The organism is Nonomuraea marmarensis (assembly GCF_043197025.1).
GTDB lineage: Bacteria > Actinomycetota > Actinomycetes > Streptosporangiales > Streptosporangiaceae > Nonomuraea > Nonomuraea marmarensis.
Genome location: NZ_JBICRM010000014.1, coordinates 56425 through 111809, shown reverse-complemented (window position 1 = coordinate 111809; position 55385 = coordinate 56425). Strand labels below are relative to the sequence as shown.

Annotated in this window: 58 protein-coding genes (2 of these 58 only partly in view); 31 read left to right on the top strand and 27 right to left on the bottom strand. The window is 70.6% G+C overall.

Annotated features, from left to right (window positions below):
* Positions 1 to 48 carry the start of a siderophore-interacting protein gene (locus ACFLIM_RS23735; RefSeq protein WP_393168851.1) on the bottom strand. Its footprint begins 786 nt before the window's first position, so only the first 48 of its 834 coding nucleotides appear in the window; its start codon is at positions 46 to 48; the stop codon falls past the left edge of the window.
* Positions 49 to 148: 100 nt separating this feature from the next.
* Complete coding sequence (locus ACFLIM_RS23730) at positions 149 to 1090, bottom strand: alpha/beta hydrolase (RefSeq protein WP_393168849.1); 942 nt, start codon at positions 1088 to 1090, stop codon at positions 149 to 151.
* Positions 1091 to 1231: 141 nt separating this feature from the next.
* On the opposite strand from ACFLIM_RS23730, the gene ACFLIM_RS23725 reads away from it, so the two are divergent.
* Genes ACFLIM_RS23725 through ACFLIM_RS23710 form a run of 4 tightly spaced genes read left to right on the top strand, consistent with a single transcriptional unit; the run spans position 1232 to position 4066 of the window.
* A complete protein-coding gene (locus tag ACFLIM_RS23725; protein ID WP_393168848.1) occupies positions 1232 to 1627 on the top strand; it encodes a hypothetical protein in 396 nt (131 codons plus the stop codon).
* 48 nt (positions 1628 to 1675) lie between these two features.
* Positions 1676 to 2536 carry an ABC transporter permease gene (locus ACFLIM_RS23720; protein WP_393168846.1) on the top strand — a complete coding sequence of 287 codons (861 nt, stop codon included), beginning with the start codon at positions 1676 to 1678 and terminating at the stop codon, positions 2534 to 2536.
* Positions 2529 to 3317 (top strand): ABC transporter permease, encoded by a 789-nt coding sequence (locus tag ACFLIM_RS23715; RefSeq protein WP_393168844.1) that lies wholly within the window; start codon positions 2529 to 2531, stop codon positions 3315 to 3317. Before ACFLIM_RS23720 ends, ACFLIM_RS23715 begins: the two co-directional genes overlap by 8 nt.
* Before the next feature lie 2 nt (positions 3318 to 3319).
* A complete protein-coding gene (locus ACFLIM_RS23710; RefSeq protein ID WP_393168842.1) occupies positions 3320 to 4066 on the top strand; it encodes an ABC transporter ATP-binding protein in 747 nt (248 codons plus the stop codon).
* Between the two features lie 46 nt (positions 4067 to 4112).
* On the opposite strand, the gene ACFLIM_RS23705 is transcribed toward ACFLIM_RS23710, so the two are convergent.
* Positions 4113 to 4538: a hypothetical protein gene (locus ACFLIM_RS23705; RefSeq protein ID WP_393168840.1), complete on the bottom strand. Its 426-nt coding sequence runs from the start codon at positions 4536 to 4538 to the stop codon at positions 4113 to 4115.
* Between the two features lie 178 nt (positions 4539 to 4716).
* Between ACFLIM_RS23705 and ACFLIM_RS23700 the strand changes: the two genes are divergently transcribed.
* Positions 4717 to 5253 (top strand): MFS transporter, encoded by a 537-nt coding sequence (locus ACFLIM_RS23700; protein ID WP_393168838.1) that lies wholly within the window; start codon positions 4717 to 4719, stop codon positions 5251 to 5253.
* Positions 5254 to 5299: 46 nt separating this feature from the next.
* A complete protein-coding gene (locus ACFLIM_RS23695; protein WP_393168836.1) occupies positions 5300 to 6034 on the top strand; it encodes a YcnI family copper-binding membrane protein in 735 nt (244 codons plus the stop codon).
* Positions 6035 to 6098: 64 nt separating this feature from the next.
* On the opposite strand, the gene ACFLIM_RS23690 is transcribed toward ACFLIM_RS23695, so the two are convergent.
* The 3 genes from ACFLIM_RS23690 to ACFLIM_RS23680 are packed head-to-tail and all read right to left on the bottom strand — an operon-like array spanning position 6099 to position 9191.
* Entirely contained in the window at positions 6099 to 7079 is a 981-nt protein-coding gene (locus ACFLIM_RS23690) for an ABC transporter permease (RefSeq protein ID WP_393168834.1), read from the bottom strand.
* Positions 7066 to 8040: an ABC transporter ATP-binding protein gene (locus ACFLIM_RS23685; protein ID WP_393168833.1), complete on the bottom strand. Its 975-nt coding sequence runs from the start codon at positions 8038 to 8040 to the stop codon at positions 7066 to 7068. Before ACFLIM_RS23685 ends, ACFLIM_RS23690 begins: the two co-directional genes overlap by 14 nt.
* Positions 8037 to 9191 (bottom strand): LolA family protein, encoded by a 1155-nt coding sequence (locus tag ACFLIM_RS23680; RefSeq protein ID WP_393168831.1) that lies wholly within the window; start codon positions 9189 to 9191, stop codon positions 8037 to 8039. Before ACFLIM_RS23680 ends, ACFLIM_RS23685 begins: the two co-directional genes overlap by 4 nt.
* Positions 9192 to 9380: 189 nt before the next feature.
* Here ACFLIM_RS23680 and ACFLIM_RS23675 point away from each other — a divergent pair, with 189 nt between their 5' ends.
* On the top strand, positions 9381 to 10055 hold the full coding sequence (locus ACFLIM_RS23675) for a response regulator transcription factor (RefSeq protein WP_393168828.1): 675 nt from the start codon (positions 9381 to 9383) through the stop codon (positions 10053 to 10055).
* Complete coding sequence (locus tag ACFLIM_RS23670; RefSeq protein ID WP_393168825.1) at positions 10048 to 11394, top strand: sensor histidine kinase; 1347 nt, start codon at positions 10048 to 10050, stop codon at positions 11392 to 11394. Before ACFLIM_RS23675 ends, ACFLIM_RS23670 begins: the two co-directional genes overlap by 8 nt.
* 185 nt (positions 11395 to 11579) lie before the next feature.
* On the opposite strand, the gene ACFLIM_RS23665 is transcribed toward ACFLIM_RS23670, so the two are convergent.
* A complete protein-coding gene (locus tag ACFLIM_RS23665; RefSeq protein ID WP_393168823.1) occupies positions 11580 to 12449 on the bottom strand; it encodes a LysR family transcriptional regulator in 870 nt (289 codons plus the stop codon).
* Between the two features lie 490 nt (positions 12450 to 12939).
* On the opposite strand from ACFLIM_RS23665, the gene ACFLIM_RS23660 reads away from it, so the two are divergent.
* Together ACFLIM_RS23660 and ACFLIM_RS23655 are read left to right on the top strand one after the other, a co-directional pair.
* A complete protein-coding gene (locus ACFLIM_RS23660) occupies positions 12940 to 13968 on the top strand; it encodes a neutral zinc metallopeptidase (RefSeq protein WP_393168821.1) in 1029 nt (342 codons plus the stop codon).
* Between the two features lie 125 nt (positions 13969 to 14093).
* Positions 14094 to 15644 (top strand): LCP family protein, encoded by a 1551-nt coding sequence (locus ACFLIM_RS23655; RefSeq protein ID WP_393168820.1) that lies wholly within the window; start codon positions 14094 to 14096, stop codon positions 15642 to 15644.
* Positions 15645 to 15649: 5 nt separating this feature from the next.
* On the opposite strand, the gene ACFLIM_RS23650 is transcribed toward ACFLIM_RS23655, so the two are convergent.
* Genes ACFLIM_RS23650 through ACFLIM_RS23640 form a run of 3 tightly spaced genes read right to left on the bottom strand, consistent with a single transcriptional unit; the run spans position 15650 to position 18315 of the window.
* Complete coding sequence (locus ACFLIM_RS23650) at positions 15650 to 15997, bottom strand: cytochrome P450 (protein WP_393168819.1); 348 nt, start codon at positions 15995 to 15997, stop codon at positions 15650 to 15652.
* Positions 15949 to 16266 (bottom strand): hypothetical protein, encoded by a 318-nt coding sequence (locus ACFLIM_RS23645; RefSeq protein WP_393168818.1) that lies wholly within the window; start codon positions 16264 to 16266, stop codon positions 15949 to 15951. The genes ACFLIM_RS23650 and ACFLIM_RS23645 overlap by 49 nt, the downstream gene beginning before the upstream one ends.
* Before the next feature lie 12 nt (positions 16267 to 16278).
* Positions 16279 to 18315 (bottom strand): spermidine synthase, encoded by a 2037-nt coding sequence (locus ACFLIM_RS23640; protein ID WP_393168816.1) that lies wholly within the window; start codon positions 18313 to 18315, stop codon positions 16279 to 16281.
* A 183-nt stretch (positions 18316 to 18498) separates the two neighbouring features.
* Here ACFLIM_RS23640 and ACFLIM_RS23635 point away from each other — a divergent pair, with 183 nt between their 5' ends.
* Positions 18499 to 19857 carry a S8 family serine peptidase gene (locus tag ACFLIM_RS23635; protein ID WP_393168814.1) on the top strand — a complete coding sequence of 453 codons (1359 nt, stop codon included), beginning with the start codon at positions 18499 to 18501 and terminating at the stop codon, positions 19855 to 19857.
* Positions 19858 to 19863: 6 nt separating this feature from the next.
* Here the strand turns inward: ACFLIM_RS23635 and ACFLIM_RS23630 are convergent, their stop codons facing one another.
* Positions 19864 to 20589 (bottom strand): ABC transporter permease, encoded by a 726-nt coding sequence (locus tag ACFLIM_RS23630; protein ID WP_393168812.1) that lies wholly within the window; start codon positions 20587 to 20589, stop codon positions 19864 to 19866.
* Positions 20589 to 21329: an ABC transporter ATP-binding protein gene (locus ACFLIM_RS23625; protein WP_393168810.1), complete on the bottom strand. Its 741-nt coding sequence runs from the start codon at positions 21327 to 21329 to the stop codon at positions 20589 to 20591. Before ACFLIM_RS23625 ends, ACFLIM_RS23630 begins: the two co-directional genes overlap by 1 nt.
* Positions 21330 to 21395: 66 nt before the next feature.
* Between ACFLIM_RS23625 and ACFLIM_RS23620 the strand changes: the two genes are divergently transcribed.
* Entirely contained in the window at positions 21396 to 22112 is a 717-nt protein-coding gene (locus ACFLIM_RS23620; protein ID WP_393168809.1) for a TetR/AcrR family transcriptional regulator, read from the top strand.
* Here the strand turns inward: ACFLIM_RS23620 and ACFLIM_RS23615 are convergent.
* Positions 22029 to 22349, bottom strand: a complete 321-nt coding sequence (locus ACFLIM_RS23615; RefSeq protein ID WP_393168806.1) for a DUF4190 domain-containing protein — start codon at positions 22347 to 22349, stop codon at positions 22029 to 22031. The genes ACFLIM_RS23620 and ACFLIM_RS23615 overlap by 84 nt on opposite strands.
* 117 nt (positions 22350 to 22466) lie before the next feature.
* Here ACFLIM_RS23615 and ACFLIM_RS23610 point away from each other — a divergent pair, with 117 nt between their 5' ends.
* Positions 22467 to 23255 (top strand): ion transporter, encoded by a 789-nt coding sequence (locus ACFLIM_RS23610; RefSeq protein WP_393168804.1) that lies wholly within the window; start codon positions 22467 to 22469, stop codon positions 23253 to 23255.
* On the opposite strand, the gene ACFLIM_RS23605 is transcribed toward ACFLIM_RS23610, so the two are convergent.
* Positions 23229 to 23558, bottom strand: a complete 330-nt coding sequence (locus ACFLIM_RS23605; RefSeq protein ID WP_393168803.1) for a hypothetical protein — start codon at positions 23556 to 23558, stop codon at positions 23229 to 23231. The genes ACFLIM_RS23610 and ACFLIM_RS23605 overlap by 27 nt on opposite strands.
* 2 nt (positions 23559 to 23560) lie before the next feature.
* Positions 23561 to 24175 carry a 30S ribosomal protein S4 gene (gene rpsD, locus ACFLIM_RS23600; RefSeq protein WP_393169054.1) on the bottom strand — a complete coding sequence of 205 codons (615 nt, stop codon included), beginning with the start codon at positions 24173 to 24175 and terminating at the stop codon, positions 23561 to 23563.
* Positions 24176 to 24251: 76 nt separating this feature from the next.
* On the opposite strand from rpsD, the gene ACFLIM_RS23595 reads away from it, so the two are divergent.
* Positions 24252 to 24953 carry a DUF2470 domain-containing protein gene (locus ACFLIM_RS23595; protein WP_393168801.1) on the top strand — a complete coding sequence of 234 codons (702 nt, stop codon included), beginning with the start codon at positions 24252 to 24254 and terminating at the stop codon, positions 24951 to 24953.
* A gap of 114 nt (positions 24954 to 25067) precedes the next feature.
* The gene (locus ACFLIM_RS23590; protein ID WP_393169057.1) at positions 25068 to 25760 is read left to right on the top strand and encodes a hypothetical protein; all 693 of its coding nucleotides are present in this window, start codon (positions 25068 to 25070) and stop codon (positions 25758 to 25760) included.
* A 147-nt stretch (positions 25761 to 25907) separates the two neighbouring features.
* Here ACFLIM_RS23590 and ACFLIM_RS23585 read toward each other — a convergent pair whose 3' ends face one another.
* Positions 25908 to 27113: an ROK family transcriptional regulator gene (locus ACFLIM_RS23585; RefSeq protein WP_393168799.1), complete on the bottom strand. Its 1206-nt coding sequence runs from the start codon at positions 27111 to 27113 to the stop codon at positions 25908 to 25910.
* A 217-nt stretch (positions 27114 to 27330) separates the two neighbouring features.
* Here ACFLIM_RS23585 and zwf point away from each other — a divergent pair, with 217 nt between their 5' ends.
* The 4 genes from zwf to eda all read left to right on the top strand — a co-directional run bounded on the left by zwf (position 27331) and on the right by eda (position 32488).
* Positions 27331 to 28731, top strand: a complete 1401-nt coding sequence (gene zwf / locus ACFLIM_RS23580) for a glucose-6-phosphate dehydrogenase (protein ID WP_393169052.1) — start codon at positions 27331 to 27333, stop codon at positions 28729 to 28731.
* A gap of 67 nt (positions 28732 to 28798) precedes the next feature.
* A complete protein-coding gene (gene edd / locus ACFLIM_RS23575; RefSeq protein WP_393168797.1) occupies positions 28799 to 30742 on the top strand; it encodes a phosphogluconate dehydratase in 1944 nt (647 codons plus the stop codon).
* A 115-nt stretch (positions 30743 to 30857) separates the two neighbouring features.
* Positions 30858 to 31823, top strand: a complete 966-nt coding sequence (gene glk / locus ACFLIM_RS23570) for a glucokinase (RefSeq protein WP_393168795.1) — start codon at positions 30858 to 30860, stop codon at positions 31821 to 31823.
* 53 nt (positions 31824 to 31876) lie between these two features.
* On the top strand, positions 31877 to 32488 hold the full coding sequence (gene eda / locus ACFLIM_RS23565; protein ID WP_393168793.1) for a bifunctional 4-hydroxy-2-oxoglutarate aldolase/2-dehydro-3-deoxy-phosphogluconate aldolase: 612 nt from the start codon (positions 31877 to 31879) through the stop codon (positions 32486 to 32488).
* 7 nt (positions 32489 to 32495) lie between these two features.
* On the opposite strand, the gene ACFLIM_RS23560 is transcribed toward eda, so the two are convergent.
* A complete protein-coding gene (locus ACFLIM_RS23560; protein ID WP_393168791.1) occupies positions 32496 to 33404 on the bottom strand; it encodes a LysR family transcriptional regulator in 909 nt (302 codons plus the stop codon).
* A gap of 85 nt (positions 33405 to 33489) precedes the next feature.
* Here ACFLIM_RS23560 and ACFLIM_RS23555 point away from each other — a divergent pair, with 85 nt between their 5' ends.
* The 7 genes from ACFLIM_RS23555 (at position 33490) to ACFLIM_RS23525 (ending at position 42285) form a co-directional block, all read left to right on the top strand.
* Positions 33490 to 34350 (top strand): FAD binding domain-containing protein, encoded by an 861-nt coding sequence (locus ACFLIM_RS23555; protein WP_393168789.1) that lies wholly within the window; start codon positions 33490 to 33492, stop codon positions 34348 to 34350.
* 1 nt (position 34351) lies between these two features.
* A complete protein-coding gene (locus ACFLIM_RS23550) occupies positions 34352 to 34810 on the top strand; it encodes a (2Fe-2S)-binding protein (protein ID WP_393168787.1) in 459 nt (152 codons plus the stop codon).
* An 11-nt stretch (positions 34811 to 34821) separates the two neighbouring features.
* Positions 34822 to 37155 (top strand): aerobic carbon-monoxide dehydrogenase large subunit, encoded by a 2334-nt coding sequence (locus ACFLIM_RS23545; RefSeq protein WP_393168785.1) that lies wholly within the window; start codon positions 34822 to 34824, stop codon positions 37153 to 37155.
* On the top strand, positions 37152 to 37874 hold the full coding sequence (locus tag ACFLIM_RS23540) for an XdhC family protein (protein WP_393168784.1): 723 nt from the start codon (positions 37152 to 37154) through the stop codon (positions 37872 to 37874). The genes ACFLIM_RS23545 and ACFLIM_RS23540 overlap by 4 nt, the downstream gene beginning before the upstream one ends.
* A 100-nt stretch (positions 37875 to 37974) precedes the next feature.
* Positions 37975 to 38754, top strand: coding sequence for an IclR family transcriptional regulator (locus ACFLIM_RS23535; RefSeq protein ID WP_393168782.1), 780 nt, complete (start codon positions 37975 to 37977; stop codon positions 38752 to 38754).
* A 211-nt stretch (positions 38755 to 38965) separates the two neighbouring features.
* On the top strand, positions 38966 to 40129 hold the full coding sequence (locus ACFLIM_RS23530; protein WP_393168780.1) for a cytochrome P450: 1164 nt from the start codon (positions 38966 to 38968) through the stop codon (positions 40127 to 40129).
* A 302-nt stretch (positions 40130 to 40431) separates the two neighbouring features.
* Positions 40432 to 42285 (top strand): protein kinase domain-containing protein, encoded by a 1854-nt coding sequence (locus tag ACFLIM_RS23525; RefSeq protein ID WP_393168779.1) that lies wholly within the window; start codon positions 40432 to 40434, stop codon positions 42283 to 42285.
* A gap of 4 nt (positions 42286 to 42289) precedes the next feature.
* On the opposite strand, the gene ACFLIM_RS23520 is transcribed toward ACFLIM_RS23525, so the two are convergent.
* Positions 42290 to 42535, bottom strand: coding sequence for a hypothetical protein (locus ACFLIM_RS23520; RefSeq protein ID WP_393168777.1), 246 nt, complete (start codon positions 42533 to 42535; stop codon positions 42290 to 42292).
* A gap of 104 nt (positions 42536 to 42639) precedes the next feature.
* Between ACFLIM_RS23520 and ACFLIM_RS23515 the strand changes: the two genes are divergently transcribed.
* On the top strand, positions 42640 to 43872 hold the full coding sequence (locus tag ACFLIM_RS23515) for an MFS transporter (protein WP_393168776.1): 1233 nt from the start codon (positions 42640 to 42642) through the stop codon (positions 43870 to 43872).
* On the opposite strand, the gene ACFLIM_RS23510 is transcribed toward ACFLIM_RS23515, so the two are convergent.
* The 3 genes from ACFLIM_RS23510 to ACFLIM_RS23500 form a co-directional block, all read right to left on the bottom strand.
* Entirely contained in the window at positions 43769 to 44707 is a 939-nt protein-coding gene (locus ACFLIM_RS23510; RefSeq protein ID WP_393168775.1) for a carbohydrate kinase family protein, read from the bottom strand. The two genes, ACFLIM_RS23515 and ACFLIM_RS23510, sit on opposite strands and share 104 nt — an antisense overlap.
* A gap of 216 nt (positions 44708 to 44923) precedes the next feature.
* Entirely contained in the window at positions 44924 to 45949 is a 1026-nt protein-coding gene (locus ACFLIM_RS23505) for a LacI family DNA-binding transcriptional regulator (RefSeq protein ID WP_393168774.1), read from the bottom strand.
* Positions 45946 to 46113 (bottom strand): hypothetical protein, encoded by a 168-nt coding sequence (locus ACFLIM_RS23500; protein WP_393168772.1) that lies wholly within the window; start codon positions 46111 to 46113, stop codon positions 45946 to 45948. Before ACFLIM_RS23500 ends, ACFLIM_RS23505 begins: the two co-directional genes overlap by 4 nt.
* A gap of 252 nt (positions 46114 to 46365) precedes the next feature.
* Here ACFLIM_RS23500 and ACFLIM_RS23495 point away from each other — a divergent pair, with 252 nt between their 5' ends.
* Positions 46366 to 47652 carry an ABC transporter ATP-binding protein gene (locus ACFLIM_RS23495; RefSeq protein ID WP_393168771.1) on the top strand — a complete coding sequence of 429 codons (1287 nt, stop codon included), beginning with the start codon at positions 46366 to 46368 and terminating at the stop codon, positions 47650 to 47652.
* 58 nt (positions 47653 to 47710) lie between these two features.
* On the opposite strand, the gene ACFLIM_RS23490 is transcribed toward ACFLIM_RS23495, so the two are convergent.
* The 3 genes from ACFLIM_RS23490 to ACFLIM_RS23480 all read right to left on the bottom strand — a co-directional run bounded on the left by ACFLIM_RS23490 (position 47711) and on the right by ACFLIM_RS23480 (position 51984).
* Positions 47711 to 48898 (bottom strand): hypothetical protein, encoded by a 1188-nt coding sequence (locus ACFLIM_RS23490; RefSeq protein ID WP_393168769.1) that lies wholly within the window; start codon positions 48896 to 48898, stop codon positions 47711 to 47713.
* Positions 48899 to 49324: 426 nt separating this feature from the next.
* The gene (locus tag ACFLIM_RS23485; protein WP_393168767.1) at positions 49325 to 50629 is read right to left on the bottom strand and encodes an acyltransferase family protein; all 1305 of its coding nucleotides are present in this window, start codon (positions 50627 to 50629) and stop codon (positions 49325 to 49327) included.
* 167 nt (positions 50630 to 50796) lie between these two features.
* Positions 50797 to 51984 (bottom strand): cation diffusion facilitator family transporter, encoded by a 1188-nt coding sequence (locus ACFLIM_RS23480; protein ID WP_393168766.1) that lies wholly within the window; start codon positions 51982 to 51984, stop codon positions 50797 to 50799.
* A gap of 50 nt (positions 51985 to 52034) precedes the next feature.
* On the opposite strand from ACFLIM_RS23480, the gene ACFLIM_RS23475 reads away from it, so the two are divergent.
* Positions 52035 to 52391 (top strand): ArsR/SmtB family transcription factor, encoded by a 357-nt coding sequence (locus ACFLIM_RS23475; protein ID WP_393168765.1) that lies wholly within the window; start codon positions 52035 to 52037, stop codon positions 52389 to 52391.
* A gap of 22 nt (positions 52392 to 52413) precedes the next feature.
* Here ACFLIM_RS23475 and ACFLIM_RS23470 read toward each other — a convergent pair whose 3' ends face one another.
* From ACFLIM_RS23470 to ACFLIM_RS23460, 3 genes are all read right to left on the bottom strand, one after another.
* The gene (locus ACFLIM_RS23470) at positions 52414 to 53577 is read right to left on the bottom strand and encodes an acyl-CoA dehydrogenase family protein (RefSeq protein WP_393168763.1); all 1164 of its coding nucleotides are present in this window, start codon (positions 53575 to 53577) and stop codon (positions 52414 to 52416) included.
* A 14-nt stretch (positions 53578 to 53591) separates the two neighbouring features.
* A complete protein-coding gene (locus ACFLIM_RS23465) occupies positions 53592 to 54104 on the bottom strand; it encodes a MaoC family dehydratase (protein ID WP_393168761.1) in 513 nt (170 codons plus the stop codon).
* A gap of 76 nt (positions 54105 to 54180) precedes the next feature.
* Entirely contained in the window at positions 54181 to 54813 is a 633-nt protein-coding gene (locus ACFLIM_RS23460) for an ACT domain-containing protein (protein ID WP_393168759.1), read from the bottom strand.
* A gap of 259 nt (positions 54814 to 55072) precedes the next feature.
* Here ACFLIM_RS23460 and ACFLIM_RS23455 point away from each other — a divergent pair, with 259 nt between their 5' ends.
* A complete protein-coding gene (locus ACFLIM_RS23455) occupies positions 55073 to 55276 on the top strand; it encodes a hypothetical protein (protein WP_393168757.1) in 204 nt (67 codons plus the stop codon).
* Positions 55269 to 55385, top strand: partial view of a thiolase family protein gene (locus ACFLIM_RS23450; RefSeq protein ID WP_393168755.1) — the start only. It continues 1044 nt past the right edge of the window; 117 of the gene's 1161 nt are visible here — the first part of the coding sequence; its start codon is at positions 55269 to 55271; its stop codon lies beyond the right edge, outside the window. Before ACFLIM_RS23455 ends, ACFLIM_RS23450 begins: the two co-directional genes overlap by 8 nt.

Here is a 55385-nt window from a genome sequence, read left to right as displayed (position 1 = left end):
GGTCCGCAGGACGACGCCGCGATGGTGATCCCTGGGCTTCTCACCCATGCAACAGCCCCCTGACAACAGGTTAGTTAGGTATACCTAACCTTACACATCCCGGAGGTGTAAGCGTATGTCAATCACCACAAAAAGGGCAGTGCAAAATCTACGCCGCCGCTGAATTCCTCGTCGTCGCGGCCCGTTCGGCCACCGCCCCCAGGAACTGCTTCATGTGCCGGAACGCCAGCCGCGCCTCGGGCATCACGTCCGCCAGGATCGGGAAGGCGTGCGGCATCCGGCGCCATTCCTCGTACCGGACCGGGACCCCGTCCTGCCGCGCCCGCTCGGCCACCCGTCTGGCCTCGTCCCGCAGCACCTCCGTCGACCCCGTCACGATCATGAGCGGCGGCAGCCCCGTGAAGTCCCCGAGCACCGGGGAGACGAGCGGATCCCGCGGATCGAGACCGGAGGTCCAGCGGCGGGCCAGCCACCGTACCCGGCTCGCGGGGAGCATGGGGTCCTGCCACCGGTTCGCGCGGCGCGGGAAGTCGGTCAGATCGGCCCACGGCGACAGGCAGATCGCGGCCCCGGGCAGCGGCAGCCCCCGGTCGCGCAGCGCCAGCAGGGTGGCCAGCGTCAGGTGGCCGCCCGCTGAGTCGCCCGCGACGATGACGTCCTCGGGCGCGTACCCGCGCCGCAGCAGGCATTCGTACGCGTCCAGCGCATCGTCCAGCGAGTCCGCCAGCGTGTGCACGGGACACTGGCGGTAGTCGAGCGCCAGGACCGGCCGCCCGGCCGTCACCGACATCCGCCACGTGATGGACCGGTGCGTACGCGGCGAGCACGAGAAATATCCCCCGCCGTGGAAGTACAGCACCACTTTCCGCTCGTCGAGCCCCCGACCGCCACGAACCCACTCACCCTCGCACGCCGAGAACTCCGCCGACTCGATCGCGACATTCGGCGGCTGCGGCACCTGGACCAGCCGCGTGATTTCGCCAAGCTGGGCCGCCCCTGCCAACGCGAGCGGGTGACGCATCAGCAGGATCGAAGCCGGCTTCAAGGTGCCGCGCATGAGGCCGGTGAGCGCGCGAGCTTGCCAGCTCAAGGGGTACTCAGGAACAATGTCCCTGTCTATCCGCATATTGACCCTCCGAAGGGTTTTCTTCCCCCTCGGGGATCGTCCTACCGGCGAGTAAGTATCTCCTCTCTTACACGGATATTTCGGCAACGTGTCACGCTGGTTGATATGGCCGGATATTCAGGCACTCCGCTGCCGCGCAAGCTCGGGATAAAGCCGGGGCTCCAGGTGCTCGCCATCGACGCCCCCACCGGCCTCGACCTGGGCGAACCCGCCGCAGAAGTGCACCGGACCGCGGCCGAGGGCCCCTACGACGTCGTCCTGGTCTTCTGTCCCGACACCGCCGCGCTACACGACGCCTTCCCCGCCGCCATGGCCGTCCTGGCGAAGAACGGCGGCCTCTGGGTCTGCTGGCCCAAACGTGCCAGCAAGGTGCCCACGGACCTCTCCGAGAACCCCATCCGCGCGTACGGCCTGGCCATGGGCCTGGTCGACAACAAGGTCGCCGCCGTGGACGCGACCTGGTCGGCCCTGCGCTTCGTCTACCGCCTCGCGGACCGCTGACGTTTATTGCGTTGCGGTGACCGCAGCCCTCGACGCATAATTCCATGCTTGCCAACGGCAAACCCGTGCGCGCGCCCGGACACGGCCTGTCACCGTGTCCTCACACTTCGGAGGTGCAAAACCATACCGCTCTATGCCCGGCTCGTCCGGTACGGCTTCCGCAAGCACGCCACCTACGTCTGGGCCGCGGTCGCCGGCGCGTTCACCAACAGCGTGTTCGGCATCCTGCGCGCCTACATCCTCATCGCGCTCTGGCAGGCCCGCCCCGGGCTGGCCGGCTACGACATGACCGACGCCATCACCTTCTGCTTCATCACTCAGGCGTTCATCGGGCCGATGCAGCTGTTCGGCGGCGGGCTCGACATCCCCGAGCGCATCCGCAGCGGCGACATCGCGCTCGACCTGGTCCGCCCGGCCTCACTGCAGCTCTGGACGCTGGCCGAGGACCTGGGCAGGGCCGCGTACCTCTTCCTGGTCCGCGGCATCCCGCCGATGCTGGTCGGCGCCGCGCTGTTCGGCATCGTCTTCCCCGCCGAGCCCGGCCGGTGGCTGGCGTTCCTGGCGGGTTTCGCGATCGCGGTCCTGGTCAGCTTCGGCTGGCGCTACCTGATGGCGCTGTCGGTCTGCTGGCTCCTCGACGACCGCGGCGTGGCCGTCCTGTCGCTGGTGCTGACCACCTTCTTCAGCGGCATGATGGTCCCCCTTCACATCTTCCCCGGCTGGCTCGGCGACCTCGCCGCGTCGCTGCCGTGGGCGGCCATGGTCCAGTTGCCCACCGACCTCTACCTCGGCAAGGCCCCGGTCCTGGAGACGCTCGCCTTCCAGGCGTTCTGGGCGGTGGCGCTGCTCGGGCTGGGCGCGCTCGCCACCAGGGCGATCCGCCACAAGGTGGTGATCCAGGGTGGTTAGGACGTACTTCCTGCTGCTGTGGACCTGGACCCGCGCCGCCGCGGCGTACCCGGCCTCGTTCACGTTGATGACCCTGCTCGGCTTCGTCACGGCCGCGCTCGACGTCGCGGTGATCCTGGTCGTCTTCGCCAACACCACCACGCTCGCCGGGTTCTCCCGCGACGAGGTCCTCTTCCTGTACGGCGCCGCCACCCTGTCCTTCACCATCTGCGACACGTTCGTCAGCAACATCGACCGGATCAGCCAGCACATCAAGGCGGGCACCCTCGACACGTTCCTGATCAGGCCGGTGAGCCCGTGGATCCAGCTCACCGCCGACCGCTTCAACGCCAACAGGGCCGGGCGGATCGTGCAGGCGGGCCTCGTGCTCGGCTACGCCATCGCCGCGCTCGACCTCGGCTGGCGGCGTGCCTGGATGATCCCCGTCATGGTGATCACCGGGATCGTCATCTTCACCGCGCTCTGGACGCTGGCCGGCGCGCTGCAGTTCGCGCTGACCGACGCGCCGGAAGTGTCCAGCTCCTTCACCTATGGCAGTCACCAGCTCAGCCAGTACCCGTTCAGCATCTACACCCGCGACCTGGTCAGGGGCGTGACCTACGCGCTCCCGCTGGCCTTCATCAACTGGCAGCCCGGCCTGTACGTCCTGGGCCGGGACGATCCGTTCGGCACGCCGGAGTTCATGCGGTTCCTCGGACCGGCCGCCGCGCTGGTCCTCGCCCTGCTGGCCGGGCTGGCCTGGCGGCACGGCATCAGGCACTACCGATCCACAGGGAGTTGACGATGATCGAGCTTGACCGGGTCGGACGCTCGTTCAAGGTGAAGAGAAACGTCGTCCACGCCGTACGCGACCTGTCGTTCACCGTGTCGGCGGGAGAGTTCGTCGGCTACCTCGGGCCCAACGGCGCAGGCAAGTCCACCACGATCAAGATGTTGTGCGGCATCCTCACGCCCACCTCCGGCAAGGTGCGGGTGGCCGGGCTGGATCCGTCGCGTCGGCGCACGACGCTGGCGCGGCGGATCGGCGTGGTGTTCGGGCAGCGTACGACGCTCTGGTGGGACCTGCCGCTGGCCGACAGCTTCGAGCTGATCAGGCACCTCTACCGGGTGGATCGCGGCACGTTCGGGTCGCGGCTGGGCGAGCTGACCGAGACGCTCGATCTCGGCGAGTTCCTGCGCACGCCGGTGCGCCAGCTCAGCCTGGGGCAGCGCATGCGCGGCGATCTCGCGGCGGCGCTGCTGCACGCGCCCGACGTGCTGGTGCTGGACGAGCCGACGATCGGGCTGGACGTGGTCAGCAAGGCGGGCATCCGGGCGTTCCTGCGGCGGGTGAACGCCGAGCAGGGCACGACCGTGCTGCTGACCACGCACGACCTCGGCGACATCGAACGCCTGTGCCGCCGGGTCATGGTGATCGACCACGGGCGGCTGGCGTTCGATGGCACGCTCGACGACCTGATGGCCACGGCGCCCGACCAGTCCAGCATCGAGGACGTCGTCACCCGCCTCTACACCGGCGCCCGGTCGTGAGCGCCACCTCGTGGCGGATGCCGCGCGCGAGCACGGCATCCGCGACCTAGTAGTAGCTGCCTTCCGGCGTCTGCTCGTAGTCCTCGTCCAGTTCGTCGTGCTGGCGCGACCAGCGCGACGGCATCAGCACGGGGATGAACAGCGCCACGCCCAGCAGGGCGAACACGCCCGTCGTGAGCATGGTCCTGTCACCGAAACCGGCGTCCCTGATGATCTGGTTGACCGACGGCTCGGCCGGGATGAGGGAAAGGGCCCTGTTCATGTCGAGCGCGTAGACGACCGTCCAGGCCAGCAGCACCATCGACGGCACGAACGTCGCCAGCGGCGAGACCCTGCCCGCCACCACGAGCCCGACGACCAAGCCGACGGCGGCCATCGCGCCCAGGGCGATCCACATCCTCTGGTCGTCCGGTGGGGTGGCCGCCGCGCCGCCGAACGCCTGTTGTACGGCCCAGCCTCCGCCTCCCAGCACAGCCGCCGTCACCACAAGCCCGATGAGCAAACCAGCTAAGTGCCGCAACGTTCTCACCTCTATGTTTGACGTGCTCGGCACGACCCTAGCGACAAAATGCCCTTTTCGGACAGGCATTGCGCAGCTTGGTAATCGAGGTCTCATCACTCCCTGCCCCGTGAGAGCATGGGGCACACCCATGCGCGCGCAACTCCCCCTCAGGCTCGCGCGGACGGCCGCCTTCGCCGCTGTCTGCGTGATTCTGGCCGCGCTCGCCCACGTGCTGGGCGGCGGCTCCGGGCCCGCACCATGGGCCGCCGGCCTCGGGCTCGCGGGCGTGTCCGCGCTGGGGCTGGCGCTGTGCGGCAGGGAACGCTCGACGGCGACGATCAACGTCGTGCTGGTCGGGGTCCAGTTCGGGTTGCACGAGTTGTTCGCGGGCGACGACATGGCCTACCTCTCGGTGCACGGGCACGGCCAGGGCGGTTTGACCGTCGACGCCGGCATGCTGCTGGCGCACCTGACGGCCACGGTGGTCACGGGCGTGTGGTTGTCACGCGGCGAGTCCGCGTTGTGGTCGCTGTTGCGCCGCCTCGGCCGCCGTCTCGTGCTCCTGCCGCTGGTCGCCGTGCCTGCCGTGGGGCCTTGCGTACCGATCGTCTACACCAGGGTGGTCCCGCTCCAGCCGGTCTTCCGGCACAGCGTGGCCAGGCGTGGTCCTCCACTTCCCGCCTGACCGTCTGACACCCCTTCCTTTTCCTTCACCCAAGTGGAGTTCTCGCATGTCCTTCGTACGCCGTGCCGCGACCGTGTTCGCCGCCGCCACCGCCATCACCGTCGGGCTCGCCATACCGGCGCTGGCCCACGTCACCATCCAGCCGGGCACCGCCGAGCAGGGCGGGTTCACCAAGGTCGCGTTCCGGGTGCCGAACGAGCGTGACGACGCCGCGACCGTCAAGATCGAGGTGTCCTTCCCCACCGACCATCCGCTGGCCTTCGTGTCCGTCAAGCCCGTGCCCGGGTGGGACGTCAAGGTCACGGAGGGCAAGCTGCCCGCGCCGGTCAAGACCGAGTACGGCGACCTCAAGGAGGCCGTCACCAAGGTCGTGTGGTCAGGTGGCAAGATCAACCCGGGCGAGTTCCAGGAGTTCGAGGTGTCCATGGGGCAACTGCCCAAGGACACGGACTCGCTGACGTTCCCGACGAAGCAGGAGTACTCGGGGGGTGAGGTGGTGAACTGGGCCGACGCGCCCAAGGCGGACGGCACGGAGGCCGAACACCCGGCCCCGGTCCTCAAACTCGTCCCGGCCGCCGCAGATGGGGCTCACGCGTCCACCTCACCCGCCACCGCCGCCCCGGCGAGCGCGGCCGCCGCCGCGCCCTCGGTGACCCCGGTGGCGGCCGAGTCCTCGTCGGACGGAACGGCACGCATCCTCGGGGGTGCGGGGCTCGTGGTCGGCATCGTCGGCGTGGTGATCGCCGCCCTCGCCCTCCGCCGCCGCCGCCCCACGGCCTGACCCGCAGCCGGGGCGCCCGCCGAACCGCGGGCGCCCCGCACGGGCACAGTGGCGCGGACGCGCGTCAGGACGTGATGTCCTTGCCCGAGAAGCGGGCCCAGGCGATCGAGCCGAACAGGGCGATGTACGCCCCGAACGCCAGCAGCCCCTCCCCCAGCGCCCCCGTGTCGATGGGGCTGCGGAGCACCGCGTCGAAGTTCGTGAACCAGGTCGGCAGCAGGTACGGCGTGATCGAGCCGAGTTCCGGGATCGCCCGCAACACCTGGCAGATGATGACCAGGACCATGGTGCCCGCGATGGCCCCGATGGAGACCTCGGTGAACGTCGACAGCGCCAGCGCGATCGCGGCCAGGGCGGCCATGCCCGCACCGACGTACCCGACCGTGATGAGGATGCGCAGCAGGCCGTCCGCGATCGAGATGGTGGTGCCGGACAGGAGCGTCACAGGGCCGGCCGGGAACAGGATCAGGCCCGTCACCAGCGCCGACAGCGCCACCACCACCGTGACCGCGTAGGCGAAGATCGCCGCGTTGAGGTATTTGACGAGGAGGAGCCTCGTGCGGCCCGCCGGGGCGGCCAGGAGGTAGCGGAGCGTTCCGGCCCCGGCCTCGCCCGCCACGGAGTCGCCTGCCACGACGCTGACGGCGACCGGCATCAGCAGGAGCACGAGGAAGGAGAATGAGGCGAACGTCAGCATCAGGCTGTTGCCCGCCACGTCCTGGATGATCCCGCCCATGCCCTCCTCGGAGCTGACGATCCGCAGCGCCACGCCGACGATCACCGGCACGGTGGCGATCACGGCCAGCATCACCAGGTTGCGCGGGCGGCGGAAGGTCAGGCCGAGCTCCGAGCCGAGGAGCCGCCAGAACGCCCAGGTCGCCCTGGTGGGCGGCATGGCGAGGCCACGTGCGGGGGGTTCCGACGGCGGGTGGCGTTCGGTGGTGCGCAACGTCTCCGTCACGGGAACCAGCCCTGGTGTACGACGCGTCTCCGTCGCGACCGTCGAGGTCCCAGCCCCCGGCGTCGAAGTGTCAGCCGTCGACATCGAAGCCCTCCCCTGTAAGTCCCACGAAAACGTCCTCGAGACTCGGCCGCACCACGGCCAGCCCCCGTACCGCCACGCCCTCCCCCACCAGCGCGGCGTTGATCTGCTCCGGCGCGTGCCCGCCCAGCTCCGCCGTGACCTCTAGGCCCCCCGGGCGCACGTCGGTCAGCCCGAGCGTACCGAGGACCCGCGCGGCGTCGGCCACGTCCGGGGTCTCCACCCTGACGCGGGCGACCAGCCCGCCGCTCAGCGAGGCGATCGTGCCCTGCGCCACGAGCTTGCCGGTACGCATGATCGCGGCGTGCGTGCACATCTGCTCGACCTCCGCCAGCAGGTGCGACGAGACGAACACCGTGGTGCCGTCGGCCGCGATCTCCTTGACGAGGGCGCGGACCTCGCGGGTGCCCTGCGGGTCGAGACCGTTCGTCGGCTCGTCCAGGACGAGCAGCTCGCGCGGCCCGAGCAGGGCGGCCGCGATGGCCAGGCGCTGCCGCATGCCGAGCGAGTAGTTGCGGTAGCGCTTGCCGGCCGCGGCCGACAGGCCCACGCGTTCGAGCGCCTCGGCGATCCGCCGCCTGGCGGTCCCGCGCGGGGCGGTCGGGTCGGCGGAGTCGAAGCGCAGCAGGTTGGCCGCGCCCGACAGGTACGGGTAGAAGGCCGGGCCCTCGACCAGCGCCCCCACCCTGGGCAGTGCCTGGGCCAGCGGCAACCCGAGCACCGCGTATTCGCCGGCCGTGGGCGCCACCAGGCCGAGCAACATGCGGATGGTGGTGGTCTTGCCCGAGCCGTTCGGGCCCAGGAAGCCGAACACCGAGCCGCGCGGCACGGCCAGGTCCAGCGCGTCCACGGCGACCTGGCCGCCCCGGAAGCGCTTGGTCAGCCCGTGCGTGACGATCGCGTCCTCCCCGGAGGGCGGGGCCGCCCCGAAGGGCGCCCCCGCTTCCTGCGTGACGGCGGTCACTTGATGCCCGCCGCCTTGGTGATCTCCTCCGGGGTGACCGCGCCGACCAGGAGGCGGCCGTCGTCGGTCAGCAGGGCGGTGACGAGCTTGGTCTTGATCAGCTTGCCGGAGCCCCACGTGCCGCTCACCGGGGTGGCGGACTTGAGCACGCTGTCCACCAGCGCGGTCGGGTCGCCGCCGCCGCCGAGCCCCTCATGCGAGCCGGACGACGTCTCGGCGGGCTTGGCCGCCAGGTCCGCCTGCGAGAACGGCACGACCGCGACGGTCGCCCAGCCGTCCCCGACGACCTTGAGCGTGCCCGCGACGTCCTTGGCCTTCTCGGCGTGCTCCTCCGCGCCCTGGCCGACGTCCGCGCCGATCGTCTTCTCCTCCACCTTCGCGCCCGCGGGCGGGGTGAAGGCGAAGTTCTCGGCCGCCGGCGGCGTGAACGTCACCTGGGTGAACCCGACCTGGAGCGCCGGCTCCGCCGAACCCTTGGCATAGACCTGGACCTGGAGCGGGACGTACGTCTCGCCGTCGAGCGCGATGCGCACCTCCTGCACCAGCGAGCCCTCTTCCTTGGGCGTCAGCACGAGCTGGTAGGCCGGGCGGCCCGCCACCTCGGCCGTGTTGATCACCCGGACCGCTGTGTGCTGGTCGACGTTGGCCAGCAGCTGCTCCGCCAGTTGCTGCGGCGTCAGCTCGGTCGGCCGCGGCGTGGCCAGGTGGTGTTCCTGGCCGGTGCCCGCCTTGATCGTCAGCTTGGTGGCGGTGTTGGTGCTGCTGTCCCAGTACCAGCCCTGGCCGCCGTTCACGATCAGGTTGGTCTCGTTCAACTGGGTCGGCATGGCCACCCGCAGCTTGTCGGCGGCGCCGTACCAGACCTTCACCTCGTGCGAGCCGGACAGCAGGCTGAGCGGCGACTCACCCCCGATCTGCGGCAGCGCCGGCAGGCCGAGCGACGCCGTCTGCTGCACGGTGCCGGACATCGGCGGGATGCCGTCCTTGCTGGTCGCCGCCGCGGCGTCGGCCAGCAGTTGCTGGGCCGTGCGCTCCGGCAGCACGGGCTCGCCGCTCACCGCGGCGATGACGGGGCCGGCGCCGATCGCGGCTCCGATCACGGCCGCCGCCGCGATCGGGACTCCCCACCTCACGAACGTGCCTCTTCGCATGTCACTCCTTAACGGTATGTTGTCGCGGACTCGGCGACGGCTAACGTCGCCGCGGACTCGGCGACGTTAGCGAAATAGAAGCCGATGCTCAGAGCCTGCGTGATGCATGCTGTGGCAGACCTGAGACTGTCTGAGACGGCTCTCAGCCTTCTCAGCGTTGTCTCAGGGCAGGAACAGGAGAATTGCCACATGAGAGTACTGGTCGTCGAGGACGAGCGGCGGATGGCGGCCGCGCTTCAGCGGGGGCTCCAGGCCGAGGGCTTCGCCGTGGACCTCGCCCACGACGGCGAGGAGGGCCTGCACGCGGCCAGGCAAGGCGACTACGACGTCGTGGTGCTCGACATCATGTTGCCCAGGCTGTCGGGCTACAACGTGTGCAAGCAGTTGCGCGCGGAGGAGAACTGGGTGCCGATCCTGATGCTCTCCGCCAAGGACGGCGAATACGACATGGCCGACGGGCTGGACCTGGGGGCCGACGACTATCTGACGAAGCCGTTCTCGTACGTGGTGCTGGTGGCCAGGTTGCGGGCGCTGATGCGGCGCGACGCGGGGCGGCGGCCGTCGGTGCTGGTCGCGGGCGACCTGTCGCTGGATCCGGCGCGGCGCAAGGTGGAGCGGGGCGAGCGGCAGATCGAGCTGACGCCGAGGGAGTTCGCGCTGCTGGAATACCTGCTGCGCAGGCGTGACGAGGTGGTGTCGAAGTCGGAGATCCTGGAGCACGTGTGGGACACCTTCGACACCGACCCGAACGTGGTCGAGGTGTACGTCGGCTACCTGCGGCGCAAGATCGACGCCCCGTTCGGCAGGAACGCGCTACAGACCGTGCGCGGCGCGGGCTACCGGCTGGCGGGCGACGGTGGCTGAGTCCCCGCTGCTCTGGTGGCGGCGGCAGGGGCTGAGGTTCCGGCTCACGGTGGCCGCCGCCGCGGGGCTCGCGCTGGCGCTCGCGCTGTCGGCGTCGGTGCTGCTCAGCGTGCTGGACCAGGCTCTGATCGACACGGTGGACGAGTCCACCAGGCAGCAGGCGCAGGCCGTCCGGGTGGCCGCCGACGCCGGTACGCTGACCAGCCCGATCACCACGCACGACGGCACGATCGTGCAGGTCATCGACGCTCAGGGGCGGATCACGCACGTCACGTACGGCACCGACCGGCTGGTGCCGCTGCTGGACGCCCGGGCCAGGGCGAAGGTGCTGGGCCACGGGCAGGCCACAATGCTGGACGGGCGGCCGTACGCGATCCCCGGGTTCCTGCGGGTGATCGTGCTCAGCGCGGACCACGGGCAGACCGTGGTCGCGGCCAGGCCCATCGGCGAGATCCAGACCAGCCTCGCGACGGCCGGCCGGGTCCTGCTGGTCGGGACGCCCGCGCTGATCGTGCTGCTCGCGGTGGCGAGCTGGCTGATGATCGGCCGTACGCTGCGCCCGATCACCGCGCTGCGCAAGGGCGCGGCGGACATCACGCACACGGCCAGGTCGCGCCGGCTGCCGGTGCCGCAGTCGCGTGACGAGGTGCACTCGCTGGCCACCACCCTCAACGGCATGCTGGCCCGGCTGGAGGAGGCCGAGCAGCGCCAGCGGGCGCTGGTCTCCGACGCCGCGCACGAGCTGCGCAGCCCCCTCGCCAGCATCAGGCTGCAGCTGGAGGTGGCGCTCGGGCATCCCAAGGGGCAGCACTGGCAGGAGACCGCGGAGGGCGTGCTCGAGGACACGATGCGGCTGTCGCGGCTGGCCGAGGACCTGCTCGCGCTGGCCAGGCTGGACGAGCGCGGCGGCGTGCCCGCCCGGCGCGAGCCGGTCGACCTCGACGAGGTGGTGCGCCAGACCGTCGAAAGGTACGGCGAGGCCCGCCTGACCGTCTGCGACCCGGTCGTGATCCGCGGCGACGCCCTCGACCTGAGCCGGGTCCTGACGAACCTGGTCGACAACGCGGTACGTCACACCTCCTCCAAGGTCGAGGTGGCGCTGACCGCCGACGGCGTCCTGACGGTCACCGACGACGGCCCCGGCATTCCCGAGCAGGACCGCGAGCGCGTGTTCAACCGGTTCACCAGGCTCGACTCCGGCCGCAGCCGCGATGAGGGCGGCGCCGGGCTGGGGCTGGCCATCGTGCGCGAGACCGTGCGCGCACACGGCGGCACGGTCGCGCTGGAGGACGCCGCACCTGGGTTGCGGGCGGTGGTGAGGCTGCCGGTATCCCGTTAGGGACTGGGTGTTCGCGCCGACGGGAGCGGCGGGGGCGCCTGTGGCGTGTCCGGCAAGAGCACGCAGGCGAGGTGCTGAGAATCAGCGGCCCTGAGGGGCACGGCGTCGTCGCCGGGCCCCCTGGGCTCGGTCGTTTCCGGGCCCTTTGTGCGGTAGTGGATGGACATGGAGCGTTCCGAGAGAGGTTAAGCGGCGGTGCCCTTCTCGGCGGTGGCCAGGAAGTCCTGGGCTATGAGTGGCAGGCGGCGGCGGGCGTGCACGACGGCTATGACCCGGCGCACGGCGGGTTCGAGCGAGCGCACCACCAAACCGGCGCGACCGGCCTGTTCGGCCATGCCGCGGTACCACAGCAGTGACGCCTGGCCCGCGCGTACCGCGTTGAGCCAGCCGTTGCGCTCGTCGGTCTCCAGTACGACGACGGGGGTGACCGCGTACTTGCCGAACATCGCGTCGAGTTCCCTGCGCCGCATGCTGCCACGAGCCGGCAGCGCCAGGCGCATGCCGTGCAGCTTGCCCATCGGCACGGGACTGGGCAGGTCGAGCCCGGGCGGGGAGATCAGCACGATCTCCTGGCGCTCGAGCGGGTGGGTAATGAGGTCGGTGGGCACGGGCAGATCGGTCAGCCCGAGATCGGCTCGCTGATCCCGGATCGCGCTGACGACGCCGTCTCTGCCGTCGCAGCGCACGATGTGCACGCGTACCCCCGGGTGCTCGGCCGCGTAGGCGGGTAGCAACCGCCCCGCGAGGCCGGGTTCGAGGCTGGGCGTGGAGGCGATGCGGAGCTCCGCCTCGCTGATGCCGCCATGGTTGGCCAGGCCCTCGATCTCGTGAACCGCGTCGAGTGCCTCCCTCGCCAGCTTGACCACCCGGCGGCCCTGCGCGGTGACGACCACGCCTCGGCCTGAACGAGCGAAGAGCGTCATGCCTAGCTCTCGCTCCAGATCGCGGATCGCGCGGGAAAGCGCAGGCTGCGCGATGTAGAGCGACCTGGCCGCGTCAGTCATGGTGCGGTGCTCCGCAGTCGCGACCACATAGCGGAGCTGCTGGAGATTCATGCCAAGAAAGCTAGGACACCGCCCGCCACCCGCACCGGGAGATAGCGGAGATCACCTCGAATGATTTCGGACTGTAACCGAGCACTGCTACATCCGTGACGGGTGATAAATCAGTATGCTTTTGCCCCAAATTTGGCAAGGGTCCGACAAGTCCAGACGCAAACCCATCCATAACCGACAACCGGGTGCACGGGGAGACACGGTGACAGGGAACGGGCAGTATCCACCCCCGCCACAAGGGCCAGGGCAGCCACAACGACCACCCTCGTTGCCCTGGCCGCCGCCTGGCTATCGTCAGCCGCAGCCTCAGGGCGGGGGCGGTCAGGGGAATCCGTACCCGCCGCAGCCGCCGCCCGGTTACCCGCAGCAGGGGCCTCCCCCGCAGGGGCGGCCGTACCCCCAGGGCGGGCCTCCGCCGCCGCCCCAGTATCCGCCGCCGCCCTACGGGCAGTACCGCCAGCCGCCGCCCCCTCCCCCTCCGCCGCCTCCCATGCCGGCGCGGCAGTGGCCGCAGCCGCCGCAGCGCAGGAAGCCGGGGATGGGCGTCATCGGGGTGCTCGGCGCCGTGCTGGGGTCGGTGGCGGCGTTGTTCGTGCTGATCGTCATCGGGGCCGTGATGTTCAAGAGCGCGTCGAGGTCGGAGACGACCACGCCGGTCGCGATCCCGACGTACGAGCCGTCGGAGCGGGCCACCGACGACGCCGAGCCCTCCCCCACGAGGACGCGGACGCAGGAGCCCACCCAGGAGCCCGAGACGAACGTCACCCCGCCCGCCAAGGTCACGCTCAACACGAGCCTGAAGAACAACACCATGTACCGGGCGGGCACGCTGCCCAGGCTCAACTGCCGGGCGGGCAACGCCAACATCTTCAACCACAGCCAGCTCAAGGCGCTGATCCTTAAGACGGGCAGGTGCATGGACCAGGCGTGGAAGCCGGTCCTGGAGAAGCAGGGCATCGAGTTCAGCGCGCCCAACTACGCCATCGCGGCCAAGCGCGGCAGGGGCGCGTGCGGGGACTACCCGTCGGCGGGGAGCATGGTGCCGTACTACTGCCCGCGCAACAACACGATCTACGCCTCCACCTCGGCCATGGCCAGGGGCAATGGCAACGCCCGCGGCTACGGCCAGATCATCTCCTGGCACGGCGGGATCATCAGCATGATGGCCCACGAGTACGGTCACCATGTCCAGAACATCACGGGCCTGATGGACTCGTGGTGGCGCTCCACCCTGGACTCCTCCAGCCAGAGCGGCAAGCTGGCGCTCAGCAGGCGACTGGAGTTGCAGGCCACCTGCTTCGGCGCCATGTGGATGCGGTCGGTGGCGGGGTCGTACCCGGTGAGCATGTCGAACAGGAGCCGCCTGTACTGGTTCTACGGCCAGGTGGGCGACTATCCGGGCTATCCACGCGACCACGGCAGGCCCGCGAACAACAACCTGTGGTTCAGGCAGGGCTGGGAGAAGAACAAGGCGTTCCAGTGCAATACGTGGCAGGCACCGGCCTCAACGACCTCCTGATGTCAACGTGGCGTTCATCTCAGCTTGGGCACATGTCTCTGATGTCCGTATATGGGGACTAGAATCCTGGCAATCTTGTGCCCATTGGTGGGCAAGCGACGGTTTTGCCAGGTGAAGGAGCCGGTGTGAGCAATCGGGATGGTGTCGACACCGTGCCGGGAGGCAGGAAACGGCGTCCCCCGCGCCGCCCGCGTACGGCGTCCCGCCGGCCCTCCGGCTCCGCCACGCCGCGGTTCGCCAAGCCGCTGACGACCGCCTCCCTGCTCGGGTGGACCGCTCTGTCCGCCATCGTGCCCGGCGCCGCCCACCTGCGCGCCGGGCACCGCCGTACCGGGCTGGTGCTGGTCAGCGTGTACGCGGTGCTGCTGCTCGCGGGCCTGGCCTACGGACTGACCCGCAACCTGCAGAACCTCACCTCGTTCGCCGACGACGGCATGATGATCACGGTGATCGTCGTCGCCTCGGTCGGCGCGCTGGCCTGGTTCGCCCTGCTGGTGACGTCCTATGTCGCGCTCGGCCCCAACAAGCTCAACCAGCAGGGCCAGGTGGTGACCGGCATCGTGGTCGGCGTGTTGTGCGTGGCGGTGATGTCGCCGTTCGCGCTCACGGCCAACGCCGTCCTGCAGGTGCGGGACACGATCACGCAGCTCTTCCCCTCCGAGACCGACCCCGACGTCCCGCCCGTGGCAAAGGGCGCGGACCCGTGGGCCGGCAAGGACCGGGTGAACTTCCTGCTGATCGGCGGCGACGCGGCGGGCAACCGCACCGGCGTGCGGACCGACAGCATGAACGTGGCCAGCGTGGACCTCAAGACGGGCGCCACGGTCCTGTTCAGCCTGCCGCGCAACCTGCAGCACGTACGCTTCCCGCCGTCCTCGCCGCTGCACAAGCAGTTCCCGAACGGCTACATGGCCGAGCTGCCCAACGGCGGCCTGCTCAACGAGGTCTGGCAGTACGCCAACGACAACCCGCAGCTCATGGGCGGCAAGAACAAGGGCCCCCGGGCGCTGATGGACGCCATCGGCTACACGCTGAACCTCAAGATCGACTACTACATGCTGATGAACATGTACGGCTTCGCGGACCTCGTAGACGCGATCGGCGGCCTCAAGATCCGGGTCGAGCAGGACGTGAAGTGGGGCGGCCACTTCGGCACGGCGGGCACCATCAAGGCGGGCTACCGGAAGCTGTCGGGCGAGCAGGCCCTCTGGTACGGCCGCTCCCGCGTCAACAGCGACGACTTCTCCCGCATGGCCCGCCAGCGCTGCGTCATCGGCGCCTTCGCCCAGCAGGCCACGCCCACAGTGATCCTGACCAACTTCACCAAGATCGCCGGTGCGGCCAAGCGGCTGGCCCAGACGAACATCCCGCGGCACCTCGTACAGCCGCTGGTGGAGCTGGCCGTCAAGGTCAAGGACGCCAAGATCACCAGCCTGCAGTTCGTGCCGCCGGAGTTCTACTCGGGCCGCCCGGACTGGGCCAAGATCCGCCAGGCCACGCGGAAGGCGATCAGTGACTCGACCCGCCCGTCCCGGGCCCAGACGGCCAACGTGAGCGCCTCGCCGGGCGTCACCGCCACCCCGACGCGGACGCGGCCCGCGACGCCCACGCAGACGCCGACCAGGAACACCCAGAAGGGCGGCACCAAGTCCATCGACGAGCTCTGCGGCCTCTAGCGATTTCAGCGGAGGGCGGTGTCGAACGTCACGGGGAGGGCCTTCGGGCCCCGGACCGTCAGGCTGGACCGCCAGCCCAACCGGTCGGGCGGCACGGCCAGCGCGAGCCCGGGCAGGCGGACGATCTCGCTCAGGGCGGCCCGGCCAACGATGCGGGCGAGCATGGCGCCGAGACAGTAGTGCGGCCCGTGCCCGAAGCTCAGGTGGGTGTTGTCCTCCCGGATGAGGTCGGGCCGGTCCGGCTCGGTGAACCGTTCGGGATCCCGGTTGGCCGCGCCCAGCGCCGCCGCCGCGATCGCGCTGATCACATCGTCACCTGGCGCCCGCCGCTTGGCCTCGACCAGCTCGCCCACGTAGGCGCCCAGGCACCGCAGCGCCTCGGGCCTGGCGTCGCTCGCCCGCGCCCCGCCTCCTGCCAGTCGGCCGGCGCGTTGCGCGGATCCTTGCTGAGCCTGGGATCGGCGAGCGCGGCCCGCGCGTCGTCGTAGCGGGTCACGAGCCAGCCGTACAGCCCGTTGGCCAGGCTCACGCGATGGGGCGCACGCACCTCCCGCAACCGGGCGTAGGCGGGGTAGGGATCGGCGAGCAGCCCTTCGTGTCCTGGCAACATCTTCTCGAGCATCCAGCCCCCCGGTCACACGGCCGCGGTCTTCCTCGGCAACAGCACCAGCGCGCCCAGGTAGAGCAGGGCGGCCACGATGAGCAGGCCCTTGTAGCCGATCACCAGGGCCGCGTATTCGAGGCAGCCGCCCACCATGGCGCCCAGCAGGTTCGCGCCGAAGGACGTGGTCGCGTCGGCCGTGTCGGCGAAGCGTTTGGCGAAGACCACGTTCGCGGCGAAGATCGGCAGGAACGCCACCGTCACGGCCGCCACCGCGCGCAACGGCAGCGGGAGCGACAACAACCACTCGTTCGGCACCAGCCAGGCCAGCAGGAGGCCCGCCAGCAGCACCCCGTACATGACGGGCAGGGGCGGCACGCGGAAGCGGCGGGTCACCTCGACGGCGGCGAGCACCGCGACCAGGACGCCGGCGAAGACGATCGCGTTGACCACCCACGTGGTGCCGAACAGCAGCGCGAATCCCGTCACGCTCTTCGTCTCCAGCAGCATGAACCCCACACCCAGCAGGAACAGGTCCGCGTACGGGCGCATCCGCGCGTACGGTCCGGCGACGACGCGGACGGCGAGGAGGCTGACGATGAGGATCAGGCCGAGCGTGATGATGTAGATCGGCGGGATCGTCGCGTCCTTGAGGTAGAGGAACGGCCGGTCGTCGTTGGCGGGTTGCGGCGTGCCGGGTGCGGCGCCCGGCCATTCGCTCTCGCAACGCTGCGCGGCGGCGGTCAGGCCCGCGGTGATCACGGCCTGCTGGCCCGCGGTGCTGACCACGTCGACGCACGGCTTGTGCCCGAAGGCGCTCTGCATGGTCGAGGCCAGCCGGTCTACGAGCCAGCTCTCGCGGTAGTAGTTGTACATCGAGAACGTGCCGTCCGGCTTGAGGTGGGCGCGGGCGGCCTGCATGGCCTGCTCGGTGAACAGGTAGCTCTCCAGGCGCAGCGAGCTGGCTCCGGAGACGAGGGTGAGCGAGTCGGGCAGGGCGAAGAGGATGAGGTCGTACTTGTGGCCGGATTGTTCCAGGAAGGCGCGGCCGTCGGTGATGTGGGTGGTGACGCGCGGGTCGTCGTAGGGCTTGTCGGGGTGCACCGAGCCGCCGAGCTCGCGCAGCTTGGGGTCGATCTCCACGGCGTCGACGTGGTTGGCGCCCTTGGACAACGCGATCGCCACGTCGGTGCCGCTGCCCGCGCCGACGATGAGCACGTCCTTGGGGGGTTTGGTGGTCCGCTCGTACGGCAGGCCGTACTGGCGCTCCCACTGGAGCCTGGCGGCGGCGGGCACCGCCTGCTGGTGCGGGATGCCGTTGACCGCGATGTCGGTGACGACGATGCCGAGCTGCTGGAGCTGCCGGAAGGTGACCTTGTAGTACGGCGACCAGATCGCCCCCGCCGTCAGGGTCTCGGTGAGGAGCAGGCTCACCACCCCGAGCGAGGGCACGATCACCAGGCCGATGTACAAGGACTTCGGCCTGGGCATCAGCAGCAGGCCGTAGCAGATGGCCGCGATCAGGCCCCAGAACACCGGCGGCGCGCTCAGGAACGACAACGCCGTGAACGCCGCGATCCCGCTGAGGCTGCCGATCAGGTCGTACCGGTACGCCTCCAGCCGCGGCAGCTCGGGAAAGCAGCGCCCGACGAGCTCGGCGGGCCCCATGAGCACCACCGCCGCGGCGCAGAAGATCACCGGCAGGATCAGCCACGCGGGCGGGCCGCTGGTGGACAGGCTCGTCCAGTACAGGACGCCCTCGGTGTTCCGGTCGACGGTCACCGGGAAGGTCAGCACGACGACGACCAGGACGGCCAGCACAACCGGTGAGTAGTACGGCTGCCGCCGCGACCGCCCCACGCGCAGGAACCCCAGCCCGATGCCCAGGAACGAACCGAGCAACACGAAGTTCGTGAAGTAGCTGAGGTGGACGATGTTCGACCCGGTCCACCTGATCAGCGCCAGCTCGAGGAAGAGCATGAAGGCGCTGGCGAGGATGAGCCTTGGTCGCACCGCCAGCCAGTGATCTCTTTCCCCGCCAGTGACCGGCTTCTGCGCCTGGAGCGTCATGATGTCTCACCGTAGTGAACAGACCGAAAACAAGGAAGTACGACAGGCCAGAACAAATGTCGTCCGCTTCGCCGGGAATGAGGTGTTCTTGCAGGTCAAAAGCCCTGCGATGGGCTGGACGAACATCGATTGTTGCAGGAATGTTGGGAGGTTCGTTCCCTCCAAAACGTTCGGTGGTGACTCATGCGGGTCCTGATCCAGCTCCGTCCCTCCCCCGATCTGGTCGCGGCCGTGGCCGACCCCGGCCAGACCGCCACCACGGCCGACGTCGCCGACGGCCTGCCCGGCGTCGAGCTCGACTCGGAGTTCGTTCCCGTGGCCGTGCCGCGGCCCGTTCCGCCGGCGGACGGCGATCCTCTCTCGCTCAACCAGCCGCTCGACTTCTCGCTGGCCGCCGAGGACGCCTCCGTGCTGGTGCGCGGCACGATCTCGGACGACGAGCTGGCCTCCAGGGTGACGCTGCTGCCCGCGCTCAGACCCGACGTGGTCGGGATCTTCGCCGACCCGGTCATCGGGTCGGCGCCGACGTGCGGCGGCGATCCGCCGGCCGGCGACTGGCACGACGTGGAACGCCTGCTGAACGTGCCGGGGCTGCACGCGGAGGGGCTCGACGGCACCTTGGTGGCGCTGGCCGTGCTCGATACCGGCATCAACGCGGCCCACACGGCCAAGCAGCTCGGCAGGGGCGTCACGCTGGACGCCGAGCGGTGCTGGAGCCCGTCGGGCGTCACGGCCAAGCCGGGCGAGTTCGAGGTCGACCACGGGACGATGTGCGCGTTCGACACGCTCATCGCCGCTCCCCAGGCGACGCTGATCGACATCCCGGTGCTGCTGTCCACCCGGCCGGGGGGCTCGGCGATGGACGGGCTCCTGTCGGACGCGGTGTCGGCGTTCGCGCACCTGCGCAACGTGCTCGACGCCCAGCCCGCCGGCTCCAGGGCGCTGGTGGTGAGCAACTCCTGGGGGTCGTTCTCCCCCGAATGGGACTTCCCGGTCGGGCATCCGGGCAACTACTCCGACAACGCGGCCCACCCGTTCAACCTGATGGTGGCCGGGCTGGACAAGGCGGGCGCGGACGTGCTGTTCGCGGCGGGCAACTGCGGGAACGAGTGCCCGGACGGCCGCTGCGCCTACCCCAACCGGCCCATCGTGGGGGCGAACTCCCACCCGAAGGCCCTGTCGATCGGCGGCATCGACGTCAACGGCGCGCGGGTGGGCTACTCCTCGCAAGGGCCCGGGCGGCTGACCGCGCGCAAGCCCGACATCTGCGCGTACACGCATTTCTCCGGGTCGAAGGCGTTCGGTGACGGCGAGCCGGACTCGGGCACCTCCGCGGCGACGCCGGTGGCCGCCGGGCTCGTGGCCGCGATCCGCACCCGGTGGCCGTCGACCCGGCTGTCGCCGGCCCAGTTGCGGGCGCTGCTGCGGCGTACCGCGGAGGATCGCAGCGAGGTGGGGTTCGACTACGACTACGGGTACGGGACCGTGGACCCGGCCGGGATCATCGCCGCGCTCCAGCGGCGGGCCAAGAGCGCGGCCTGATCTCGCCTAGGCGTTCTCCCGGTTGAACACCCTGGTCCCGATCGTGAGGCTGACCACGGCGAAGACCGCGGTCACCGCCACGCCGGCACCCACGGTGCCCGTCACGTAGTGCCCGTTGAACAGGTCGCGCAGCGCCTCCAGCACGTACCTGAACGGGCTGATGTGCGAGATGGCGTCGAGCCAGCCCGGCGCCATCGACATCGGCAGGAACGAGCCCGACAGCAGCACCAGCGGGATCACCGCCGTGGACATCACCGGCGCGAACAACTGCTCGTTGATGGTCAGCGCGATGGCGTACGACAGCGCGGCCAGGCTCATCCCCAGCACGACGACCAGCACGAACCCGGCCAGCACCCCGAGCGCGGGAGCCCGCAGCCCGAAGGCGAAGGCGACCGCGAGCAGCAGCAGCGTCTGGATCACCAGCGTGACCGCGTTGTTGAGCACGCGCCCGAGCAGCAGCGCCAGCCGGCTGGCCGGGGTGACGCGCATGCGCTCCAGCACGCCGCTGCGCTTCTCGAAGACCACGCCGAACCCGGCCAGCCCCATGCTCACCAGGCCCAGCTGGATGATCAGGCCGGGGACGAGCGTCTCCCAGGTGCCGAACGTGGTGAAGATGGGCCCGAACAGCACCAGGAAGACCAGCGGCTGGATCGCGCCGAAGATGATGCCGACCTTCTGCTGCAGCGTGACGCGCACGCCGTGGCGGAAGAGCACCCAGGTGTCGCGCACCATCAGACGCCCGCCTCCTCGCGCAGCGACCTGCCGGTGATGTCGAGGAACACGTCGTCGAGCGTGCGCCCGCCGCTCTTGAGCTCGGCCGGAGTGCCCGCGGCGACGATGCGGCCGTGGTCGATGATCAGCAGCCGGTCGCAGAGCGCGTCGGCCTCGTCCAGGTAGTGGGTGGTGAGGAAGACCGTCATCCCCTTCTCCGCGCGCAGCGAGCGGATGTGGCCCCACAGGTTGGCCCGGCTCTGCGGGTCGAGGCCGGTCGTCGGCTCGTCGAGGAAGAGCAGGACCGGGTCGTGCAGCAGGGCGAACGCGATGTCGAAGCGGCGGCGCTGACCGCCCGAGAGCGCGGCGGCGGGCTTCGGCTCGAGCCCGGTGAGGCCCAGCCTGGCCAGGACCTCGCTCGTCTTGGTCGCGGTCTCCTGGCGGCTCAGGCCGTACAGCAGGCCCTGGAGCTCTAGCTCCCCCTTCATCGGGGTCACCGGGGGGATCCCGCTGCCCTGGGCGACGTAGCCGATGCGCCTGCGCACCTCCTTCGAGTCGCCGAGCAGGTCGTGGCCCGCCACGGTGGCGGTGCCGGACGTGGGGCGCAGCAGCGTGGTCAGCATGCGCATGGTCGTGGTCTTACCTGCCCCGTTCGGGCCGAGGAAGCCGACGATCTCGCCGGGCTCCACCGATATGTCCACGCCCTTGACGGCTTCCACGCCGCCATCGAAGGTCTTGCTCAGACCCGATGTCCTGATCATTTCATCGCCTCCAAAATTAGGGTAGCTCCAATTTTGGTGTCACTGCAACTTCGATATCATGCAGGCATGGAAGAGGGGCTGCGGGAGCGGAAGAAGCGCGAGACCAGGCAGCGCATCGCGGACATCGCGATGGGGCTGTTCATGACCAAGGGGTTCGACAACGTGACCGTGGCCGAGGTCGCGCGGACCGCCGACGTGTCGGTCAACACGGTGTTCAACTACTTCAGCACCAAGGAGGACCTGTTCGCCGACCGCCAGGACGTGGCCGTGGACCTGCCGCAGCGGGTGCTGCGCGAGCGGGAACCGGGAGAGAGCGTGGTGCGCGCGTTCAGGCGCGACTACCTCGACGCGATCGACACGCGCGACTGGCGCCACGGCCTCAACCTGGGCAGCGACGTGTTCGCCAGGGTCGTGGAGGCCAGCCCCGCGCTGGTCGCCCGGCTACGCGAGATCGGTGTCAAGCGGGAGCTGGGGTTGTCGCGGATGCTGGCCGACGAGCTCGGGAGCGACCCCGACGACCTCGTCCCGCAGATGGCGGCGGCGCACCTCCTCAACACGACGCGCATCCTGACCGGCCACGCGGTGGCCATGATGCTGGCGGGCGAGCCGTGGGAGGCGATCGCCCCGGCGCTCAGGACGCAGGCGGAGAAGGCGTTCGACCTGCTGGAGTCGGGCCTCGGCGACTACGGCACGCGGCCGCTAGTAGCTGCTGGTGCTGGAGAAGCCGCCGGAGATCAGGGCGATCCCGAACGCGAGGACCAGGAAGCCGACGGTGAGGATTAGCAGCACGCTGCTGATGATGCCGCAGATGCGCCCGGCCTGGACGGAGCCGCGGTTGTCGTAGTAGTAGCCGCTCTCGTCGATCTCGCGCAGTGCCCTGGTGCCCATCGACCAGGCGAAGGGGCCGATGAAGGTGCAGACCACCAGGCTCAGGATGCCCAGCACGAGGATGGTCGTGCCGTTGGGGTGGGTCTGCGGCCCGGGGCCATAAGGGGAAGGACCGTAATTCGGATAAGACATGGCCCCTGTGTCCCCTCGACGTATGGCGATCAGGTGGTTTTATACCACAGTCTCCCTCTTGATCATGTTGCGTCATCATAGGACGGCACATGATCGACCTCTTAGGAGCCTGCCCCCGTGCGTGAACGCACTCGCGACTTCCTCGCCCATCCGCGTTTCCAGCAGTTCATCATCGGCGTCATCCTGATCAACGCGGGCACCCTCGGCCTCGAGACGGTGCCGGCCGTCGTCGAGAGCCACGGCCACCTGCTCACCGCTATCGACCACGTGGCCCTCTACATCTTCGTCGCCGAACTGCTGGCCAAGGTCTACGCCGAGCGCTCGGCGTTCTTACGAGACCCGTGGAACATCTTCGACGCCCTGATCGTCGGCATCGCCCTCGCGCCCGCCTCGGGCGGCCTGTCGGTGCTGCGCTCGCTGCGCATCCTGCGCGCGCTGCGGTTGTTGTCGGTCGTGCCGAGCCTGCGCCGCGTGGTGTCGGCGCTGCTGCGCGCGATGCCGGGGATGAGCTCGATCGTGGTGCTGCTCTCCCTGGTCCTGTACGTGGCCGCCGTCATGGCCACCAAGCTCTACGGACAGACCGCCCCGGAACGTTTCGGCAGCCTGCCGACCTCGCTGTTCACCCTCTACCAGACGATGACGGGCGACGACTGGGGCAACATCGCCAGGGACGTGATGGGCGAGCACCCATCGGCCTGGATCTTCTTCACCATCTTCATCCTGGTGTGCACGTTCGTCGTGTTGAATCTCTTCCTCGCCGTGGTCGTCAGCGCGATGGACGAGGAGAACGCCGAGGAGCGGGCCGCGCTGGAGGGCACCTCGGCCCACACCCAGCAGATCCTCGACGAGCTCGCCGGGCTGCGCAAGGAGATCGCCGAGCTACGCCGGCACAACGTCCTGGACTGAGCCGCCGCGCGGCCGGTAGACCACCCGCCACAGGGCCACGGCCAGCAACAGCGCGACCACGGCCCAGGCCTGGACCAGCCCGGACACCGCGGCCACCGCCAGCGGCGCGACGACGGAGGGCACCGCCCAGCCCCAGATCCACCGTGGCTCGGCCCGCGTCGCCACACCGAGCGCGGTGGAGGCGGCGAAGTAGACGGCCAGGCCCCCGCCCAGCACCCAGCCGACGCCGCCGTGCAGGTGCGCGCCGGGCTCGGTGGCGACCACGCCGAGCCCGGCCGCCGTGGCGGTGATGCCGGCCGTCATGGCTAACGAGAATAGAACTCCACCACGAGTTGCTCGTCCACGGGGATGGTGATCTGCTCGCGTTCGGGCCGGTGCGTCAGCGTGATGCGCAGGTCGGCGTGGTCCACCGAGAGGTACGGCGCGATGCGGTCGTCGGCGTGGATCCCTTCCGCCGCGGCCACGAACGGCTGCATCCTGCGCGACCTCTCCCGGACCGTGATCACCTGTCCTGGCTTGACCAGGTAACTGGGGATGTCCACCTTGCGGCCGTCCACGGCGATGTGACCGTGGTTGACGTACTGCCTGGCCGCGTAGATCGACGGCGCCAGCCCGGCCCGCAGCACGACCGAGGCCAGGCGGGTCTCCAGCAGTGTGACCAGCTCGGCGCCGGACGCGCCCGGCTTGCGGACGGCGAGGTCCCAGTAGCGGCGGAGCTGCCGCTCCGACACGTCGTAGTACCAGCGCAGCTTCTGCTTCTCCATCAGCCGCAGCCCGTAGTCGCCGGTGGTGCGGCGGCTGGTCTTGCGGCCGTGCTCGCCCGGCGGGTAGGGGCGCTGCTCGAAGTAGCGGACGGCTTTCCTGGTCAGCGGTACGCCCGCGCGACGCGACAGTCGCACCTTCGGCCCGGTGTAGCGCACGTTCACCTCAATGTGATTAGGTAGTCCTTACTTAGGCAAGCCTAACCTACTATCGTTTGGCTCTCAAGGAGGCGCCATGTTGCCGCTCCCCGAGCGGGTCCGCACCCTTGCCGCGACCGCGAGCCTCGCCAAGTTGTCCGTCGACGGCGCTCCCTCGCCGGCGCGCGGCGGCGTCGACGAGCGTGGCCGGCCGGTGCTCCTGGTGTTGCCCGGCGAGTCGCTGCACGGCCTGCGCGAGGACGCCGTCGTGGCGGTGAACCTCACCGCGATGCGGCAACTGGGCTCCGTCTCGCACCCGCGCGGATTGATCGAGGTGCAGGGGTGGGCGCAGGCCGTACCGGAGGGCGAGGCGCGCGCCGCGGCGGTCGCGGTGGCCGCCCACAGCGCGGACGAGAGCCTGTTCGAGGCGCTGGAACGGTACGGGGAGCGCGGCACGCCCCGGCTGCTGCGGCTGGACGTGGGCCAGGTCGTCTACCTGACCGGGCAGGAGTCGGGGCTGCTCGACGCCGACGACTACCTGGGGGCGGCCTCCGATCCGCTGGCCGAGATCGCCGAACGGGTGCTCGCGCACGTCAATGCCTCGCACCGGCAGCAGCTCACCGCGGGCGTGTCCAGGCAACTCGGCGAGCAGGCCGGGGAGGTGTGGTTGTGGGAGCTGGACCGGTACGGGGCGACCGTGCGGGTGGACGAGTCGCTGGTGCGCTTCCCGTGGCCGACCCCCGCGCGTTCGCACCTCTGCCTGGAGACGGCGCTGCGCGGCCTGCTGTGCACCTGCTGAGCCTTTTATGATGGAGCGCCTGATCGGCAATGGGTCTCTCGCCGAGTGGTGATTTATCTGGACATACCTTTACATTCGCCCGAAGAGTGCGCCCGCGTCTCTACCATGTGACTGGTGAGTGGGACGCACCGGTCATCGGATCTGCCCGCGCCCGCCGACGATGGCGAGCGGCGCCGGCGGGCGCTGATGGCCGCCGGGATGCTGGGCGGCACGCTGATGCTGGTCATGGCGGCGGTGTTGATCAGTGATACGTCCGGCACGAGGAGTCTCGACGTGGCCGACTGGCCTGTCACCGACCTCGGCCCCAGGGAACCCACGCCGGTCACCGTCGAACCCCACGCGACCGCTCGCCCGGCCTCGACAGCCCGCCCGAACTCGACGCCCCTGGCTTCGACGCCGCCTTCTACCTGGCCTGACCGAGGGGTCTCGCCTGCGGGTCCGGCCATGCCCGCCGACTCGCCCGCCGCCGCCAGCGCCTCCCCCACACCCGCGCGCACACCCGGCGCCGCCGGCAAGCAGGGCGCCGTCGGTGCGCTCAGGGGCGGCACCGCGGGCGCCGTCGGCGAGGTCAGGGGCGGCAGGCAGGCGACTGCGACCTGGGGTCAGGTGCAGGGGTGGGCATCGGCTCCGGGGCGGGTGCGCGGCGCGCGCCCGGCAGCCACGCCCACCGCGCCCGCCACGGTGCCCGAGCCGGCGATCGGCCCTCTGCCCGAGACCGGGCGCAGGCCGGGCACCGCACACACGCCAGGGACAGCCCGCACGCCCGGCCCCGTCGGCGCGCTCTCAGACGGCACGCCGGCACCCTAGGCCGCCGAGACAGCAGGGACTGGCCGGGTTCGAGGGCACGGTGCCGGCCGTCACGCACGACCGGTGGTTCGCCGCCGACCTCGACCGGTATCTGGTGTTCGGCGCGGACGGGCTCGTACGGGAGAGCGCCGAGCCCCGCTGGGACCTCTAACTGGAGGCCACCCGGTCGCGACGCAGAATCGAGACCTTCATGGTCTCGTCCACGGCGTCCGGCGACAGCACGTGGTCGAGTACCAGCACCGCGCAGCCGCTGATGCCCGCCCCCGAGCCCAGCCTGCTCGGCTCGATGCGCAGCCGCCTGGTCGCCAGGGCCGTGGAGCGGCGGTAGACGACCTCGCGGATGCTCGACACCAGCGGCCCGAACGCCTCCGCCATGTCCCCGCCCAGCACCACCACCGACGGGTTGAGGATGTTGACCGCCCCGGCCAGCACCTCGCCGATCCTGCGCCCGGCCTCGCGCACCGTGGCCATCGTCTCGGCGTCGCCCGCCCGCACCAGCGCGGTCACGTCCGCGATCGTCTTGACGTCCTTGCCCTTCGCCCGCAGGTCGCGCAGCAGCGCGGTGCCGCTGGCCACGGAGTCGACGCAGTCGGTGTTGCCGCAGCGGCACAACACGCCGCCGCCGTCCAGCACCGGGATGTGCCCGATCTCGCCGGCCGCGCCCAGCGCGCCGCGCAGGATCCCGCCGCCGGCGATCACGCCCGCGCCGATCCGGGTCGAGATCTTCACGAACATCAGGTCATCCAGGTCGGGGTAGGTGCCGCGGTGCTCGCCGATGGCCAGCACGTTCACGTCGTTGTCCACGAGCACGGGGACGGGGAAACGCTCGCGGATGATCGGCGGGATCACCACGCCGGTCCAGGAGGCCATCACGCGGGCGCTCTCCGTACGGCCGTGCGCGAACTCCACCGTGGCCGGCACGCCCATCCCGACGCCCCTGATCATGGACCGGGGCCGCCCGCCGAGCAGCTCGTCCCAGGTGTCCATCAGCAACGGCAACACGACGTCGGGCCCCTGCTCCACGTCCATCGCGAAGTCACGGCCCTCCAGCTCGCGCCCGGCCAGGTCGCAGACGGCCACCCTGGTGCGGCTGGCGCCGAGCGCGGCCACCAGCACCACGCCGCCCGAGGCGTTGAACTCCAGCCGGACCGGCGGCCGCCCGCCAGTGGACGGGGCGTCGTCGCGCTCCACGACCAGGCCGCGTTCCAGCAGCTCACCGACGCGCAGCTGCACCGCGGGACGCGACAGGCCGGTCACCCGGCCGAGGTCGGCCCGCGTCACGGCCTCACCGGTGCGGATGAGGCGAAGCACCTCGCCACTTGTGGCAAGGGTCGCTGCGGTACGTCGTGGCATCGGCTAAGTGAACCACATGGGGTTAGGTCATGAAAAGTCACGACTTTTTCATCTCAAATGCCAAAACTCCGCTTGTGTACGACCCAAACTCTGGTTAGTGTCCGTTCTGTCCCCGCTTGGCAGATCATCGGAGCCCCTCACCGTGTCCCCCGTCTCGACAACCAGTGCCGCCCACACCGCCGATCTCGTCGTCTTCGGCGGGACCGGCGACCTGTCCATGCGTAAGTTGCTCCCCGCGCTGTACCACAGCGACAGGGACGGCCGGCTCTCCCCGGAGTCCCGCGTCATCGCCATGTCCAGGGGCGGGCTGACCGACGCCGACTTCCGCGGCAAGGTGGACGCCGAGGTACGCGATCGGGTCCCGGTCGACGACCCCGCCGTGTGGCGACGTTTCCTGGCCCGGTTGCACCACGTGTCGGTCGATGTGGGTGGTGCGGACAAGACCGGCTGGAACGCCCTGGCGGCACTGCTGGGCGAGCACGAGCAGCGCGACCGGGTCTTCTATCTGGCCAGCCCGCCGCGGACGTTCGGGCCCTTCTGCCGCGAGCTGCACGAGGCCGGGCTGGTGACGCCGCGCTCGCGGGTGGTGCTGGAGAAGCCCCTGGGCCACGACCTGCCGAGCGCGCAGCGGATCAACGACGAAGTCGGCGCCATCTTCGACGAGCGCCAGATCTTCCGCATCGACCACTACCTGGGCAAGGAGACCGTACAGAACCTCCTGGTCCTGCGTTTCGCCAACGCCTTCCTGGAACCGATCTGGAACTCCCTCTGGATCGACCACGTCCAGATCACCGCCGCCGAGACCGTCGGCACGCCCGGCCGGCGCGGCTACTACGACCACGCGGGCGCGCTGCGCGACATGGTGCAGAACCACCTGCTCCAGCTCCTCACGCTGACCGCGATGGAGCCGCCGGCCCGCAACGACCGCGAGGCCATCCGCGACGAGAAGGTCAAGGTGCTGCAGGCGCTGCGGCCGATCACGGGCACGGAGGCGGACCGCTTCACCGTGCGCGGCCAGTACGTCGAGGCCGCCGGCATGCCCGGCTACCTGGACGAGCCCGCCTCCACGCCGCCGACCGAGGCCTCGCGGCGGGTGGAGACGTTCACCGCGATCCGGGCCGAGGTCAAGAACTGGCGGTGGGCGGGGGTGCCGTTCTACCTGCGTACCGGGAAGCGGATGCCGTACCGGCGGTCGGAGATCGTGGTGCAGTTCAAGGACGTGCCGCACTCCATCTACCCCGGTGGCGCGCCGAACCGCCTGGTGTTGGGGCTGCAGCCGGAGGAGGGCATCGAGCTGCACATCATGGCCAAGGAGCCGGGCGCGGGCGAGGTGACGCTGAAGCCGGTGCCGCTGTCGCTGAGCTTCGGCAAGACGTTCACGGCGCGGGTGCCGGAGGCGTACGAGCGGCTGCTGACGGACGTGCTGGCCGGGAACCCGACGTTATTCATGCGCCGCGACGAGGTGGAGGCGGCCTGGCGCTGGATCGACCCGATCCTGTCGGCCTGGGAGTCGTCGGCCGACCTGCCCGAGCCCTACCCGGCCGGGTCCACCGGCCCCGCCGGGGCCCACGAACTGCTCGGCCGCAGCGGTCGCGCCTGGCACGAGGAGGAAGCGTGAACGAGCGCAGCGAGCGAACCATCAGACGCAGCAACCCCGGGTTCATGGACCCGACGAAGGAGGGACCATGAACCCGATTATTCAGGACATCACCGACCGCATCGTCGAGCGCAGCGCCGCCAGCCGTACCGCCTACCTGGCGCGGATCCGGCGCGACGGCGAGGCCGCGCGGGCGAAGGGCCCGGCGCGGGCGCACCTCGGGTGCGCGAATCTGGCGCACGGCTTCGCCGGCGCGTCTTCCGAGGACAAGCCCGCTTTGAGAGGTACGGCGAAGCCGGGCGTGGCCATCGTGACGAGCTACAACGACATGTTGTCGGCCCACCAGCCGTACGAGACGTACCCGCCCGAGTTGAAGGCGGCCGTGCGCAGGGCCGGGGGCGTGGCGCAGGTGGCGGGCGGCGTGCCCGCGATGTGCGACGGCATCACCCAGGGCCGCGCCGGCATGGAGTTGTCCCTCTACAGCCGCGACGTGATCGCCATGGCGACCGCGATCGCGCTGTCGCACGACATGTTCGACGCGACGCTGCTGCTGGGCGTGTGCGACAAGATCGTGCCCGGGCTGTTCGTCGGGGCGCTGCACTTCGGGCACCTGCCCGCGATCTTCGTGCCCGCCGGGCCGATGGCCTCCGGGCTGCCGAACAAGGTCAAGGCCCGCACCCGCCAGCTCTTCGCCGAGGGCAAGGTGGGGCGCGAGGAGCTGCTCGACGCCGAGGCCAAGTCGTACCACTCCCCCGGCACCTGCACCTTCTACGGCACCGCGAACTCCAACCAGGCGCTGATGGAGGTCATGGGCCTGCACCTGCCCGGCTCGACGTTCGTCAACCCGCACACCGAGCTGCGTCACGCCCTCACCGAGGCGGCCGGGCGCCGGGCGGTGGAGATCACCGCGCACGGCTCCGAGTACACGCCCATCGGTGAGCTGGTGGACGAGAAGGCCATCGTGAACGCGTGTGTCGCGCTGCTGGCCACCGGCGGGTCCACGAACCACACCATCCACCTGGTGGCCATGGCGGCGGCCGCGGGTATCGTACTGACCTGGGACGACCTGGCTCGCCTGTCGCGGGTCGTGCCGTCGCTCACCAAGATCTACCCGAACGGCCAGGCGGACGTGAACCACTTCCGCGACGCCGGCGGCATGCAGGTGCTCATCGGCGACCTGCTCGACGAGGGGCTACTGCACGCCGACGTGCTGACCGTGGCGGGGCGCGGGCTCGACCACTACCGTTCGGCGCCCGCTCTCGTGGACGGCGAGCTGGTGTGGTCGCCGGTCACCGGCGGCAGCGCCGATCTGGACGTGTTGCGGCCGGTCTCGGCGCCGTTCTCGGCCGACGGCGGGATCCACATGGTCGAGGGGAATCTGGGCCGCGCCGTCAGCAAGGTGTCCGCGGTCAAGCCGGAGCACCTGGTGATCGAGGCACCGGCGAAGGTGTTCGACGACCAGCTCGACCTGCTGCGGGCGTTCGAGGCGGGCGAGCTGGACGGGCAGGACTTCGTAGCGGTCATCCGCTACCAGGGGCCCAGCGCGAACGGCATGCCCGAGCTGCACAAGCTCACGCCGCCGCTGGCCGTGCTGCTGGACAGGGGGCAGCGGGTGGCGATCGTCACCGACGGCCGGATGTCCGGGGCGTCCGGGAAGGTGCCCGCCGCCATCCACCTGTCGCCGGAGGCGGCCGACGGCGGGCCGATCGCGCTGGTCCGCGACGGTGACGTGATCAGGCTGGACTCGGCGGCCGGGACGCTGGAGCTGCTGGTGCCCGCCGAGAAGCTGGCGCTGCGCACGCCCGCGGGCCGGCCGCTGAGCGACGCGCAGTGGGTCGGGACGGGGCGCGAGCTGTTCGCGGCGTTCCGCCGGATGGCCGGGCACGCGGAGCAGGGGGCCGGGATCTTCGGGGTGAGCGGCGCCGAGTCGCCACACCACGGCCCCGGGCTCGGCTTCCCGTCCGAGGCCGGCGCCTCGCACCTGGAGACGGGAACGCCGGTCGGCGCGCAACCCGCCGGACTGGCTCGGTGACCGCTTTTGACGCTGTACGTGCTCACCGCCCTGTATGGGGTGGCGTGCGCGTTCATGGCATCCTTCGGTATATGGCGAGCGATCTTGACCTTGCTCTGAATGCCGGAGGTATGCGGTGAGTGCCTTTGACCTTCCCTGGCTGGTGGCCGACATCGGGGGGACCAACGCCCGGTTCGGCCTGGTCACCTCGCTGGGAGCGCGGCCGTCGAACGTCGCGGTCCTGGCCGGGGCCGACTACGACACCCTCCCCGAAGCCGTAGCCGCCTATCTCGCCGAACACGCGGGCGGAGTGCGACCGGGGGCGGCGTGCCTGGCCGTGGCCGGGCCGATCGACGGCGACCGCTACCGGCTCACGAACTCCACGTGGGCCGGGTCCGTACGGGATCTCGACGTGCCGTACGCGCGGCTGCTCAACGACTTCGAGGCGCTGGCCGTGTCGCTGCCGCACCTGGAGGGCGACGACCTGGTGTCGCTCGGCGGCCCCGACCCGGCCCACGGGGTCAAGGCCGTGCTGGGGCCGGGGACCGGGCTGGGGGTGGGCGGGCTGGTGCCGACCGAGCACGGCTGGACGCCGATTCCGGGCGAGGGCGGGCACGTCACGGTGCCGGTGGTGGACCAGCGGGAGCTGGAGATCGTACGGGTGCTGCAGTCGGAGGGGCTGCCGCACGTGGTGGCCGAGCACGTGCTGTCCGGACCTGGGCTGGTACGGCTGCACCGGGCGCTCGCCCAGGTGAACGGCGTCACCGCGCCCGACCTGACCAGCTCGGACATCGTGGCCCGGCTGGACGACTCGCTGTGCGCCGAGACGGTCGAGGTGTTCTGCGGGATGCTGGGCTGCTTCGCCGGGAACGTGGCGCTGACGCTCGGGGCTCGGGGTGGGGTCTATCTGGGCGGCGGAGTGTTGCCACGTATCGTGGAACGCGTGCGTACCAGCAGTTTCCGCACGCGGTTCGCCGCCAATCCCGACATGCCCGGATATCTGGCGGCCATCGGGACCGCGCTGATCGTCGCGCCCCAACCGGCGCTGACGGGCGCGGCGGCGTGGCTGAGCCAGCGTGCCCGCAGGGAGCTCGTGAGCTGAGGCTCGTGCTCGTGACTAGACGGCCGTAGACGGCCGATGAGGAGAAGGAACCCATGAGCTTGCTCGATCTCGCCCCAGTGATCCCCGTCGTGGTGATCGAGGACGTCGAGACCGCCGTGCCGCTGGCCCAGGCGCTGGTCGCCGGGGGCCTGCCGGTCATCGAGGTGACGCTGCGCACGCCGGCCGCGCGGGAGGCCATCGCCAGGATCGCCGACGAGGTGCCCGAGGCGACGGTCGGCGCGGGGACGATCCGGACTACCGCCGATATTTCAGCCTCCGTGGCCGCCGGCGCGAAGTTCCTGGTCTCGCCGGGTACGACCCTGTCGCTGGTCGAGGCGCTGGACTCGAGCGGGGTCCCGTACCTGCCGGGGGCCGCGACCGTGTCGGAGGTGATGGCGCTGGCCGAGCGGGGGATCAAGGAGCTGAAGTTCTTCCCCGCGGAGGCGGCGGGCGGGGTGCCGTACCTGAAGTCGCTGGGCGGGCCGCTGCCCGACGTGCGGTTCTGCCCGACCGGTGGGATCAGGGTGGACACCGCGCCGAGCTATCTCGCGTTGCCGAACGTGGGGTGTGTCGGCGGCACCTGGCTGACTCCCGCCGATGCGCTGGCGGCCGGTGACTGGGCGCGCGTCGAGAAGCTCGCGTCCGAGGCCGCCGCGCTCCGGTAGACCCGGGTCAGCTCCAGATGGAGACGTGGATCGGGGGGCGGAAGCGGCTTCGGGGGATGCCATCGTCGGGGCTGCGCATGACCTGGGTGGCCGCCGGAGTCGTCAGGAAGTCCAGGAAGGTGCCTGCGGCGGCCGACCGGTTCGCGGGCTCCAGCGTCGTGGCGTACCAGTAGGCCGGGAGCGGGGTGGCCGCGGTGTCGATGGCCACCAGTTCGCCCCGGCGCACCTGTGACGTCACCAGGTGCGCAGTGGCGGGCGCCACTCCCGCGCCCCCTGCGGCCGCCTTCCACGCCGCCGTCTGGTTCGCGAAGACGCGGACCTGTGACTCCGGCACCCGGAGCAGCCGCAACAACCGGCTGGTGTCGCTGACCGGGTCGGTGCCCGAGGGGCCGACCAGCCAGTGGTCCCGGCGCCCGCGCGGCGCGCCGACCACGATGAGGCGGCAGCGCAACACCGGCCTGCTCACCAGTCCATCGCCCACGACTTGGGCTCCGAGCGCGACGTCGGCCAGGCGGCTGGACAGCAGCAGCGGCACCTCGGCCGTGGCCGCCACGCCGGTCGAGGCGTCCACCGTCTTGCGCTGGGTGAACAGGCAGATCAGCGTGCCCGCGACGTACTCGGCGAGCCCGGCGTCCATGACCACGTGCAGCGGGGCGGGGCGGCCCGGCTGGACGGCGGCGACCGCCTCCGCGCCGAGCGCGACGATCTGCGCGGCGATCCCGAGCAGCCGCCGGCCGCCCTCCGTCAGCACCATCCTGTCGCCGGTACGGGTCAGCAGCGGGTCTCCCAGGTGCTTGCGGAGCTGGGCCAGCGACTGGGAGACCGCGGGCTCGCTCACCCCGAGCGCACGTGCCGCCGCCTTGACGGAACCCAGGCGGGCGACGAAAACGAACGCGCCGAGCTGGCTGAGGGTCACTCACCCTTCATAGATGGCGAAACCGTATTAAGGAATCCCTTATTTGTGGATTGTCGCGACAAATCGGTAACAGCAATGTGCAGTCATGCAGGTTCCCGCGAGGTTCGAATACGAGAGAGCCGACAGCGTGCCGCACGCGATCGAGCTGCTGGCGCGGTACGGCCCCGACGCCAGGATCGTCGCAGGCGGTCACAGCCTCATCCCGATGATGAAGTTGCGCCTGGCCCAGCCCGAGGCGCTGATCGACATCAACGGCCTGGCCGAGCTCGGGCGGATCGCCGTCGAGGGTGCCGAGCTGGCCATCGGCGCGCTGGTACGGCACGCAGAGCTGCTCAACAGCAGCACCGCAACCGACCTTTTCCCGATATTTCGGGATGCGGAGCGAGTTATTGCCGATCCGATAGTCAGAAATCGGGGGACCGTAGGCGGCTCGTTATGCCAGGGAGACCCTTCGGAGGATTTGTCGGCCGTCTTCTCGGCGTTGCGCGGCTCGGCGGTCATCCGGGGCGCGAACGGCACGCGTACCGTGCCGATCCGGGACTTCCACCAGGGCCCGTACGAGACCGCGGTCCAGCCGGGCGAGCTGCTGCTCCAGCTCCGCGTGCCGATCACGGCGCGGACGGGCAGCGCGTACGAGAAGGTCGAGCGCAGAGTGGGCGACTGGCCGGTGGCGGCGGCGGGCGCGGTCGTCACGGTCGACGGCGGCATGATCGCGCAGGCGGGCATCGGGCTGACCGCGGTCGGCGCCGAGCACTTCTGCGCCCCCGAGGCCGAGCGGCACCTGATCGGTAAGCCTCCAGGCGCGGAACTGTTCGCGGAGGCGGGCAGGATCGCGGCCGAGCACTGCGACCCGCACCCCGACCAGCGCGGGCCCGCCGACTACAAGCGCCACCTGGCCGCCGAGCTGACCCGGCGGGCGCTGGTCAACGCGGCAGGAAGGATCTGACATGCGCATCACGGTCACCGTGAACGGGCAGCCGTACACCAGAGAGGTCGAGCCGAGGCTGCTCCTCGTGCACTTCCTGCGCGACGAGCTGGACCTGACCGGCACCCACTGGGGCTGCGACACCTCCAACTGCGGCGTCTGCACCGTGCAGCTCGACGGCGTGCCGGTCAAGTCGTGCACGGTGCTCGCCGTCATGGCCGACGGCCACGAGGTGACCACCGTGGAGGGACTGGAGCGAGACGGGGAGCTGGACGCGGTGCAGAAGGGGTTCGTGGAGTGCCATGGGCTGCAGTGCGGGTTCTGCACGCCGGGCATGCTGCTGACCGCGCGCTGGCTGCTCGACCACAACCCCGACCCCGACGAGGGCCAGATCCGCGAGGCCATCTCGGGACAACTGTGCCGGTGCACCGGCTACGAGAACATCGTCCGCTCGATCCGCTGGGCAGCTGAGGCCAAATGAGCTACGGACCCATGCACCGCAAAGAGGACGCCCGCTTCATCCGGGGCCGCGGCAACTACACCGACGACGTACGGCTGCCCGGCATGCTGTACGGCGCCGTGCTGCGCAGCCCGCACGCGCACGCCAGGATCGTCTCCATCGACACGAGCGCCGCCGAGTCGCACCCTAAAGTCAAGGCCGTCATCACCGGCGAGACCCTCGCCGGGCTGAACCTGGCCTGGATGCCCACGCTGTCGAACGACATCCAGGCGGTGCTGGCCACGGACAAGGTGCGCTTCCAAGGGCAGGAGGTCGCGTTCGTGGTGGCGGAGGACGCCTACTCGGCGCGCGACGCGCTGGAGCTGATCGACGTCGAGTACGACCCCATCGACGTCGTCATCGACGCCCGCCGGGCCCTCGACCCCGGTGCCCCGGTCATCAGGGACGATCTCGAAGGCCGTACCGACAACCGCATCTTCGACTGGGAGGCGGGTGACAAGGCGCGGACCGACGCCGCCTTCGAGCAGGCGGAGGTGACGGTGGCGCAGGACATGCTCTATCCGCGCGTGCACCCGGCGCCGCTGGAGACGTGCGGCGCGCTCGCCGACTTCGACAAGGTGACCGGCAAGCTCACCGTCTGGTGCCCCACCCAGGCGCCGCACGCGCACCGCACGCTGTACGCGATGGTGGCCGGGCTGCCCGAGCACAAGATCCGGGTGATCTCGCCGGACATTGGCGGCGGCTTCGGCGGCAAAGTCGGGATTTATCCGGGATATGTGTGTGCGATCGTCGGCTCGATCGTCACCGGCAAGCCGGTCAAATGGATGGAGGACCGCTCGGAGAACCTCATGAGCACCGCCTTCGCCCGCGACTACCACATGCGCGGCGAAGTGGCCGCCACCCGCGACGGCAAGATCCAGGCGATCCGGGTGCAGGTGACGGCCGACCACGGCGCGTTCAACGGCACCGCGCAGCCCACCAAGTTCCCGGCGGGGTTCTTCCACGTCTTCTCCGGCTCGTACGACATCGAAGCCGCGCACTGCGAGGTCACCGGCGTCTACACGAACAAGGCCCCCGGCGGTGTCGCCTACGCCTGCTCCTTCCGCGTCACCGAGGCCGTCTACCTGGTCGAGCGCATGGTCGACGTGCTGGCCGCCGAGCTCGGCCTGGACCCGGCCGAGGTGCGGATGCGCAACCTGCTCAGGCCGGAGCAGTTCCCGTACCACTCCCCCACCGGCTGGGAGTACGACTCCGGCGACTACCCCAGGGCGCTGCGCCTGGCCATGGACATGGCCGGGTACGACAAGCTGCGCGCCGAGCAGGCCGACAAGCGGGCCAGGGGCGAGCTGATGGGCATCGGCGTCAGCTTCTTCACCGAGGCCGTCGGCGCCGGGCCGCGCAAGCACATGGACATCCTCGGTCTCGGCATGGCCGACGGCGCCGAGTTGCGGGTGCATCCGACGGGCAAGGCGGTGTTGCGGGTCTCGTGCCAGTCGCAGGGTCAGGGGCACGAGACCACGTTCGCCCAGATCGTCGGACAGGAGCTGGGCATCCCGGCCGACGACGTGGAGGTGGTGCACGGGGACACCGACCAGACGCCGTTCGGCCTGGGCACGTACGGCTCCCGCTCCACCCCCGTCTCCGGCGCCGCCACGGCGATCGTGGCCAGGAAGGTACGCGACCGGGCCAAGATCGTGGCGGCGGCCATGCTGGAGGCGTCGCCCGACGACCTGGAATGGGACTCCGGCAAGTGGTCGGTCGTGGGCGACCCGGCCAGCGGCAAGTCCATGGCGGAGATCGCGCTGGCCGCGCACTCGAGCCTGGAGCTGCCCGAAGGGGTCGAAGGCCACCTGGACGCGGTCACCGTCTACAACCCGCCCAACCTCACCTATCCGTTCGGCGCGTACATCTGCGTGGTGGACGTCGACCCGGGAACCGGGCAGGTGAAGGTGCGCAGGTTCGTGGCGGTGGACGACTGCGGAGTGCGGATCAACCCGATGATCGTCGAGGGGCAGATCCACGGCGGGCTGGCCGACGGGGTGGGGATGGCGCTCATGCAGGTGATGGCGTTCGACGAGGACGGCAACCACCTGGGGGCGTCGTTCATGGACTACCTGCTGCCGACCGCGGTGGAGTGCCCGTCGTGGGAGCTGGGCGAGACCGTGACGCCGTCGCCGACGCACCCGATCGGGGCCAAGGGCGTCGGCGAGTCGGCCACCGTCGGGTCCCCCGCCGCCGTGGTCAACGCCGTGGTGGACGCGCTCCAGCCGTACGGTGTGCGCCACGCCGACATGCCGCTCACCCCGGCGAACGTCTGGCGCGTCGTCAACGGCGACCCCTTCCGCACGGACCTGGCGATCCCATGAGCGAGTTCCTCGGCATGCCGACTCTCCGGCCGCAGCCGGTCGTGGACCTGGAAGCCCGGGTCGCGCGGCTGCGGTCGGGGCGGGAGCCGTACGTGCTGGCCACCGTCGTCCGGGCGCAACGACCGACCAGCGCGAAGGCGGGCGACCGGGCGCTGGTGTTGCCCGACGGGACGATCGAGGGGTTCGTCGGCGGGATCTGCGCCACCGACACCGTGCGGGCGCAGAGCCTGCGCCTCCTCGATACCGGGCAGGCCACTCTGCTGCGGATCACGCCGGAGGCCGGCGCGCCGCACGAGGAGGAGGGGCTGGTCGCGGTGGGCCAGCCGTGCCTGTCCGGCGGCACGCTGGAGATCTTCCTGGAGGCCGTGCTGCCTCCCGTGCTGGTCAACGTGTACGGCGACAGCCCCATCGCCCGGGCGTTCGCCGCCGTCGGCAAGGCGCTCGGCTACCAGATCGAGTCCGGCGCGGCGATCGGCCCCGGCACCGCGGCCGTGCTGGTCGCCTCGCACGGCGTGGCCGAGGAGCCGGTCCTGCGGGACGCGCTGGCCAAGGGCGTGCCGTACATCGGGCTGATCGCCAGCCGCCGGCGCGGCGCGGCGGTGCTGGCGCAGGTGGAGGGAGGCGAGCGAGTGCATGTTCCGGCGGGTCTGGACATAGGGGCCAGAACGCCGGGCGAGGTGGCGGTTTCCGTCTACGCGGAGATCATCCGCCTTCGCTGAGCCGGGTATCGGGACGCGTGGTCACGGGTAGGCAACAGAATGTAAAACCCGCAATCCCGGGAAGCCCCTTCCGCTACTCGGAGAGCGAAAGGGACATTTCATGCCGACCGAAACGGCCAGCCAGGTTCAAAGGGTGACGGCGCCGCAGCCCGGCAGCCTGGAGAGGGGGATCGACATCCTCCTGGCGCTGAGCGCGGCCACCCGTCCGCTCACGCTGTCGCAGCTGTGCCGCAACACGGGCCTGCCCAAGTCGACCGCGCACCGGATCCTGGGCGCGCTCTGCTCGCGTGAACTGGCCAGGCGCGTGGGCACCGGCTACCTGCCGGGCGAGCTGCTGGAGACGATGGCGGGCATCACCCGCGCCCGCGTGCCCGGCACCCGCAAAGTGGTGCTGCCCTACCTGCTCTACCTGTACGAGACCACCAGGCAGACGGTGAACCTGGCCGTGCCGTCCGGCCTGGAGGCCCGCTACGTCGAGCGTCTCTACGGCCACAACCGCGTCCGGTCCCGCTCCGACGGCCTGGACCGGGCCCCGCTGCACTGCACGGCGACCGGCAAGGCGCTGCTGGCCTTCGACCCGAGGCTGCGCCAGGAGCTGCTGGCACGGGGCACGTTCGAGCGCATGACCCGCCGGACGATCATCAACCTGGCCGGGCTGGAACGTGAGCTGGCCCAGGTCCGCAGGCACGGCGTGGCGTACTCGCAGGAGGAGTACACCGAGGGCGTGGCCTGCGTGGCCGCCCCCGTGTTCGGGCCGGGCGGCCGCATCTGCATGTCGCTGGGAGTGGCCGCCCCCGCCACGGGCGCGCCGCTGGCCAAGCTCGGCATCTCCGTACGCGGCGCCGCCCAGGCCATCTCCGCCGCCCTGCTCGGCGCCTAGGCGTTCCGGCCACTGGAACGCCTGAGGATCATGCGACCGAAAGCGTTCCATTGGCCGAAACCCATGATTGCGAACGCGGCGCCGCGGCGATCACATCGACCTATGAACTTCCTTCCCCCGCCGGCCACCCAGGAGGCGCCCGCGGTCCGCCGGGTCCGTGCTCGGACGACCCCGGACCCGCGGGCGCCGGCCGGATCGCGGGAGGCCGCGCGTGCCTAGGGGCCTCCCCAGGGCCACCGTGCTGGAGAGCGTGCGCCTCGCCGCCGTCCTCGGGCCGCCGGGCACGCCGCACGTGGCCCCCGGGCGCGACCTGCTGCGCTCCCGCTCGCTGCTGGCCGAGCTCGACTCCCGGTACGGCGGCCGCCCCGTCCTGGTACGCGGCCTGCGCGGCCCGGCGCTGCTGGTCATGTCCAAGCGCGACGCCCTGCGAGTCCTGTCCGAGCACGACTCCTACGCGCCCGCCGCCGAGGAACGCCCCTTCGGCCTGACCACGGACGTCCTGCGCCCGGGGTTCATCGAGATCGCCCGAGCGGAGGCGAAGGGGCTGACCAGCGGCGTGGTGGACCACACCCGGCTGAACGCCTGCTGGCAGCGCGTGGCCAGGCGCTGCGTCTACGGCGACGGCGCGGCCGGGGACGAGGAGCTCACCCGGTTGCTGGAGGCGGTCACGCGGGCCGGCCGGCGCCGGTCCCGGCAGCGGGCTCAACGGCGGGTTCAGCGGCGGCGGGAGATCCTCTCGGGCCGCTACGACGCGCGGATCATCGACCACCTGCACCGCGCCGAGCCCGGCAGCCTGGCCGGCCTGATCGCCGAGACCCCAGACGCCGAGGCGCGCGGGCTCATGCAGGCCGCGTTCTGGCTGATGGGGCTGGGCGTGGCCGCGACGGCGCTGACGCAGACCCTGGCCCTGCTCGCCGCCCACCCGACCCACCGCAAGGCGGCCCGCGCCGACCCCGACCACCTGCGTGCGTGCCTGCGCGAGGGGCTGCGCCTGTGGCCGCCGGTGCCGGTCCTGTCCCGCGTCACCACCGCCGAGACCGGCTGGTACGGCACCACCCTGCCCGCCGGCCTGACCGTGCTCGTCCCGATCGCGGCGCACCAGCGCAACCCGCGCCTGCCGTACGCGAACACGTTCGCGCCCGAGATCTGGCTGGACGGGACCGCGGCGGACGAATGGTGGGCCCGGCCGGGATGCGACGGCGTGCACCTGACGCTGGCGGTCGGCACGGCCTTCCTCGGCGGCATCCTGCGCGACGCCCGCCCAAAACCGGTCGGGCGCGTGCTCTCGCCGCACCGCCCGCTGCCCCACACGCTCAACATGTCGCGCCTGCGGGTCACGATGCGCCCCGCGCGCCGCAAGCCTCCACACGCCTGACGGCACCGGCCCGCTCAGGGTCGTCCGCACGCCTGACGGGGCATGCCTGCTCAAGGCTACTGGATCATGCTCATTGGTCGCTCACCGCTCCTCATTCGCTCCGCGGAGTGCCTCGTCCCTCGGCCCTCCACTCCGCTTCGCGACGCACTCTGTTCACTTGCTCGCTCCGCTCGCTGGGCGTCGGGTTCGCTCCACCGGGCAGGCCCTTCCTCCGTTAGAGTCTTGGGTACAAACGGGATGCCGGGCGGCGGAACGGTTCGGGTCGCTACCGGATGACCAGCCGGGTGGAGGATCGGTTCGGGTTGAGACGGGATGACGACGGCGAGAGGACGGCGACGTTGGGGCGCTCCGCAGGCACTCCGCTGAAGCCGGAAGATCCGCCGGCGATCGGCCCCTACGAGCTGATCAGCCGTCTCGGCTCCGGCGGCATGGGGGTCGTCTACCTCGCCAAGGCCGCCGACGGGCAGCGGGTGGCGCTCAAGGCGATCCGGCGCGACTTCACCGCCGATCCGGTCTACCGGGCGCGGTTCCACGAGGAGGTCTCCAACGCGCGCAAGGTGGCCTCGTTCTGCACGGCCCGCGTGCTCGACCACGGCGAGGACGGCGGCGTCCTCTACCTCGTCACCGAGTACATCGACGGCATCTCGCTGGAAGACCACCTGATCGAGCACGGGGCGTTGTCGCCTTCCGTGCTGCACGCGGCGGCCGTGGGCGTGGCCGCCGCGCTGACCGCGATCCACGCGGCGGGGCTGGTGCACCGCGACCTCAAGCCGGCGAACGTGATGCTGACGCTGGCCGGGCCGCGAGTGATCGACTTCGGGCTGGCGCGTTCGTCGCACGTGGACTCCCGGCACACGAACGCGGGCATGGTGATGGGCACGCCCGGGTGGATCGCTCCCGAGCAGGTCTTCGAGGGCCGCACGACCCCGGCGGGCGACGTGTTCGCGTGGGGGTCGCTGATCGCGTACGCGGGGCTCGGGGGGCATCCGTTCGGAGAGGGCGACGCTTACGTGATGGCGGCTCGGGCCCGCACTGCGCCTCCTGACCTGCGTGGGCTGCCCGCGCCGCTGGACCGGCTGGTCGCGGCGGCCATCCACCCCGACCCGGCGCGGCGGCCCGCGGCCCGGCAGTTGCTGCTGGAGCTGGTGGAGGCGGCCGACGAGCCCGCGGCGCAACTCGCCGCCACCAAGCACCTCACCAACGCGTGGAACCCGTCGGAGTTCGGACCGCTGATGCCGCAGGCGCCGCACCGCATGCCGCCCGACCGCACCGGCCCCGTCCCGGGCACCGGCCGCCCCCAACCTCCGCGCCACCCCGGGGGGCGCGGCTCGCGTCCCGAAGGATCCGGCCGAGGCCCGCAGGCGCATCCTGAGACGTCCGGTCGAATCCCGCAGCCGCCTCACCCCGAGCGGACCGGCCCCGTGCCCGGTTCGGGCGGGGGTCCGCAGCAACCGCCCCGTGCCGAGCGCACCGGACCCGTGCCGGGAACGACGAGCCGGGCGCCGCAGCAGCCGCCGCCCGCTGAACGCACGGGCCCGACAGGCCGGGGACCGCGGCAACCCCCGCACGCCGAACGCACGGGACCGGTGCGGGCACCGCTCCCCCACCAGACCGGGCAGGCGCCGCTGCCGCACCACGCGACCACCGGGCAGGGACCGCTGCCCGGCTACCGGCCGCCCAAGCCCAAGCGGGGCGTGTTCGCCGGCTGCTTGACAGCGCTGGTCATCACGGTCGTGCTGTTAGTGGTGCTGATCGCCGTACTGGCGTGGCTGTTCCGCTCACCGGCCGCCGGTGAGAACGGGCCCGTGCGGGACGGCAAGCTGGAGTTCGCCGTGACGAGCACGAAGTGCCCCAAACCCGCGAAGGCCGCGACGAAACGCGCGTGCCAGATCGGGGTGCGGGTCGACAACGTCGGCCCCGAGGCCAGGGTGCTCTACCCCGGCCAGCAGAAGCTCATCGACGAGGACGACGAGCTGCACGGCGGCACCAAGCTGCTCGACAGGAGCGGCAAGGAGATCACGCCGATCCGCATCGAGGCCGGTCAGGCGTTCACCGGCACGCTGGTGTTCGAGCTGCCGAAGAGCCTCGACCCGGTGGGGCTCGAGGTGCACGACTCGGGGCTGAGCACGGGCGCCAGGGTCAACCTGGAGAATTAGGAGCTCAGAAGCCCTGGGCCGGGGAGACCAGGCCCTCCAGCGGGGTGCCCGTGCGGAAGCGGTGACACGTTCGGCCAGGCCGCGCCAGTAGGACGAGCGCGGGTTGCCGGTGCGGCCCGCGGGCGGCCACCAGCATCATGGCCGGCGTGTGCTCGGCCACGGGCCCGCCGTACGAGCCGGTGGCGGCGGTGAAGACCGCGCTCGGCGATGACCCCGCGCTCGGCGGCTCGTACGGCGTGCGCGACCGCATGCCGGGTGGCGTGGTGTGGCCAGCACCTTGCCGACCGGCTCCCTTGACCGCACGCCGACCCTGAGGAACTCTGAAGCGGGAAATCGTTGCCGGGGGCAGTCTGCGTGAGGCGTCCATTCATCACCCTGCTGGCCGCCAACGCCCTCTCCGTCACCGGAAACATGCTCTCCATGCTCGCCATCCCGTGGTTCGTCCTGGACACCACGGGCAGCGCCGGGCTCGCCGGGCTGGCCGCGTTCGCCACCACGTTTCCCATCGTGATATCCGCGGCCTTCGGCGGGACGATCGTGGACTGGCTGGGATTTCGCGGCACGAGCGTGTTGTCGGATCTGGCGAGCGGGCTCATCGTGCTGGCGATTCCGGTGTTGTTGCTGACCACCGGGCTCTCCTATCCGGCCCTGCTGCTGCTCCTGTTCGTACGATGGCTGGCGGCCACCCCGGGAGAGACCGCGCGCAAGGCGATGTTGCCCGACCTTTCCGCGCTCGGCCGCGTGCGCATCGAACGGGCCACGGCCGCGTATGACGGCGTTTTTCGAGGCGCCGCGATGGTAGGCGCGCCGCTCGCCGGAGTGCTGATTCTCTGGATCGGCCCGAGTGCGCTGCTGTTCTTCGACGGGGTCACCTTTCTGCTGTCCGCCGTGCTCATCGGCGGCGGAATCCCGCGGATCGACGGCGGGGGGCGCGAATCCGGTGGATATCTGAGCGATCTGCGGGCCGGCCTGGCGTTCCTCTGGCACGACAGGCTGCAAATGAGCGCCACCGCGATGATCGTGGTCACCAATATGCTCGACACGGGCGTGACGCAGGTGCTGCTGGCCCTCTACGCCCGCGATGTGGTCGCCGATCCCCGAGCGTTCGGCCTGCTCACCGGGGCGCTCGGGGCGGGCGCGGTGGCCGGGACGATCGTTTACGGCGCGGCCGGCGCACGATTACCCCGGAGGCTGACCTTCGGATGGTGTTTTCTCGTCGCCGGGGTTCCGCGTGTTCTCGTGCTGGCGCTGGGCACGCCGCTTCCGGTGGCGCTCGGGGTGGCCGCGCTTTCCGGGTTCGCGGCGGGCGCGATCAATCCCATTCTCGGTGTGTTGCAGTTCGACCGGATTCCCGCGCGCCTTCGAGCGCGGGTACTGGGCGCCATGACGGCCGCCGCCTACGCGGGCATGCCCATCGGCGGGCTGCTGGCCGGCTCGCTCACCGAATTGGCCGGTCTCACGGTCACCCTTTTCGCGTTCACCACTATGTATCTGATGGCGTCCGTTCCGCCGTTCGTGTGCCGGGCGTGGCGGGAGCTGGATCACCCGCATCCCGCGCGGACCGGCTCAGCAGCAGGGCCTCGGTGATCGGGGACTCATGGGTGCCGACGACCGTGCACGCGTGCGCCCCGGCCGTCGAACCCAGGCTGACGCACTCCTCCAGCGGCCTGCCGCGCAGGGTGCCGTACAGGAAGCCTGAGACGAAGGCGTCGCCGGCGCCGTTGCTGTCGGCGACCGGTCCCGGCAGCGGCGCGGCGGGGAAGGCGCGTACGCCGGAGTCGCGCGTCAGGACCAGGCAGCCGTCGGCGCCGCGCGTGCAGACGACCGTGTGGGCGCGGCCACGGGCGAGGACGTCGCGCATCGTGGCGACCGGGTCGGGCAGGGCGGCGGCTGACATGAACACCAGGTCGGAGCGGTGGGCGAAGTCCTTCTGGTAGTCGGCGACGCCGTCCCAGTCGTGCAGGTCGGTGGAGATGGGCAGGCCGTCCAGGTCGGGGTAGACGTGGCGGCAGAAGTCCGTGATTGACACGTGCACGTGCCTGGCGCGTACGTTCGCGTACAGCTCCCTGGGCAGCCGCTCGCCGGGCGTGGCCTTGGCGTCGTAGAACGAGGTGCGCCGCCCGTCGGGGCCCACGAGCAGGACACTGCGCCGGGTGCCCGCCACTGCGGGCCCCCACGCGCAGTCCACGTCGCGCAGCGCGTGGCGGATGAGCGCGCCATGCGCGTCGTCGCCGATCAGGTCGGCGAACGCGACGTCCAGCCCGAGCGCGTGGCAGCCCAGCGCCACGCCCGCGCCGGTGTTGCCGATCCGGTCGACGACCGGCGGCACGTGGTAGGTGTCCTGGTACGGCACCGGCAGCGCCGGAACGTAGACCGTCGTGTCGACCCCGGCGCCGCCGAGGACCAGTACGTCGCGCGTCACGTGTCCATGGTCTCGCTCCGTGAGGCGGGCTCGGTCGCCAGACGCCGCCGCCTTCCCCCGCTCTGGTCGCTTCGCTCCCGCCGCTCCTCCAGGCGACGGCACTCCCTCACCTGCTCATGGCCTCACTCCGTGAGGCGGGCTCGGTCGCCATACGCCGCCGCCTTCCCCCGCTCTGGTCGCTTCGCTCCCGCCGCTCCTCCAGGCGACGGCACTCCCTCACCGGTTTACCAGGGGGCCGGAGCCGGTGGAGCCGCGGACGACGAGCTCCGGTTGGAAGATCAGCTCGACGTGCTTGGCGGGGGCACCGTTGACCTCTTCGAGCAGCGTCTGCACGGCGGCCGACGCCATCGCGCCGATCGGCTTGCGCACGGTGGTCAGGGGCGGATCGGTGAACGCGATCAGCGGCGAGTCATCGAATCCGACCACGGACACCTCTCCCGGCACGGACATCGCCCTCTCCCTGCAGGCGCGGATCGCGCCCAGCGCCATCAGGTCGCTCGCGCACACGATGCCGGTGCAGCCGCGGGCGAGCAGTTGCGCGGCGGCGGCCTGCCCGCCCTCGACGGAGAACAGCGAGTGCGAGATCAGCTCGTCCACGTCCGTCGCGCCGAGCAGTTGCGCCATGGCCTGCTTGAAGCCCTCGATCTTCCTGATCACCGGCACGAACCTGCGCGGCCCCAGCGCGATCCCGATCCGCTCGTGGCCGAGGTCGACCAGGTGCTGCACGGACAACCGCGCGGCCAGCCGGTCGTCGGGCGAGATGAACGGGGCGTCGATGTGCTCGCTGTAGCCGTCGACCAGCACGATGGGCAACCCGCGGTCGGTCAGGCGGGTGTAGCGGTCCATGCGCGCGGTCGTGTCGGCGTGCAGGCCCGACACGAACACGATGCCGCTCACCCCCCGATCGACGAGCAACTCGGTGAACTCGTCCTCGGGCGCGCCGCCGGGGAGCTGGGTGCACAACACGGGGGTGTAGCCGTGCTGCGTCAGCGCCTTCTCAATGGCCTGCGCGAACGCGGGGAAGATCGGGTTGTCCAGCTCCGGCGTCACCAGGCCGACCAGCCCGTTGCTGCGTTGCCGCAACCGCGGCGGGCGCTCGTAGCCCATGAGGTCGAGCGCGGTCATCACCGACTGGCGGGTGGCGGCCGAGACACCGGGTTTGCCGTTGAGGACCCGGCTGACCGTGGCCTCACTCACCCCGGCCTGGGCGGCGATGTCGGCTAGGCGAGCGTGACCGTTCATGCCACACACTGTACTTTCCACCAGGCCGCCGAAGCCGCTGCTCCAGGGACATCGACGCCCGGCTCGGCCAGGTACGCCAGGCGATCGCGAACGCCGATCAGGTCGCCTACGCGGTCACCGTCGCCGCCGGCGAAGCCGCGCACGCAGACCTGGTAGATCGCCACACCTGTCACCATGCGGTCATAGCTTTCCCCGAACGCCCGGGACGATGAAAAGCTCTTTCCGCAACTTTACGCAAGCTCTTCCACCAATTCGCATATCCGGAAATTTCGGTGTACGGACACCCAAAACCCCCGACCGAAACGCCCGCCAAAAGAGATTCTTTATGTCAAGGGTGGACATGTAGCGTTAAGGCGCGATGTACTACCTCTTCTATCAGCCTCGTCACAGGTGAAACGCGCGCAAGGTGTGGGCCCATGAGCTCGGTCGTTCTCGACAAAGTGTCCAAGGTGTATCCGGGCGACCACCTCGCCGTCGACCGGCTGAGCCTGCGGGCGGATGACGGCGAGTTCCTCGTCCTCCTTGGCCCTTCCGGATGTGGCAAGTCAACACTGCTCCGCATGATAGCGGGCTTGGAGGAGATCACCGAGGGAGACCTCTGGCTCGACGGCCAGATGGCCAACCACCTGGCCCCCCGCGACCGCGACGTCGCCATGGTGTTCCAGAACGGCGCGCTCTACCCGCACAGGACCGTACGCGGGAACATCGCCTTCCCCCTGGAGATCGCCAAGTCGGACCCGTCGATGGTGCGCGAGCGCGTCACCGAGTTGTCCAAGGCGCTGCACATCGACGAGACGCTGGACCGCCGCCCCGGCACGCTCTCCGGCGGCCAGCGGCAGCGAGTCGCGATGGGGCGGGCGATCGTCCGGCAGCCCAAGTTGTTCCTCATGGACGAGCCGTTATCCAATCTGGACGCCGGGATGCGGACCGAGCTGCGCATGGAGATCTCGGCCCTGGTCAGGTCGCTCGGCGTCACCACGATCTACGTGACGCACGACCAGGTCGAGGCCCTGACCTTGGCCGACAGGATCGCCATCCTGAATCGCGGGGTCCTGCAGGACGTCGGCACTCCGGCCCAGATTTACAACGATCCAGCGACGGCGTTCGTGGCGGCCTTCCTCAACTCGCAGCAGTTGAACTTGTTGGCGGCCCAGGTCAGGACCCCTCAGAACCAGTACGTGCAGCTCGACTTCGGCCCGCATCGGCTCACGCTGCCGTGGAGCGATCCCAGGGCGTACGCGATCTCGCAGCACACGGGCGGGCACGTCCTGGTGGGTCTGCGGCCTGACGGGCTGGCGCCGGTGCCGGAGTCGTACGAGGGGGCGGCGTTCTACGGGCGGGTGCGGGCGCTGGAATACCACGGGCACGAGTGGCTGGCGTACATGGAGTGCGGGATGCCCGCCGTACCGGTGCCGGAGCCGCCGGACCCGCGCGGGCGGGTCAACGGGGAGAAGAACGGGTCGGGGAAGCTGTCGGGGCTGGTGCGGCGGATGTTCTCCGGCCCGCATCGGGAGGAGCGGCAGGAGCAGGAGCAGGTGGGGCAGCACCCGAACAGCGGTATCCACCGCCGCTCGGACCTGATCATCCGCCTCGGCAACCGTCCCGTCTGGCGCGCCGGAGACGCCGCCAAGGTGGCGGTGGATCTTTCCCGACTGATGATCTTCACCCTCGACGGCGCCCGCATCGACCCACCCCGCCGCTAAAAAATCTTCTTTTTGTACGGCAAGCACGGGTCGGCCGTCCGCCTGAAGGTGCCGGTGGTCAGGGGGCAGTGGTCCAGCGGGGGCCGTCCGGGGTGTCGTCCACTACGACGCCGCCCGCCAGCATCGCCGCGCGCAACGCGTCCGCCGCCTCGTACCGGCCCTCGTCCCGCAACTCCCCCCGGAGCGCGAGCAGCGGCTCGACCAGGGAGGTCAGGCTCTGCGAGCGCAGGCCGGCCGTCGCGGCCTGCTCGCCGAGCCGGGCGATCAGCAGCCGCATCAGCTCCCTCGCCTGCTCGACCCCACCCGAGTCCTCCTCCGTGTCCGCGGCCCACTTGACGAGCTCCGCTTCCAGGTCGAGCACCGTCTGCGCGGCCGCCACCATGTCCGGCTTGGCCGCCGCGGCTTTGAACAGCTCCTCGCAGGAGTGAATCGTCTCCTCCAGGGTGACCTCGGCGGGTGCGGGCTCCGGCGGGGCCTGCGGGGGCGCGGCCGTGCCCGTGCCGCCTTCGGCCAGGCGGCGGATCTCGGCGAGGTCGGTGTGGGTGCCCGCGGGCAGGACCGTCAGCGAGCCGGGGCGGCGAACGGTCAGGCCGCCCCGGCCCGCCACCCGCACCGACTCGCTCTCCAGGTCGATGACCAGCGCCGTGTGCTCGTCGAGCCCGAGGACCGCCGTGTCGGGCGGCAACTCCCGCTCCATGCGCGACAGGCGGCGCTCGCCGAGGTAGCAGTAGCGGGTGTCGTGGGTGCCGCCCTCGGCGTTGTCGAAATGCGGGATCAGCACGGCCTGCAGGCCGAGCGGCTCCAGCAGGTCGATGCCCTCGCGCCAATGGGGGTCGGCGCCCACCTTGTAGATCTCGTAGACGGGCACGGTGGCCAGCCCCGCCGTGCAGGCCGCCGCCGAGGCCAGCACCGTCACCCCCGCACGTGCGCGAACCCGGGCCCGCAGGTCGCCCGCCACGCCCGAGCCGGCCCACCGGTCCAGCGCGTAGGTGGGGCTGCCGGGACCCGAGAACACCCAGTCGGCGCCCGTGATCCCGGCCGCCACCTCGACATCCAGGCCGACGCTGCGGGCGAAGTATCGGCAGGCGCGGGCGGAGATGTCGGCCCGGTTTTCCTGGAAGGCGTAGGGAGTGTCGAGCAGCACCGCCCGCGCCCCCGCGCGCAGCGTCCGTGCCGCGGCGCGGTGGATCTCGACCATGGTCGGGCTCGTCTCGCCCGACCCCATCAGCACCAGCAAACCGGGCATGGCTGTCGGCCTCTCTCTCGCACGCCATCGACTACAGCCTGGCCCGCCGCGCTGTTCAAGAGCGGAAGACGATATGCGTATGGGACGCACCTGCATATGATTGGCAGTAAGTAGTTGGCGGTGACGGGAAGACACGTGGTCTCGGTTGAGACGCTCATGCTACGGGTGGGCACCGACAATCGCTGGTCGTACCGGCATGCCATTACCCAGCCGGGGCGTGGCGAAAGCCCGGACGAGGCCGCGCGGCGGCTCAGCGGGGTCGCGGCCGCGGACCAGCAGACGGTCGTGCACTCCACGAGCTGGCGATATGAGCCGGACGGGAAGATCGTACTGACTTATGTGGTGTGTCCTGATCCGTCGCCGTGGCTGCCCGCGGTCGAGGTGCCCGTGCTGGAGATCGCCCGCGGCGAGGCTCCCGCGACGCCGTCACCTGACCGCATCGCCCTGGCCAACGTGGTCGCGCACGCCGTCAGGCACCTGGCGTTCCTCATGGCCGAGGACCCCGTCGTGGCGCGGGCCCTCTCCCGCCATCCGGGGATCGCCCCGGCCCTGGAGCTTGCTCCGGTTTGAGATCCGGCGGCCCAGCGCCTGCATGGGCTTCTCGACGTAGCGGTAGGCGAGCGCGCTGACGGCCAGGATCACGGCCAGGGCCAGCGCGGCCATCGCGATCTGGTACGGCCGGTCCGCCCGCCGCAGGTCACCCGTGATCTGCACGAAGTACTTCAACAGCGGATGATGCACCAGATAGAGCGAATAGCTGACCAGCCCGAGCCAGACCAGCACCTTGGGCAGCCGCCGCCCGCGCAACGCCATCCCACCCGCGAACGTCGCTCCGGCCAGCGCGATCGTCGTGAGCCACACGTCCGCCCGCACCCACCACCAGCCACTCTCGATGGCCCACAGGGGTGCGACCGCGATCAGCGCCGTCGTGACCGCCACCGGCCAGAGCCGCCCGCCACCACGCTCCCACCGGTGGATCGCCGTGCCCGCGAACATCACCGCCAGCACCGCCGCCCCCAACCACGGCACCCGGCTGCTCAGCAGCAACAACGCCAGCGCCATCACCCCGAGCACGCAGGCCGAGACGGTACGCAGCCTCCCCCACACCACGCCCACCAGCCCGACCACGAACACCACGCAGGACGCGTACGCCGGCCACCCGCCCACCAGCACCGCCCCCGACACCACCAGCCCGACGACCACGGCCGCGGCCGCGAACGACATGGCCAACAACCCGCTGCGATCGTGCTTCCCGACCAGGAACAGCGCCGTGACCATCAGGTAGAACACCATCTCGTACGACAGCGTCCACATCGTGTCGGCCACCCCGCCGACGCTCACGACGTCGAGCAACATGGTCGCGTGCGCCGCCACCGCGCTCCCGTCCCGCGGCACCTCCCCGCGCACCGGCACCCACCAGGCCAGGGCCAGCACCAGGACGATCACGCTCAGGTAGAGGGGGTAGAGGCGGAAGATCCGGCTGACCCAGAACTTGCGCACGTCGCCGTGCCGCTCCAGGGAGGTGGGGATGATGTAGCCGCTGACCAGGAAGAACACCAAGATGCCGTAGACGCCCAGATTGAACCAGTACGGTCTCAGCTCCGGCAGAAACCACGGCAGGAGGTGCTCGGCCACCACCGCCATCGCGCCGATGCCCCGCAGGGCGTCCAGCCAGGCGAGCCTGGCGGCTTGGGCGGACTTGGGGGGCAGGGCCACGGCGGCTGGGGACACCCGCCCCAACATACCCGTATCGGGGCAGGTGATGCGGTGGGTCGCCGCGACCTGCTTGGGACCGCACATGGCTGCGGGCGCGCAACGACCAGGGGGCGACCGGACGCGCGATGAACGCCACGCACCCGGTGCGACGCACGGGAGGAAGGACGTGTGCCGCGGCGGAGTCAGGTGGGGCGGTGGGTGGCCAGGGTGGCGTGGTGGTCGGCGCCTGCTGGGCCGTGGGGGTCGGTGTGGACGGTGGCCGCTCTCAGGCGGGGCAGGTCGTGGATGAGCCGGTGCTCCGCCGCCACCGCCACTGCGTGTGCGTCGACCACTGACATGTCGTGATCTACCAGGATCTCGACCTCGGCGTGGAGGGCGTGGCCGATCCAGCGCAGGCGTACGGAGCCGACGCGGTGGACGCCTTCGACCGTGGTCAGGATGCGTTCGGCGGTGTCCACGAGGGTGGGGTCGACGGCGTCCATGAGGCGGTGATAGATCTCGCGGGCGGCGTCGCGCAGGACGAAGCAGATGGCGACCGTGATCAGGAGGCCGACGATCGGGTCGGCGATCGGGTAGCCGAGGGCGGCGCCCCCCGCGCCCAGGAGGACGGCCAGCGAGGTGAAGCCGTCCGTTCTGGCGTGCAGGCCGTCGGCCACCAGGGCGGCCGAGCCGATCTCCCTGCCCACCTTGATGCGGTACCGGGCCACCCACTCGTTTCCCAGGAAGCCGGCCACGGCCGCGGCGGCCACCCAGCCGACCGCCCGGATGTCCTGCGGGTCGAGCAGCCGCCGGACGGCCTCGTACCCGGCCAGGGCCGCCGAGGCGGCGATGAGCAGGACGATGACGATGCCCGCGAGGTCCTCGGCCCTGCCGTACCCGTAGGTGAAGCGGCGGGTGGCGGCGCGCCGGCCGAGTGAGAACGCGATCGCCAGCGGGACGGCGGTGAGGGCGTCCGCCAGGTTGTGCAGGGTGTCGCCGAGCAGCGCGACCGAGCCCGAGGCGGCGACGATCACCGCCTGGATGACGGTGGTGACCAGCAGGACGGCGAACGAGACGGCCAGCACGCGCATGCCGCGACTGCTGGATTCCAGGGCGGCATCGGTCTTGTCGGCGCTGTCGTGACTGTGGGGTGTGATGATGTGAAATATCCGGCCAAATGCGCCCTTGATGCCCCGATCATGCCCGTGACCGTGCTCACCGTGGCCGCCTTCGTGCTCATGTCCGCGCCCGTGACTGTGCACATGCCCGTGATCGTGCTCCTGTCCGTAACCCTGCCGGTGGTCCTCGCCGTTGACTCGGTCCTCGACGTGCCGGTGGGGCTGGGCGTGGCTGTGGTGGGGGGTCGGAGTGGGGTCCCGGCGGTCGGACATGGCATCCCCTCGCTTGCACAATTTATCCCTTTTCACCAGGATATGTAGTCATGTACGCAAGCGACAACGCCTCAAGTGCCAACCGATCGCAGGAGCAACCCACTCCCGCCCAGGTCAACGCGGCCGTTGACGCGTTTCGCCTGCTCAGCGACGGAACCCGGCTCAGGCTGATGTGGTTGTTGTCCTCCGATGAGCTGGATGTGAACTCACTTGCCGAGTCCATCGGCGCACCGCGCCCGTCCGTGTCGCAACATCTCGCCAAGCTCAGGCTGGCCGGGCTGGTGGACACACGCAGGGACGGGCGCCGCGTGCTGTATCGGGCGCGGGACTCGCATGTACGGGGGCTCATCGCCGAAGCCCTGTTCCACGCCGATCACGAGGTCTCGGGTCTGCCCCGTCACGACTGAGGCGTCAGTCCAAAGCCCGCCGTCACCAGCCGACCTTGCCCTTGCCCGAGATGAGCGCGCGGGCGATCACCATGCGCTGGACGTCGTTGGTGCCCTCCCCGATCGCCATCAGCGGCGCGTCCCGGTAGAGCCGTTCCACCACGAACTCCTGCGAATACCCGTATCCGCCGTGAATCCGCATCGACTCCAGCGAAGCCCGCAGCGCCACCTCCGACGCGAAGTACTTGGCCATGCCCGCCTCCATGTCCACCCGCTTGCCCCCGTCGGCCTGGGAGGCGGCCCAGTACGTGAGCAGCCGGGCGGCCTGGATCTCGGTGGCCAGGTCGGCGAGCTTGAGCTGGATGGCCTGGAAGTCGGCGATCGGCTGCCCGAAGGCCGTCCGTTCGCGGGCGTAGGCGAGCGCGGCGTCGTACGCGGCCTGGGCGACGCCGACGGCGCGGGCGGCGATGTTGATGCGGCCGATCTCCAGCCCCCCGAGCACCTGCTGCATGCCCCGCCCCTCGACGCCCCCGAGCAGGCCGGACACCGGCACGCGCACCCGGTCGAGCACCACCTCGCAGGTCTCCGTGCCCTTGTAGCCGAGCTTGGGCAGGTCGCGGCTGACGCTGAAACCAGGCGACGACGGATCCACCAGCAACACGGACATGCCCAGGTGAGCGGGCGAGGTGATCGAGGTCTTGACGAGGACGGGCAGCGGGTCGGCGTGGCGGGCGTTGGTGATCCACGTCTTGGTGCCGGTCACCACGTAGACGTCTCCGTCGCGTACCGCACGGGTCTGGATGCCCTGCAGGTCGGTGCCCGCACCGGGCTCGGTGAGCGCGATCGCGGTCCGGCGGGCGCCACTGGCCAGGTCCTCGAGGTAGAGGCTCTTCTGCTCGTCGGTGCCGTGGCGGGCGATCATCCAGCAGGCCAGCGAGTGGGACCCGATGGTGCCCGCCACGCCCATCCAGCCGCGTGCGATCTCCTCGAAGACCAGCGCGAACGACACCATGTCGGCCCCCATCCCGCCGTATTCCTCGGGCACCGACAGGCCGAACAGCCCCATCTGCTTCATCTTCTCGATGATCTCCGTGGGGTACCGGCCGGAGTGCTCCCACTCGGTGGCCACCGGCAGGATCTCCTTCTCCACGAACGCGCGCAGGGTCTCCCTGAAGGCCCTCTGCTCGGGAGTCAGCTCGAAGTCCATGCGCCTCAAATCCTTCAGAGTGGACCGGTCTTGGCCTGCGGGAAGTAGCCCTTGTCGTGCGGGGCGTCGCGTTTGTAGACCATGACGGTCCTGGTCCACGACATGATCTCGTCGCCGTCCTGGTTGAGCCCGCGGGTGTAGGAGGTGACGATGCCCGCGTACGGGCGCGACTTCGACTCGCGTTTGGCGGTCACCTTCGACTCGGCGTAGAGGGTGTCGCCCACGTACACCGGGTGGGTGAGCTTGATGTCCTCCCAGCCGAGGTTCACGATCGCGGTCTGGCTCACGTCGATCACCGACAGGCCGAGCACGATGGCCACGGTCAGCCCCGAGTTCACGATGATCTTCCCGGTGGGCGACTTGGCGGCGAAGTGGGCGTTGAAGTGGTTCTGGTTGGTGTTCATGGTCAGGAGGGTGAACCACGTGTTGTCGGCCTCGCTGATCGTGCGGCCCATGGGGTGCTGGTAGACGTCCCCGACCGTGAAGTCCTCGTAGTAGCGGCCGATGCTGGGCTCGTGAACGGTCACAAGCGGCTCCTGTTCACAACGATCAGGCCGCCCACGTTAATCGTCTGACATTTTCCCGGTCAATCCGGCTTCCCGGTCAATCAGGCTTCCTGGTCACTCCGGCGCGAGCGGCCAGCTTCGCGACCACGGCGACGATCCGGGCGGCACGTTCCAGCTCGGCGCGGTGGAACATGGGCCCCTCCTCCTCACGCGCGACGACCACGTGCAGCCCCTGCGCCACCACCGGCAGCAACATCAGCCGCCGCTTGTCGGAGTCCATGGTGGCGGCCCGCGGCGGCGGCTCGGGCAGGAAGAACTCGGCCGGCGCGGCCAGCGAGGCGTGCCGGATCGCGCCGTCGGCCAGCGTCAGCGCCAGCGACCACTCCGCGCCGCACAGCGCCGGCAGGGCGTCCACCAGCGTGGCGAATCCCCGGGCCGGCTCGGCCGCGACGTGCATGAGCAGGTCGTAGTCCGGCGCCGAGCCCGGCACCTCCTTGGTGGCCCAGACCCCCTCGACGCGTACGCCGGGCATGGCGGACAGCCGCTCGCGAGCCTCGGAGGCGGTCACCGGGCCGGGCCAGGAGACGGTGAAGTCGTCCACGGCCCGTCCGGCCTCGCGTTCGAGCACGGTGACCTGCAGGATGTCTGCGCCAAGCGCTCCTAGAGCCTTGGCGACCTGGCCCAGGCCGCCCGGCCGGTCCGGCAGCGACACCCTCAGTCGCAGCAGCATTGCCGCCCCCTTTCAGAGGCTCTACACAGTGCCGTGGAAAGGTTTCGAGCATGTTCCACGGACATGTCGCACATGCTGCTTATATCCCAGGATGGAGCGTTAAGTCCGGATTGTCGAACATTGACGTGCCGGTCCTGAGCCGACGCCCTTTCCGCAGGTCAAGCGAACACATCCTGCTGGTATCGCCCCTCCGCCTCCAGCCCGGCCAGCCAGGCGGCGCCGTCCGCGCCGGTCCGCTCCCGGTGGACGGCCGAGCGACGTGCTGCACGCGTTCGTCACGGGGTTCATCTCCTTCGAGATCCAGGGGCACATGGCGGACGACCGCGAGGAGATCGACCGCAACTTCGACACGGCCATCCACCTGATCATCCACGGCCTGACGGGCTTAGCTTGCGTTGGAAAATCCAACCCACCTAGAGTGGGTTTGGTTTTCCAACTCCCAAGGAGGGGTCGCGATGCGTGACGCCGTCATCGTGCAGGCCGTACGCACGCCGATCGGCAGGGGCAAACCCGGCGGCGCCCTGTCCGGCATCCACCCGGTGGACCTGCTCGCGCATGCCCTGCGCGCCCTG

Bases quoted from the DNA above. Each gene is read 5' to 3' on its own strand.
- ACFLIM_RS23725 (WP_393168848.1), top strand. From the start codon at position 1,232: ATGGCCGGATATTCAGGCACTCCGCTGCCGCGCAAGCTCGGGATAAAG.
- ACFLIM_RS23710 (WP_393168842.1), top strand. From the start codon at position 3,320: ATGATCGAGCTTGACCGGGTCGGACGCTCGTTCAAGGTGAAGAGAAAC.
- ACFLIM_RS23700 (WP_393168838.1), top strand. From the start codon at position 4,717: ATGCGCGCGCAACTCCCCCTCAGGCTCGCGCGGACGGCCGCCTTCGCC.
- ACFLIM_RS23695 (WP_393168836.1), top strand. From the start codon at position 5,300: ATGTCCTTCGTACGCCGTGCCGCGACCGTGTTCGCCGCCGCCACCGCC.
- ACFLIM_RS23690 (WP_393168834.1), bottom strand. From the start codon at position 7,079: ATGTCGACGGCTGACACTTCGACGCCGGGGGCTGGGACCTCGACGGTC.
- ACFLIM_RS23680 (WP_393168831.1), bottom strand. From the start codon at position 9,191: ATGCGAAGAGGCACGTTCGTGAGGTGGGGAGTCCCGATCGCGGCGGCG.
- ACFLIM_RS23675 (WP_393168828.1), top strand. From the start codon at position 9,381: ATGAGAGTACTGGTCGTCGAGGACGAGCGGCGGATGGCGGCCGCGCTT.
- ACFLIM_RS23665 (WP_393168823.1), bottom strand. From the start codon at position 12,449: ATGAATCTCCAGCAGCTCCGCTATGTGGTCGCGACTGCGGAGCACCGC.
- ACFLIM_RS23660 (WP_393168821.1), top strand. From the start codon at position 12,940: ATGCCGGCGCGGCAGTGGCCGCAGCCGCCGCAGCGCAGGAAGCCGGGG.
- ACFLIM_RS23645 (WP_393168818.1), bottom strand. From the start codon at position 16,266: ATGCTCGAGAAGATGTTGCCAGGACACGAAGGGCTGCTCGCCGATCCC.
- ACFLIM_RS23640 (WP_393168816.1), bottom strand. From the start codon at position 18,315: ATGACGCTCCAGGCGCAGAAGCCGGTCACTGGCGGGGAAAGAGATCAC.
- ACFLIM_RS23635 (WP_393168814.1), top strand. From the start codon at position 18,499: ATGCGGGTCCTGATCCAGCTCCGTCCCTCCCCCGATCTGGTCGCGGCC.
- ACFLIM_RS23630 (WP_393168812.1), bottom strand. From the start codon at position 20,589: ATGGTGCGCGACACCTGGGTGCTCTTCCGCCACGGCGTGCGCGTCACG.
- ACFLIM_RS23625 (WP_393168810.1), bottom strand. From the start codon at position 21,329: ATGATCAGGACATCGGGTCTGAGCAAGACCTTCGATGGCGGCGTGGAA.
- ACFLIM_RS23620 (WP_393168809.1), top strand. From the start codon at position 21,396: ATGGAAGAGGGGCTGCGGGAGCGGAAGAAGCGCGAGACCAGGCAGCGC.
- ACFLIM_RS23615 (WP_393168806.1), bottom strand. From the start codon at position 22,349: ATGTCTTATCCGAATTACGGTCCTTCCCCTTATGGCCCCGGGCCGCAG.
- ACFLIM_RS23605 (WP_393168803.1), bottom strand. From the start codon at position 23,558: ATGACGGCCGGCATCACCGCCACGGCGGCCGGGCTCGGCGTGGTCGCC.
- ACFLIM_RS23595 (WP_393168801.1), top strand. From the start codon at position 24,252: ATGTTGCCGCTCCCCGAGCGGGTCCGCACCCTTGCCGCGACCGCGAGC.
- ACFLIM_RS23585 (WP_393168799.1), bottom strand. From the start codon at position 27,113: ATGCCACGACGTACCGCAGCGACCCTTGCCACAAGTGGCGAGGTGCTT.
- zwf (WP_393169052.1), top strand. From the start codon at position 27,331: ATGCGTAAGTTGCTCCCCGCGCTGTACCACAGCGACAGGGACGGCCGG.
- edd (WP_393168797.1), top strand. From the start codon at position 28,799: ATGAACCCGATTATTCAGGACATCACCGACCGCATCGTCGAGCGCAGC.
- eda (WP_393168793.1), top strand. From the start codon at position 31,877: ATGAGCTTGCTCGATCTCGCCCCAGTGATCCCCGTCGTGGTGATCGAG.
- ACFLIM_RS23555 (WP_393168789.1), top strand. From the start codon at position 33,490: ATGCAGGTTCCCGCGAGGTTCGAATACGAGAGAGCCGACAGCGTGCCG.
- ACFLIM_RS23550 (WP_393168787.1), top strand. From the start codon at position 34,352: ATGCGCATCACGGTCACCGTGAACGGGCAGCCGTACACCAGAGAGGTC.
- ACFLIM_RS23545 (WP_393168785.1), top strand. From the start codon at position 34,822: ATGCACCGCAAAGAGGACGCCCGCTTCATCCGGGGCCGCGGCAACTAC.
- ACFLIM_RS23540 (WP_393168784.1), top strand. From the start codon at position 37,152: ATGAGCGAGTTCCTCGGCATGCCGACTCTCCGGCCGCAGCCGGTCGTG.
- ACFLIM_RS23535 (WP_393168782.1), top strand. From the start codon at position 37,975: ATGCCGACCGAAACGGCCAGCCAGGTTCAAAGGGTGACGGCGCCGCAG.
- ACFLIM_RS23520 (WP_393168777.1), bottom strand. From the start codon at position 42,535: ATGCGGTCGCGCACGCCGTACGAGCCGCCGAGCGCGGGGTCATCGCCG.
- ACFLIM_RS23505 (WP_393168774.1), bottom strand. From the start codon at position 45,949: ATGAACGGTCACGCTCGCCTAGCCGACATCGCCGCCCAGGCCGGGGTG.
- ACFLIM_RS23495 (WP_393168771.1), top strand. From the start codon at position 46,366: ATGAGCTCGGTCGTTCTCGACAAAGTGTCCAAGGTGTATCCGGGCGAC.
- ACFLIM_RS23490 (WP_393168769.1), bottom strand. From the start codon at position 48,898: ATGCCCGGTTTGCTGGTGCTGATGGGGTCGGGCGAGACGAGCCCGACC.
- ACFLIM_RS23480 (WP_393168766.1), bottom strand. From the start codon at position 51,984: ATGTCCGACCGCCGGGACCCCACTCCGACCCCCCACCACAGCCACGCC.
- ACFLIM_RS23475 (WP_393168765.1), top strand. From the start codon at position 52,035: ATGTACGCAAGCGACAACGCCTCAAGTGCCAACCGATCGCAGGAGCAA.
- ACFLIM_RS23470 (WP_393168763.1), bottom strand. From the start codon at position 53,577: ATGGACTTCGAGCTGACTCCCGAGCAGAGGGCCTTCAGGGAGACCCTG.
- ACFLIM_RS23460 (WP_393168759.1), bottom strand. From the start codon at position 54,813: ATGCTGCTGCGACTGAGGGTGTCGCTGCCGGACCGGCCGGGCGGCCTG.